Source organism: Paenibacillus sp. J22P15 (genome assembly GCF_056269345.1).
In genome coordinates this window covers 57,672-115,342 of record NZ_JBWDNT010000013.1, presented here as the reverse complement: position 1 = coordinate 115,342, position 57,671 = coordinate 57,672, and the positions used below count along the sequence as shown (strand labels likewise).

Here is a 57,671-nt window from a genome sequence, read left to right as displayed (position 1 = left end):
AATATTCAGTCAGCACTCGAGTGTTTTTTCCCAGTACTTTGACATCTTTGAAATTCAATTTTTGTTGCTCGATTTCTTTGGCGTATTTGAGCAAAGCCCCATCCACTTTACCTATGAGCTCCTCACGATTGCTCGAAACGACCGTTCCCAATTGATCCAATATAACAACATCGTTGCTGCTGCTCGTAGAGTTTGAATAAAAACGCTTAAAGTCGCTTTCTTTAATTGCAAAATATAGTACGCCATATTCCTTCGCACTCGTTCTCTCCACTAACGCTCTCGAAGCAACAATAATTGGGCCTTCATCCGTGTTGTAGCCCATATTTTCTTTGTCTAATTGATAAAGAAGCCGTTTAGGCTGCAAAAGTGTATTAGACGTTAGATTGCTGCTTCTTAGTTTCGTAAGTGAACTCGGCCAATAATAACTATCTGTTGCGTGACTTTTCCCATTCATACCTGTAATCGTGAGCGTAACCGGATAGGCAGCCACATTAGATTGAATCCTTTTGATCTCCAAGCTGGCTTCATAGTAGCTGAATGCGGAGGATATCGCGTTTTTATCCGTTTTAGTGAGAAAGTCTTTGATCACCCTGCTTTGAAGCACATTATTAGACGCCGTAACGACGGAATAGTTAAAGGATTCGAAATTCGCTTGAATCTGGCTTAAAATTTTGGAATTTGTAATGCTGAATGTATCCATGAACAATTTCTCCGACATTTGTATCATCACCGCCGATGTTAGCAGTGTTACCATGACGATGCTTACGAGCGTAACGGTGAACATTTTTATAAACAAACCATGATATTTGAATTTTTCCAAAAAAGCACTCATAACCTAGTCCCTCTTCTTACCCGAGTATTGTTTTCTGTAATGGCTAGGTGACAGCCCCGTTAACTTCTTAAATACTTTCGTAAAATAGCTGTGGTCTGAATATCCCACCATCCCGCTTATCTGGGAAATGGACGCCATATCTTGCTGAAGCAGTTCAGCTGCTTTTTCCACTCTGATTTTATTCAAATATTCACTAAAGCCCTCTTTATTATTCGCTGTAAAGTAGCTCGACAAGTACGATGGATTAAAATGAAAGTGCTTCGCTAGTTCCGTCAAGCTGAGCGGTTCTGCATAATGCTCACGAATAAAATGCAGCAGCTGCGTCATATTTGGGTTGCCGCTTGGCGCAGTATCCGCTTTTAGCCTGTCATTTACTTCGCTTATAAACGCCTCAAGTAGTGATAGCGCCTCGGTAACATGTGTCGATTCTCCGATTGATTTGAAGTAAGCATACTTTGCTTCATCTAGTTTTTTCACACCTGATAACTGTCTGCCTAATAAAATTGTAATATTAAAAATAACATTGCCCAAAAAAGATTTAAACTCAAAAATATCAGTATTATATTGACCGGATTGACCCTTAACATACTCCAGTAGCTCGCCAAAAGCCTCTTCGTATTGCCTCCGGTTCATCAGCTCAGTAAACTGATTCATGTTGAATAGGACAGTCTCTTCAGCAATTTTTGGAAGCTCGTCATGTACGATTAATCGATAGGACAAAGGAAGAAAATAACGATAAGCATTTATTTTGAGGAAACTGTCCTTATAGTTCATACCGAGCTGCCTCAAATTAGTAAATGATTGTCCAATTGTCCAGCTCATCTCAGGCATCTGCTCTGCGCTCCAAGCAGCAAGATCCATAGCTATTCTTGTCAGAACATGCTGATCATTACGGTCTAAGTTAACTAATACAACGACTAAACTAGACTCAGTAGGCAGGGGGAAATATACAGCATTCGGAAAGTCAGAATCGAGCACGGATGTTATTTGGCTCAGCCAATGCGAATTTGTAAACCGTTCTCTACTCTTGACCGGCAGCAGCTTTAGATCAGCCCCAAGAAGACAGAATCTGTTTAGGGGAAAGGCCTCTGTAATATCCTTATCTTCAACTTCGATTTCATAACCGGAAATAAGCTTATCAACAACAAATGCTATAGACATTTTTCCATCAACGTCTGCTTCTACTAGCTTGAGTGAAGGAATCTTCTTAGCTGTCCGTTTCACAATATCCAACAGATGTATCGCTTCGAGCTTAGGCTTCAAAATATAATCGGCAACGCCGCTTTGAAACGTGGATCTCACATAATCAAATTCACCGAAGCTGCTTAATATTATGACTTCAATCTCCGGATATTTAGACTTTATCGCACGAGTCAACTCTTCACCGCCCATGACGGGCATGACAATATCGGTGATAACGATATGAGGCTCCAAGCGTTCAACTAGCTCAAGCGCTTCTTTTCCATTAGAGGCTTCACCTACGATTTGAAATCCTTCATGCTCCCAATTGAGCAGATGCTTAATTCCCTGCCGAACTAATAGCTCATCATCTACAATAAGAACGCGACAAGACATACTCATTTATTATCCTCCGTCATAAAAGTTTGATTCTGATGTCCATTAGTGGCCATTCATTCATAATAACTGCGAACGACAATGTCTTGATCATAATTTCCAAAGCCTCTTCCATACAAGGTGAGTCCTCCGCGGCCCTGTGAAGTGTCGTCCGCACAAATACGGAAAGTCCACTGCGAGTTAACCCATGATACATCATTTACCGTAGTATCTGAAATTTGCTGACCATCGATAAAGGATCCCTTGTCGTTAATTCGAAGGACCTTCATTAAACCATATTGATTGACATCGGAGTGCCACCACGCCGGTGAAAAACGTCCTCTCAGCCGCCCAAAATCACCGGGGCTTGTCCATACGCCAAGGAATTGGTCATTAATTGTAAATTGAATATCAGACGGCCAATTTTCATTAATATAGGGCGCTTCCGAGCCAATTTCCATCGCTATTTCGATTTCTTGTATAGACTCATCTTTGAACAAATAATTAGGAATTTTGTATTCTACAAAACCTCTGGTAAACCACAAAATCCCAGCATGTACACGTTCCGGGTCCAAAAAATAAGCCGGCATGTCATAATGCCCAATCATCTTCTCCGTCGAGGCTATTCCACAAGTCGGCGAGGCTTCAATATTGGTATAATGTCCTACTGGTATGGATATCTCCTTAAACTTTCTAGTGGATGGCTCATTTCGAAACAATCTAATTTGGAGATACTCAGTGGATAAGGAGCAGCACTTATAGGTTCCTCCGTTTATTCTTCTCATTCTATAGCTGACAATCCCTGCCTTCTGCAACTTATTGACGTGGGTGCTTACGATCGCACTGCTCAAATACAGCTCAGCAGCAAGCTCTTTAATATTCATTTCTCTCGCATACAACAAATCAATAATTTGTAAACGCACTTCACTCGCCAACGCTTCATATACTCGCAGCGATTCAGCATCAGTCGTTAAATACATAAATATATCCCGCCTTCACAATTAGGAATTTAGTTAATCCTACTCCTATTCACCATCGTCATATTGAAACTATATCTTTATTATGATAAACATTATATATGAAATCAACCAACATGAATTAATAATTATCCTAATTCAATGAGGAGTGTTTATTCTATGACTATGAAATCAACGATGCTTATCGATAATAACTTTTCTATCTCCGCAGTCGACCCAAGACTTTATGGATCATTTATTGAACATTTAGGCAGAGCAGTTTATGGAGGTATTTATGAGCCTGGCCACCCGGCAGCGGATGAAAACGGCTTCCGGCGCGATGCTTTAGAAGCGATTAGAACTTTGAATGTGCCGATCATTCGTTACCCGGGCGGAAACTTTGTATCCGGCTATAATTGGGAGGATGGCGTTGGACCTAAATCCGAGAGAAAAACTCTGCTCGAACTTGCTTGGTGGACGACCGAAACCAATGAAGTAGGAACCAATGAATTTGCAGATTGGGCGAAGCTTGTTGGCTCAGAAGTGATGATGGCAGTCAATCTGGGTACTCGCGGCATTGATGCTGCTAGAAACCTTGTTGAATATTGTAACCATCCATCAGGGTCATACTACAGTGATCTACGTATTTCTCACGGCTACAAGGAGCCCCATAAATTTAAAACATGGTGCCTCGGTAATGAAATGGACGGACCTTGGCAAATCGGGGCAAAAACAGCTGTGGAATATGGCCGACTCGCGAATGAAACCGCAAAAGCCATGCGCTGGGTAGATCCAACAATCGAGCTTGTAGCATGTGGAAGCTCATCAAGCGGGATGAGCACCTTCGCAGAGTGGGAAGCCACCGTACTCGATCTCACCTATGATCAAGTAGACTTCCTATCACTTCACACTTATTACAACAACAATTCGAATGATACCTCCAACTTCCTAGCGAAGTCGCTCGATATGGATCAATTCATTTACAGTGTTACAGCTATTTGCGATTACATGAAGGCGAAGAAGCGGAGCAAGAAAAAGCTGATGCTTTCGCTTGATGAGTGGAATGTTTGGAACTCCATCGGCTCAAGTAGTGCAGAACAACTTTGGCAGGTTGCTCCGCCGGAATTCGAGGACGTATATACGCTTGAGGATGCACTTGCTGTAGGCTGCTTCCTCATTACGCTGCTCAAGCATGCCGATCGTGTGAAAATGGCCTGTATGGCTCAATTGATTAATGTCATCGCACCAATAATGACGGAAACAGGCGGTCCGCTATGGCTGCAAACGACGTATTACCCATACCTTCACGCTTCCAATTATGGCAGAGGAACCGTGCTGCACCCGATTACAACGTCACCGAAGTATGACTCCAAGGATTTCACTGACGTTCCTTACCTAGAAGCGATCAGTGTTTACAATGAAGAGCAAGGTGAAATCACCATATTTGCTGTCAATCGTCATTTAACAGAGGGGCTCGAGCTTGACGTGGATGTTCGAAGCTTCGGTGATGTTAGCATCATCGAGCATATCGTTTTGGAAAACGAAGATTTGAAAGCATGCAATACCAAAGCAAACCCGAACAATGTCGCTCCTCATAACCGCGGCACAGCCAAAGCAGATAAAGGAAATGTGAAGGCAATGCTGAGCAAAGCTTCATGGAATGTTATCCGACTGCAAACCAAAAGAGGCTAGCACTATTCATTGTTTTAGATGAGCTCATACTTTTGTCATACCAAAAACCGCCAAAGCATAAGCTTCGGCGGTTTTTGGTGCTTCTATTGAATATGCAGCATTCGCATTTGCATGGCGCCTGCTGGAGTTTCAACAGAAATAATATCATCTCTGCGGCTCATAAGCAGCTGTCTACCAACGGGTGAAAGGAATGATATGCAATTTTGCTCGGGGTCTGCATCAATCGGATATACGATTTTGAACGTATCCGAGCTAGCGTCATCCAAATAAGAAATGGTTACCTCGCAGCCTATAAATACAGTTAATGGCAAAAGCTCCTCCGAGGATTCCAGTTCTTTCTCAATAAACTGTACATATTCCGTAATAAATTGATACAGTTGTTTACGCTCTGCTCCTTGTTTTGGGATATGAGTGTCGAGAAACGATTGCTTCTCCTCCCCCAAAACAATCAGTTGCTGCCTTAGTTGATCTTTCAATGTGACTACATGCAAACTATGGTTCATAGTAAACTTCACCCCCTAGTGACTTATTGCGCAGAGGCAACGTTTGGACGATTATTTGCTTCATATGCTGTTTCCTCCTTATAAAGATATAGACCTCTAACAGAAGAGGCCTTGCTCCCATATTATCAGACTTCTCTTAGAAGTCCAATCTCTTGTTTTATCTGATCATTTTGTTCATTTCAACTCATTTATTTCTGCATCTGCTAGCTACATAAATCAAAAAGAAGAGCCTCTTTATGGAGGCTCTCTTAACGCACGCCTTACTTAGCCAAATCGCCAAAACGAGAGAAAATCGCGAGAGCGGGATCGATAGGCACTTCCGCCCGTTTGATATTTTCTGCAATCTCAATGGTTGGCGTAGGACGTGGACGTCTGTCTCCGAATTGAGGCAGCCATTCTCTTTCTGCATCCAGCATCTCAGACACCATTTCACGTATTTCTTTCAGTGTCAAAACAGAGGAAGTGAGCGGATCGAGCGCAATAGCTTGAACGACAGTCTCGGGATCACCAGACTTAGCCGCAAGAACAGCAAGCCGCTGAACATTAATGTTCGTCATATTAAGTGCTGCGCACTGCGGCGGCAATTCCCCCACAATCGTTCGGTGTATGCCGGTTCTATCCGCGAATACGAGCCCTTCCGCGCAGCAATCCGTTGGTAGATTAGCAATCATGCCATTGTTGCGCAGATTGCCGCTGAACTTAAATGGTTTGCCTGTCTCCATCGCCTCTATAATATAAGCGCAGTATTCAATGCTGCGCGGCGGCAGCTCCACTGGTTCATCCGCGAGCAAGTTCGTTTCCTTGTACTTGTCTACTACATAGGTGCACCACTTGTAATACGCCCCTGATTCCCCGCCGAATGCTGGTTCATCACAATATAGATCAAGCGCTTCTGCACTTTGACGGAACCAAGGGACGTATTCGGAAAGATGACCGGTAGATTCGGTCATGAAGTAGCCAAAATGACGGAATACTTCACCTCGTACTTTCTCATTCACATAAAACTCGGGCTCCTCAAACTTTTCTCTGAGCAAGGGATACAGGTCTCTGCCATGATGCTCCATCTTGAGAAACCATCCCATATGGTTAATGCCGCCTGTAATGTAATCGATCTCCTGCTTCGGAACGCCAGTATAGCCTGAAATAAGATCCAGTGTTGTCTGAACACCGTGGCATAAGCCGACATATTGAATGTTAGTCTCTCCGAGCGCCCAGCAGATCATTGCCATCGGATTGACGTAGTTGAGCAGTATCGCCTTCGGACAAAGCTCCTCCATATCTTTTGCAACATCTAACATGACAGGAATGCTGCGCAGGGCGCGGAATACGCCCCCCGGCCCAAGCGTATCGCCAATGCATTGGTCTACGCCGTATTTCAGAGGTATTTTATAATCGAGTTCGAATGCCGCTAGCCCACCGATTTGGAAGGAGCAGATGACGTAATCAGCGCCAGCAAGTGCTTCTCGGCGATCAGTCGTTACCGACACTTGAGACTTCAGACCATTATGGTCGATTACACGGTCAATATATGATTTTACTTGTGAAGTATTCGTTGTGGACGGCGCCATCAGTACAAATTGAGTATCCTCCAGCTCTGCAGTTGCCATTATGTCCAGTATTAATGTTTTGCAAAATACGACGCTGCCCGCTCCGATAATCGCTACTCTTCTCATGTTTATCCCTTCCTTTCTTTGGAATTTACATTTGTGTCATCATTACACCTTCGATACGTCCTTGTAACGTGCTCTAAAGTGAATATAATCCCTCGCGATTTTAAGATCCTCTAGCGCTTCTCGTGCTGTGCAAGGCGCAGCCCTCTCGCCTCTGACGGCAGCAATGAAATTGATCGCTTGCTTGCGCATCGCGCCCATATTCGGCAGCACCGGTTCGGTGAAAGTAGCTGTGCTCGTTCCGTTGTCACGGAATACGGTCACCTTACCCGCACATTGTCTGGCGAGAGGCGCGGGAAGATCTATTTGCACAAAACCTTTCTCAAATGTAACGAGTATGCTCTCATGCCAATCGGTAGTGGTAACGTAAGTGCTCATCTCTAGCGTAACGCTGACCCCGCTATCGCTTTCACCGATTAGCAGAGCGCCTGACTTATCGGCATAAACCAGCTTGTAAGGCTCACCTAGTACGTATCGAATCGCATTCACCTGATGAATATAGTAGTTGACGAACTCATCGTAGCTCTTCGCCTCTTCCTCCGTCATACCGGCAGGCGCTGGCTCCCACTCCGTCGCTCCCGTTGGTTCCTCCGACCACAAGGCCTTATCCACACCGCTGACCCAGTCTCCAGGCGGCATAGCTACTCGAACATAGCTCAACTTGCCGAACTCACCGGACTGCTGCCACTCCTCAATAATCCTCTTGGCATATTCCATCGCGGGATCTGATCGCTTATGGTATCCCACCATATGCAGCACCCCTTGCTGCTCACCCAATTGTACAAGCTGCTCCCCGGCTTCCACGGACAGGGTCAGCGGCTTCTCGGTAAGAACCGGAACACCCGCGCGCAAAATGTCAGGGATGAGAATGGCATGACGCCTGTACGGCTGGGAAGCGATGATCGCGTCAACCTGCTCGTTAGCAAGCAATTCCTTATGATTGTTATAGATGCGTGGGATGCCATAGCGAGCGGCTACCTTCTTGGCCAGTTCAGTGCGCGGCTCCGCAAGCGCAACAACCTCGCACAGGTCGTCCAGCATAGAAAAATTAAATAAATGAGCGTTTTGTCCCATGAAGCCGGAGCCAATAAAACCGATTTTCAGTTTACTCAAATGAACTCACTCCTCTGTGTTGCTAATAGTACCCGTACTTGGGCCCAAGTTTTCGAACAAATGTAAGCCTTCTTTACCTGGTGCAATAATATCGGGATAACCGTTGCCGGTAATATCCGCCACCCAGAAATAAATGCCGCAGCCCGAGGCATCGCTAGCGGGACCGTAGTCGATGACATGTTTCTCAAACTTGCCGTTCTCGATTTTGTAGTAATAGATTCCAATATCATCGAACGCTCCGGGATCTCCATCATTATGAGCACGGTATCTTTTGCCCGTAATAAGCTCCAGCTCGCCGTCGCCGTCAATGTCGACTAACTGGATATCATGAAATTGGGAGCCCGTCATATCGATTTCATGCTTCGTCCACGTCCTGATGCCGTCCGCATCGATTCGCTGCTCCAACCAATGAAGCCCGTAATCATGGCCTTGGCCCACAATAATATCGCATAGACCGTTGCCCGTAACGTCATGGCCAAGAATCGGCACGCTTGCTCCGCCCAGTTCGAATTCCTTGTGGAGCTTCCAGGGCACTTCTGCTGGGTTTGCGGGCTGCTCCAGCCAGCCGTTGCTTAACACAATATCCATCCGTCCGTCACCGTTTATATCAGCGAATCCCATTCCATGCTGCGCAGCTTCTTCACCAATGATAACGGTTTCAAATCGTCCTGTACCTTTGCCTTCTGTATCTGTGAGCAGCTTGAAATATTTCTGAGGTTCATGTATAGCGTTCGGAAAAATCTCAGGAACACCGCATCCATCAATATCAAAAAAACGTACCGTTTCCGTGCATTCACTCGGGCCAATGTCATAGGTTTCCCACTTCTCACCAAGCACGCCCGGATTCTTGCGCCAACGTACTGCTTTGCTCCAGAAGGATGCTGTAATAATATCCATCCAGCCATCCCCATCCACATCCATTGGATAATCGCAAAAGTCATCGTGATAGCCATCGATGGCTTTGACCTCGCAAATGTCATGTTTTTTCGTAAATTCCGGCCCTTCGTACCAATACGCGCCGCTGACGATATCCAGCACACCGTCATTGTTAACGTCGAATACGCTGCATGCTTCAAATGCTGTATCAGCGATTTTTCGCTTTCGAAAATGGATTGACATGTGATAAGTCCCCTTTACGATTGTCTTGTCGCTTTCATTCTATGTGAAATCCACAAACGCTCATAGCCAAAATACAGACATAATCGAATAAAAAACGGACTAGATGTAACACTATAGAGTTGGTATACTTTGGATACTGAGTATGGATTATTGGATTGAATCGGGGGTGTCGACATGAAACTTTCCTACGACGGGGTGGAAATTGAATTGTTAACTGCGGGGCGAATCACACCAGACCCTAATTGGCAAATCAAATCCCATAGTCACACGCAATACGAAATACATTTCATCACCGAAGGGATCGGTGTGAACCAGCTTGACAATGGGGAGCTGGATCTTTACCCAGGCGTTGTCTATTTGGCTCCGCCGCATGAATCGCATGCACAATATTCAGATCGTTCTTCCCCGCTCGGCTTATACTTTATCAATTTCAAACTAATCCTCCCGGATCATTTGAGTAGACTCTCCCGCATCTATGCCCCTTTCAACTTTTCGAGCAGTGATTTGTTATCTATCTTCGATAACATGAACGCTGGTCCAGAAGATACTGGTATGGGCAACCGGCTTCTTGGCAGAATGCGTATCATCGAAATGATCTGGAAGGTGCTCGACTCTCGTTTACATCCTAAGTTATCCGCTTCACCGGCTCAGCCGCTCCATGAGGGAAACCAGTCATCACCTCTGTTGGAAAAGGCTATCTTATACATCCAACAGCACTTTTACTGCAACCCAACCGTAAAGGAAGTTGCTGATGCTTGTTTTATTAGCGAGCGGCATCTATCCCGCTTGTTTCTAACTCAAATGCGCTTAACCGTAAATCAGTATGTACAAAGTGAGAGATTGTTTTATGCCTCAACAGAACTAAAGCATACACTGACACCATTGCAGGACATATGTGAAAAATTACAGTTTTCTTCTATGCAATATTTTGCACAGTGGTTCAAGCAGCTGTCCTCCATGACCCCAGCAGAGTTCCGAAAGAAATATTATTCTTCCTAGTGTTAAATAAGCAAAAAGTCGATAAAAAAAAGAAAGCCTCAAAAACAGAGGCTTTCTCAACAAACTAAAAACGAAATATGTCTCTTTTCTCTGAAATCAACTATTAATTCGACGAACTATCAATAAAAAGATCCCTGGCGTTTTTCTGTATAATGAAATAAACCAGAACTATGATTAGAATCTCTGACCTTATTCATGATCTCGCATAAGTTAATCATTGTATCTGCATCTTTTGTTGATGAAGCAATTTGATACAGGGTGTTAAAGCTTCCGAGTGCATTCTCTTTATTTACTGCTCCACTCTTTAAATTACTTTGCACTCGTTCAACCTCGGTGTTAATGAACCATAAAATACGTTTTCTGAAATTCGAATTATTCAAGAGCAACCCTCCGCTGTCAATGAAATGCTACCTTTTAAGTATAGCTCTCTGATATATAAAAGGTTGTCGAAGTAAGAAGTCGAAAAAAATTTATTATCAACAAAAATCCCCCTCCTTCACATGTTGGTGTGAATGAGCGGGACTTTTGGAGTGGAATTTAGGTATAGCTGACAAAAGCCACCTGACGGCTATCGGGCGACCACGAATTCACATTAATTGTGCCTTGACCGCCAAATAAACTAACAAGAACTCGATAGGATCCGCCATTGCTCGCCATTAGTCGAATTTCGACATTTTTCTTCGCTGGGTGATCGTTTGGTGCTACATCTCCTTTGCGATAAGAAAGATACACAATGGATTCACCGTCTGGAGACACATGCGGGAACCAACTATTGCTCTCATCGAAAGTCATTTGAGTCTGCTCGCTGCCGTCAACATTCATCCGCCATACCTGCATCAAGCCCGTTCTTGTCGAATTAAACCAAATATGTCGGCCGTCTGGTGAATATTCCGGACCGTCGTCTAGTCCTGGCGTGTCTGTCAGCTGTGTCTCGATCCCACCGCCAACCGGAATAATATATATGTTATACTGACCGTTCCTCTCCGCACAATAAGCCAATGTTGAGCCATCAGGCGACCAGCCGTGCAAATAGCTTGGTGCCATCGGTGTAATCAATGTCGGCTGACCTTCTGATAGAGAGAATATATAAATGCGTGACTTTCCATCCTCTTGTGTATGATGGCTGACTGCTAAATGAGTATTGTCCGGAGAAAGTACATGATCATTATTACAATGGTTTGCGTATCCAGAATCAATTCGCTTGCTTTCTCTCGTAGCTAGTTCAAAGGAGTACAGTAAACCCCCGCTGTTATAGATAAGATAATTGCCGTCTTTGGTCCAGTTCGGAGCCTCTATCAAATAATCAAATTCGGCTAATACATGGCGTTCACCTGTTTTCACATCCACCGTTTCAAGCCTGCTGATCGTAGTATTTTCTTCATTGTTTCCGGATTGTTGTATGGCATCCATTTCGTATTCACCATCCCTATTCTCTATTGTTTTTTTATAATCACGGTAACGCATGATCGCCACAGGCAAATTAAGAAGTCCCAAAAGTATAGTACTATATATCGGTATTAAGTCTTTGAAATTAGGCTTGTAAATAGAATTTCCTACGGGTCCAGTTTTCGGCTGACCAGCATCCCATAGAACATACCAAAGGAAGCACAAACCCATAAGCGTGATGAAAACAGATGTGAAGATATAAAATATGTACCTATTCATTGAATCCCCCCACTTCTATTCATCTATCCAATTTCTTTATTAGACCGCAAATACAAAGTCTAGACTGTTAGTTATTCCTTCACGCGCGCGATCACACGAGCAATGGATGAATCCGCTTTAATATGGAGCGGCAGTGCAATAATCTCAAACGATTTAATCCCGCACAGCCGTTTCACATTCGTTAAATTTTCTATAATAAAAATATTGTTGCTAAATAAAATTTTATGGATTGGAAAAGGATACCGATCAGGTGAAGGCGTATCTAAACCGATCATTTTCACCTTTTTTCTAACCAACAAATTAACAAAATCAGCTGTCAATACGGGGTGATCCTCATAATAGTCCGGTTGACCATACCGTTCGCCATGTCCTGTATGTACAATTACAATTTGTTCTTCATTAATTAACGTCTCGTATTCTTCTTTATAATCAATGGAATCAGCGCCATGCAAATCCAGCAGCACACCGTCTCCGACAAATTGCTCAACGGAGCTTTCAGTCATATATTTCTGAATGTCGAGTAAATGCATCGGACCATCGATATGAGTACCTGCATGCATGTTGATGGACAACTGGTGATTATTGTAGCCGTCGATTTGATAATGCTTGGATTGTTCAAGCCTCCTCGTCTCCGTATCTCCCGGATATACCGGCATCTCGCTTTGAATCATATGCGTCAAATCAATGATCATACACATACTCCCCTCCTGCTTTGTCGTAATTGGATGAAATGTCCATTGATCTATCTAAAAGAACTATATCATATCAACTTTAATTACAAAAATAATCTTTATAGTGGGCTATTTGTGAACTGAGGCATTCGGGTGGATGGGCGTGTTTTGGTCAAAGTGGAAAATAGTTAGAAGAGGCAGCGTGTTGAGTTTCTTGTTAAAATGGTTGGTTAGAGCGTGGACTGCAGTGCAGAAGCTTTGGTGTTCAGCGCTTGCTTCATGATCAATTGTTTCAATTGTTTCTGTTGAAGCACCATTGAGTTGCTAAAAAAGGTTGCATCACATACTAATTCCGCAAGTGTCACCATTGCCGCTTTAGCAGCAAGGGATTCATCTTCGAGCAAGTAATAGGCAGCTTGATAAGCATAGGCTTCGTGCTGCTTGAGTATGGATACTTTCCATTGCAGCTCTCGCTTTCTCACTGTTGTCGTATTCACTGCACCTATTCCCCTCCTGGAAACCTCATTTAGCTGTTACAAGCATTCACCGATTATGGATAAATTAACTATACACAAGACCTCTTCATCTACCTAGTACCATGTTTACGTAGTACTTGACAGCATCTATTTGATGAGTTGGTTTATTATATAGACACATCATAACGATGCTTTGTAACACAAGGAGCAAAAAAAAGATGGGGCTGTCCCAAAAGCCATCAAAGATGGCGATGGGATAGCTCCTTTCAATTCAGATCAAATGTAGATTTATTATGCTGCCTATTCTGCCAATGTGCCTCTAAAGCGCCAGATTATCAGTAATAAGTCTAGAAACTAGACGTATTTCTCTGAAAACGACCAATTCTACACAAATAGATCTAGAAACTAGATCTATTATGCTGCCTATTCCGCCAATGCGCCTCTAGAGCGCCGGATTATCAGTAATAAGTCTAGAAACTAGACGTATTTTCCTGAAAACGACCAATTCTACACAAATTGATCTAGAAACTAGATCTATTATGCTGCCTGAGGGCGTCCCTATGTCATTTATGACTTTTGGGACAGCCCCTTCTGATAATTCGGCACTTTAGAGGCACATTGGGGAAAAAAACCACAATTTACTCAAGAAGGCGGCAATCGACCAAAAGCCAGAAATGGCGGTGCAGGGATAACCACCTAACACCGCCATTTCTTTTTTACCAATTTCTTCATCAAGCGAGCTGTCTCGTCAAGTAAGCAGACCTACTTTTGAGACAGCCCCATCCACATACGTTCTAACATTGTATTATGTCAGAGGTACCCGCTTAGACAAGTTTTCTAATTTTACTAAGTGGGGATTTACTTGCGATTGCAGACCCTGTAAAAATTTGAGTGTTGCTCTGTTTTGCTTCACTAATGATGGATTCTCATCAAAAGCAACCGAATAATGCTTCATAACTTTGCCCTTCCTGTACTGAATAGTCGTAAATTCCCCGTTTTTCCACGCTTCCTTCATTTTCACATTCGTACCGAACAATTGAAGCATCAAAGTAGAATCTTTGTAGTTAAAGCTATAAGCAGGGTCGTCTTTTACATGAAGTACGGAATAACCCGCAGTAAAACGATCATTAACAAACTGACCGAATTGAATCTTATGAGATTGAACAACCGAGCTTGAATCTGTAATCTTCGTGTTCAAAGCTCCGTTACCAACTTTCTGATCATTTCTCCATGCACCGTCGTATGTAATCGTAATCTTTTTGGTATCAATTATAGAATTACTCACATATTTACCTAAACCGCTTCGTTTACCATCGAGCCAGTCTCCCGAATACGTTTTGCTCTGGTACCAATTCATTGTTCCTTTGCCATGCGGCTTGCCGTTTTTCAATTGTCCATAATAGGTAACGTTCTTGGAGATTTCTAAAAATTCCTTCTTAGGCGCTGCATCTACGCTTGATACTCCACCCGATACTGTCATAAGAACGAATACCAAAGCAAAGCTCAATGTAAGAAAACATATTTTTTTCATTTACCATCACTTCCCTCTTCTGTGTATGTTTAGTTTCATTCTATTAGGCTTATAAACACCATATGCGAATTTGATACAATCCGACAGAACTATTCACACTAAGGGGTACAAATGGAGAGTTTCGACACTCATCAAGTAAACGTCTCTAATTTTCAGCATGCTTATCTTCTGCAATAATGGCATACAGAGCATGGTCTTCCCAATTGCCGTTAATTTTCAAATATTTTGTTGCAAGCCCTTCATTTCTGAAACCAACCTTCTCCAGCACACGAATCGATGGTATATTTTTTGGCATCACTCCTGCCTGAATACGATGCAGGTCGATTTGTCTCAAAGCATAATTGACGCATAAAGATACCGCTTCCGTTGCATACCCTTTCCCGTTATGCGCTTGATCAAGGAAATATCCGAGATACGCATTTTGAAAAGGGCCACGTGCGATGCCGGTTAACTCTATTCTGCCAATCAGTTGATTCGTATCATTGTGGAATACGCCAAACACATAGGCTTGATCATTCTCCGCAGCCTGTATGCCCGTACTAATCATTTTCTTCTGTTCTTCAATTGTAAAATAAGTCTCCGGTCTTTTCGGCTCAAAGGGCTGGAAAAAATGAAAATTCCGTAGTCTAAGCGCAAGCAGCTCTTCTGCATGATTTAAATTCAACAGGGACAAATAAATTTTTTCGCCTTTCATTTTCGATCTCTCCATCTATTTTATTGAACGGAACAGCAGTTGCTAACCGTCTTACATTGCTTACTATACTTAGCTTTAAAAGCATTTTTATAAATTTCGAAAATTCTGACTTTAGACTTGCATACATTTACAATTTTCAATCCATAATAACTTTACATCCAATGAAGGAGTGATATAGTATGAGCAGAAACAGTTCAAACACTTTAGTCGTACCGCAAGCAAAGGCAGCAATTAACCAAATGAAAACAGAAGCAGCACAACAATTAGGCGTAGCGTTCTCACAAGATGGTTACAACGGTAACCTATCTACTCGTGATGCAGGATCAATCGGTGGATATATTACGAAGAAACTCGTTCAAATGGCAGAACAACAATTAGGTGGACGTAACTTCTAAACCAAAGTCCAAAGGCCCCCCATTACATGGGTGGGCCTTATTTCTTTTGAAAGAAGCTTAAACCCTCATTTCACCTCTCCCCACTCAATCGCAATCTTATTTTGCAAAATACCCCCGCCTCTTTTCCAATTGGTAATTTGTTTATTTTGCACGAATTGGGAAGTACAGATCAATCTCGGAATGTTGATCATCCGGCTGAGTATAACGCTGGTCATAAAACTCGAATTCGTATTTGCCAGTGCTTGTACCACCGTCGTACTCGTAAGGATTATTTGGCAGCCACTGTCCCCAGAAATGCTTGAACCCATCACTAATACCATCTAACGGACCACGAAGAGTCAGGACGATATAACGTGCAGTGGGCACTTCGATGCGTACCATGCCCTCAGGAATGTCACCATCTTCAAAAATCTGCACTGCAGCTGTATATTCGAACGGCGCGCCAGGCGGGTTGTTCGGATTTTGCAGCATAAGCCCGAAGCTGCGCCAGCCGAGCTGACCTGATATTTCTGGAATTCGTTTGCCGAATCTGCCCCAAAGCGTGGCGATCATATTCTCCGAAGCTGGCAAAGCCGCATTGAAATGGATCGTCTCCGTAATACCGACGGCGCTAAATGCAGGTTTTTCAACAATTTTAGTTTCAATAATCATATTGCTAATCCTCCTTATTACGATACGTTCTTCTCATTTCATTCACTTGAGATCCCTTCCCACCATAACACGTTTCCACCAAAAGTCATATTTAGATTATGTACTATCTTCTTGGTAGTATCCTCAACAAATTGATCCGCTTCATCAGGAATGAGATATTCAAATTGATAAGTGGGATCAAGGACAAAATCAAATGAGTTCCCTAAATAAAATTCAGTAATCCGATTTATTTGTATCGAAATCTGGATCGCAGGAAAAAAATCGAGATAGTCCGGGAACTCTTTAATATTCCGAAATACTCTATTAAAAATATTGTCGTTATTCTCCTGCTAAACCCAAATTCAACAGATTGTCCGCAATTCTAAAATGTACCATCCACGTCGCCATATAAATAACCCCTTTCCATTGGAAAGATCCCTAAGCAAATGATTCATCTCGTGGTGACCTCATCAGTTTCACGGCATCATTGGTGAACTAAGAATATGATACAACCACCAAAACAAAAGAAGAGGAATACAACAAACAATGAGTATGGATATAACAGTGACCTTGCTTCTGTATGATTTCTTCATCTATACCTCCGCTGGTTAAGATTACGAGTACTACATAGACGAATGCTCTTAACCCTTTGTTGCAAAGCATCCCCAATATCATAACATCCAATATATCCTCCATTACAAATAATGATTTTATTAGCTTTGTAAATATTGATATCTAATGAACTTTTGTGAGACAATCAACAAGTACAATTGGCACAGAGGGCATGTACATAGACCTGTGTAAGAAATGATAGAACCGCCTTTCTGCATAATACGATGAACAGAGCCTAATCAATAAGGAGGATTTAAATCATGAGGACTATGAAGCTTGGAAGCAGTACACTAGAGGTGCCGGTCATAGCGGTCGGCTGTATGCGCATTAACTCGCTCGACAAAGCCGGAGCTGAGCAATTTGTCCAAACAGCGCTGGAGAAAGGTGCGAATTTCTTCGATCATGCTGATATTTACGGCGGCGGAGCATGTGAAGAAATATTCGCGGATGCCATCCATATGAGCGATGATATTCGTGAGAAGATTATTCTTCAATCCAAGTGCGGCATTCGTCAGGGAATGTTCGACTTTTCCAAAGAACATATTTTAGACTCGGTGGATGCAATCTTGAAGCGGCTCAAGACAGATTATCTTGACATTCTGCTTCTACACCGTCCGGATACTTTAGTAGAACCGGAAGAAGTAGCAGAAGCTTTTGATCGGCTTGAGAGCGCTGGAAAAGTACGGCATTTCGGCGTATCCAATCAAACGCCAATGCAAATTCAATTGCTGAAGAAATCGGTTAAGCAGCCTATCGTTGCTAACCAACTACAATTAAGTATCACTAACGCTACTATGATTTCTAGCGGATTTAATGTAAACATGGAAAACGATGCCGCTGTTCACCGTGACGGCAGCGTGCTGGATTATTGCAGATTGAACGATATCACTATCCAGCCATGGTCGCCATTCCAATACGGATTCTTTGAAGGCGTTTTTCTCGGAAATGACAAATTCCCGGAATTGAATCAAAAAATCGATGAAATCGCCAACAAGTATGATGTTAGCAATACGACCATCGCCATTGCATGGCTTTTGCGCCATCCTGCTCATATGCAGCCGGTTATCGGTACGATGAATCTTGATCGGTTAAACGATTGCTGTAAAGCAACCGAAATTCAACTGACACGCGAAGAATGGTACGCGATCTATCGTGCAGCGGGCAATATTCTTCCTTAACCCTCTAGAGATTATTAATCGTCAAAACAAAGAACCTCAGGTCACTAATGACTTGAGGTTGCTTTGTTTAAAAGATTCAATTTCTATCTGCCTAGATCAATATTATAGCGAGTAGAGTAAATAGTGAAAGAGCCAAAAGACCACCGCCAAATCCAAAGCCAAACCAAGCAGACGTTCGTACCCCGTCCGATGTACGTAAATACATATTGTTTCTATCTACATTTTCGATATATCCCTCAAAGCATCTCCCATCTCGAGTATGAACACGAACTCGGCAATTCATATTCCTCCTACAAAAATGATACATCTCATCCATTAAGATCACCCTCATTATCATGATGCTATTAATCTATGTTTAGCTATCACTTTATGACTGTGCTAATACTAGTATTACAGCATCCGCCGTTCTACGACTAAGAAGACAGCAGCGATACCTATACAAAACTATACTTCGCAAGCATTTCTCCCCAAGGAGCTACTCCTTCTTCTCTAAAACCTGATTTGAAATATAGCTTCCTAGCTGGTTCATTATCTGGTTTATATCCAAGCATTATAATATTAGTCCTATCATTGGTTTGCCTGATTTCATCAATAACCAGCTTCATAGCATGATAACCATGACCCTCCCCTTGATATCGTCCATCGATCATAAATCTATAAATCCAGTAGTTCCCATCGTCTGGATCTAGCCCAAACATCGTAAAACCAATCATAATATCATCATTGTAAATCGCTTTAGTTACAAAACCTTGTAGAAATTGTACCTCGGCGATCGAATAAAGGTTAGAGGCCATAAAATTTTGTTGCTCTAGTCTTGGTTTAAGATGAGCACATTGTTCCCAGTTACGATTGTCTAATGCTTGTAGTGTGATCATTTCTAGATTCCTCCTAATATTGTAGGGGAAATCATATAATGGCGGCCCCTACTTGATAAACCTCTTGGACCTAACAATTATTTGATATCGATGATTTTTCATACTACATCACTCCTTCTATACAATTTCATGAAATTCGTCTGTCGCTTAATTTTCGAACGAAACTACGAGCTACTCACAATATAATCATATACGACTCTCTTCCAAACTGGGTGGTCACATTCATCTATAACTAAAAATTACGTCTATCCATTCATAGATCATGCAACGAAAATTCATTAACCTTTTGAATAGTTATAAATATCAACAATAGCTCCATGTTCAAAATCATCTTTAAATAAATACTGGATGATTTGCTGAGCGGTAGCTTCTGGAGAGGTAAGCATGCCATTATTTTTGACCATGCCAAATAATTGTGCGGACGGGAATGTTTCCTTATCTAGATTTCTTGCCTCTTCCTGTAGATTCGTATCAATCATTCCAGGCCAGATCGAGACGACTCCCACTGGAACTTCCAACTGGTTTTGTTCTAAGCCAACGCACTGAGTAAATACATCCAAACCCGCTTTGGCAGCCGAATAAATACTCATTCCAGGAAGATGATTTTTAGCAGATGCTGACGAAATATTTAAAATTCTTCTTTCAATAACACTATTATTTGTTTGTTTTATAAATAAGGAAGATAGAATAATAGGTGCAAGTAAATTAACATTAATATTGCTAGTTATTTGTTTTACTTTAGCTGAACCAATGTATACTACAGGCGCTCTAATAGCTGCATTATTGATGAGGTAAACACCCTCTGCATTAGAAAAGTCGATAGATTTGAAAATACGATCCATTAACGATTCTATTTCATCCACATGATTTAAATCGAATTCAAAATATTCTATATTACTACTTTTGCTTAGCAGCTTCGTATTTTTTTCGCGTGAAATACAGAACAAATAATGATCTGGTGAAATCAATTGTTCTGCAATCGATTCCCCCAGTCCTCTGGAAGTTCCCGTTATTATAAAATATTTCATAGTAATAACCCTCCTGTATATGACTAACAATTGCGGGGGTCTCCGCAGGATCATTCAAACTATTTATGTCATTCGTTCCTTCAGCAGTACATCCTATCAACAGAGAAAACAATAATACGGAGCTCATCTGGGGAAAAAGTATATACATATGTAATGTTCAATGGACTATTTAATCATTTAATCATAGGCCTGCTTAGAGTTTTTTCCTTTTCAAGTATGGTCAGTTCATATCTTTCAATTTTACCATCCAAGCGTTCTAAAACTTTCCTCATCTCATCCATTCTGCTTGTGAGTTGCTTATGTTGCTCAATTAGGAGTTCTTTTCTAGCCCCGATAGTTTCATCGCCCTGTTGATACAACCCGACATACTCTAGCAAAATCTCAACAGGCAGACCTACACCCCGCATACATTTGATAAATTCAACCCATCTGCAGTCTTCTTCTGTATAATCTCTGATTCCGCTTTTTGTCCGGTTCACCCGCGGAATCAATCCGATCCGTTCATAATAACGGAGTGTATCCTGTGATAATTCAAATTTCGCACTTACTTCAGCTATCAACATTCAGATTTCACGTCCCTATTTCATACTGTCATCGGCTCGTAATAGCACCAACTACCGGATGAGGAACATACGCCTCTTCCAGCGACAAAATTTCTTCTGGTGTTAACGTTATTGAAAGAGCTGCTACCGCATCTTCAAGATGAAACATTTGCGTAGCGCCGAAAATCGGAGCAGTTACGGGTTCTTTCTGCAACAACCAGGCAAGTGCAATTTGTGCGCGAGAAACGCCACGTTTTTCTGCAATAGCTGCAACCCGCTCTACAATTATTCGGTCAATATTTGCAGTCGCATCATATTTAGATTTTTGAGCTTGGTCCGTCTCGAAACGATACGTTTTTTCTGACCAATCACGCGCCAATCTTCCTGAAGCTAGCGGGCTATAAGGAATCACACCGATCTTTTCTTCCTTACAGAGCGGCATCATCTCTCTCTCTTCTTCACGGTATATGAGATTTAAATGATTCTGCATGGATACAAACCTAGTCCAGCCATTCTTTTCGGCTACATATAATGCCTTTTGAAACTGCCATGCGAACATGGCCGAAGCACCAATGTATCTTGCCTTCCCAGCCTTCACAACATCATGTAATGCTTCCATCGTTTCTTCAATAGGGGTACTGTAATCCCAGCGATGGATTTGGTAAAGGTCTACATAATCCGTTCCCAGTCTCTTAAGGCTCTTATCAATTTCACTCATAATAGCCTTTCGGGAAAGTCCAGCACCATTTGGACCTTGATGCATACGGAAGTGAACCTTCGTCGCAAGGACAATTTCATCTCGATTGGCAAAATCTTTTAAAGCTCGACCAACTATTTCTTCGCTAGTTCCGTCTGAATAGACATTCGCCGTATCAAAAAAATTGATGCCAAGCTCCAAAGCTTTTTTTATCATTGGGCGGCTGCGTTCTTCATCAAGTATCCACGGATGAGTCCAACGTTCTGCTACACCGAAGCTCATACATCCAAGACAAAGTCGAGATACATCTAGGCCAGTATTTCCAAGTTTCATATATTCCATTTAATGATTCCTCACTTTCAAATCGCTATTGTTTTCTTCCTATATAGTTTACTTCTTGGAGTTAACTCCAAGTCAAGCGATTGTGCTGGAAACTACATGATTAGAGCTATGTTGGTTAATAATTTAAATAAAGATAACAAAATTGGAAACAATATATTTCAGCCAATTTACAGCGATTAGCAGGAACAAAACCGGAGGGAATTATGGATAACAAACTAATTGATAAAAACAGACTTTCGATCTTTGCACTTGGCGGTGTATTTGAAATCGGTAAGAACATGTATGTCATACAGTATGCTGACGATATTGTCGTGATTGATTGTGGATCTAAATTTCCTGATGAAAGTCTTCTAGGAATTGATCTTATCGTCCCTGACATCACCTATTTATTAGAAAACAAAGATAAAGTTCGAGCACTAGTCATTACGCATGGACATGAAGACCACATCGGCGGCATCCCGTATATTTTAAAGCAGCTAAATATACCTGTATATGCCACACGACTGACTCTTGGGCTAATTAAGGGCAAATTAAAGGAGCATCGTCTTAGAGAAACGAGCCTTCATGAAATTCAGTCTGACTCCACTTTTGAATTGGGAAATCTGACTTTATCTTTTTTCCGAACAAACCATAGCATCCCTGATTGTATCGGCATTGTCATCGGTACACCAGAGGGAACCATTGTTCATACTGGAGATTTTAAATTTGACCTCTCCCCCTCTAACAAGCAATTTCCCGATATTCACAGGATGGCGAGTATTGGTGAACAAGGAGTACTTGCATTATTGTCTGAGAGTACGAATGCAGAACGACCTGGATTTACACCTTCAGAAAAGTTGGTCGGAGAACGTATTGAAGAAGTATTTCAAAAAGCTCAAAATAGAATTTTCTTATCGACTTTCGCATCTAATATTAATCGTCTGCAGCAAGTTGTTGATGCTGCTATCACAACAAATCGAAAATTATTATTACTCGGTAGAAGTATGGTCAACGTGGTGTCGATAGCACTTGAGCTAGGTTATATAAATATTCCCGAGGGCATGTTAATTGAAGCGAAGGAAGCTAACGAGCTGGACCGGAAACAGGTTGCTGTGTTATGCACGGGAAGCCAAGGTGAACCGATGGCTGCGCTATCCCGTCTTGCAAGCTCTACCTATCCACATACCGAAATATTATCTGGTGATACCGTTATTTTAGCGTCCTCACCAATTCCAGGTAATGAAAGAAACGTAGCAAACACGCTCGATCACCTCTACCTGCTGGGTGCACACGTCATACATGGATCAGGTGTTGCCACTGGTATGCATGTTTCAGGCCATGGCAGCCAGGAAGAACTGAAACTTATGCTCACATTAATGAAACCAACCTACTTTGTTCCTATACATGGTGAATACCGAATGCTATACCAACACCGGCTATTGGCTGAATCCGTCGGCGTTGAAAGTCAAAACATTTTTATTTTAAATAACGGTGAAGTTTTGGATATTGAAGATGGACGTATTCAGCAAACACGCAAAATTACGGCTGGCAATACACTAGTCGATGGGCTCGGAATCGGTGATATTGGAAATATTGTTTTACGTGACCGTAAACATCTCGCTGAGGATGGTATCCTTGTTGTCGTCATTACACTTAGTCGTGTAGAAGGCAGCATTTTATCAGGCCCCGATATTATTTCCCGCGGTTTCGTCTACGTTAAAGAATCCGAGACGTTATTCGGTGAAGTCAGCAAGCTGGTCATTAAGACGATCGGAGACCTTCAGAAAAATGGAAATGACGGAAAATGGTCAATTCTAAAGCATAAGATAAAGGAAACAACCAGTAAATACTTATTTGCGAAAACGAAAAGAAGACCTATGATCCTCCCAATTATCATTGAGGTATAGACCTGACCCTAGTTCCCACTTCCTTTTATCCACAAAAGCAGTGGGAACCTTTTATTATCTGCCAGCCTTCCATCATTCGTTAAAGCTTATTTCTGTATATTTCCCACTGCCTAGAGTACACTAAGCAAAAAATGATGGATGTGATAAATATACATACCGTTTGGAAGGGTGCTATCAGCTTTGGGCTTGTACATGTTCCAGTTAAAATGTACACTGCGACGGAGGACAAGGATATTCATTTTCGGAGTTTACACAAGGATTGCGGAATGCCTATAAACTACGCAAAGACTTGCCGTCATTGCGATAAAGAAATTGGACCAGACGAAATTGTAAAGGGATTTGAATACGAAAAAGATAAGTATGTAATCATCAATGAAGGCGAATTAGAGAGTATTAAAGATGAGTCAGCAAAGACAATAAAAATCCTTGATTTTGTTGACCTTCAGGAAATAGATCCTCTCTATTTTCAGAAAGCTTATTACCTCTCCCCTGACATGGCCGGAGCTGGAGCCTATAGCCTGCTGCTCGAAGCAATCAAGCAAACGGGCAAGATAGGTATTGCCAAGATATCGATCCGTAGCAAAAGCAGTCTGGCAGCTATACGAGTTGTCGACAACTGCCTCTGTATGGAGACAATGTATTATCCAGATGAGATCCGCTCATTATCCCAAGTTCCTAATTTACCGCCGGTGACAAAGGTTGATGAAAAAGAACTATCTATGGCCAAGGCACTAGTCGAGCAGCTTAGCGAGCAATTTGATCCAGCTAAATATACAGACGATTACCGCATCGCCTTGCTCGATTTAATTGAGCAAAAGATAGCTGGTGAGAGCGTCGATATTGTATCCGCACCTAACAGCGAAGGACGGACAAATGTTATCGATCTCATGGCAGCTTTACAAGCAAGCTTGGACGCAACAAAACCACTTCCTGATCCTGGTCCACCCAAGCGAAAAAGGAAAAGTGCCGCGAAAACAAAGGATAACGTATCATGACTGTAGTCATGGAACTGCCTGGTATCCCTATGGCACCTGTCACATCACCGGATATCCCAACTGGTCCTGACTGGGGATATCAAATCAAGTGGGATGGTGTTCGCACGCTAGTCCGGTTAGATGGTGAGGGCGGAGTTGAATTATTTTCAAAACGGGTTGAACCACGTAATGATCGGTTTCCAGAGATTGTTGAATTGCTCAGCCCACTCCGGATAGGACAATGTGTACTCGATGGTGAAATTGCATATTTTGACGGTAAACGGCCAAACTTTAAGCGCGTACTCGTAGGAATAAATCGCAAGAAATACGATGATAACCTTATCTTTGTGGCATTTGATATCCTCTATGATAATGGAGATGATATTCGCTCTCTTCCATTCAAAGAGCGTTATGAGCGATTAGCGAATAAATTTCCTGAGAAGCAACCACGAGTATTTGTTACTGACCTTGTCTTCGACGGCCCTGCGCTTTGGAATTGGGTAAATGACAGGGAATGGGAAGGAATCATATCAAAGAAACTGGATAGTCCATACGTTGAAGCAAAAAAACATAATTACTGGTTTAAAAAACGTAAAGAGGTGCGAATCGTAGCTGATGTAGTCGGTATCAAATTAAAAGACGAATCAGTATCCAGTCTTGTCTTGCGATACGAGGACCGGTACATCGGTCATGTTTCGGGCATCGATACAGCATCAAAAAAGGTGCTAAAACAATTTATGGAGCAGCATCCTGGAGAGTGCCCCTTCCGCACCCTATCCACCGGCATGAAAAAATCTAATATTGTTTGGTTAAATGTAGCTTTCCCTTGCCGCGTTACAGCACTTGAATTTACTGATTCAGGATTACTTCGGCAGCCTAAGCTGCTTGGGTTTGGACCCGAAAAATGAGAAAAGGTGACTTTGTACGTGTTCGCGGTGCACAAAAGGTTGGGAAAGTTTACAGGGTAAAGGGTCGGAATGTCGAAGTAGAATGGAACTTGGATAAAATTATGAGCAGCGGCAGCTTCAAACATATAGTGGACTATGATATCGATGATTTAGAAGGAGTTTAAAGCATGCTGCAACAAGACACAATAATGGTTACATGTTTAGGATGTAAAAAAGAAAACCAAATCCCTATTAATGATTTATTAGACCATCTTTGCCTTAACTGCGGCACTCCATCTGCAGAACCTATACTAATCGAACAAGATACATTAGTCAGTGAAATTGATGACGTCTCGGACGAGTTAGATCATGTCATTGGAAGTATCACGCACGGTTTTATGGGTCCTGATGAAGCCGCGGATTGGCTCGAACATGATGCCGGTCAAATTGCTGACACTTTAGATAAGGCCAGTGAGTATATTAGCAGTATAAAAAAGGAGTAAGATCAATAAACAGCCCGCTGTACAAAAGGCGCCACTCCGTTCGATTTCCGAACGAAATAGCGCCTTTCTCATTCCTATATTCCTAGATGATGATGAAAATTCGATGTTGCCTTAAAGTACACTTTAAGGTCTATAATAAAACCTAAATGATAGATTTCAGTAATATGAACAAAATAATAAAAAGATTTATGGAGGAGACAATGGAAATTCATATAAAAGAAGCAGCAGAAAAGATAGGTTTGCCTGCACATACACTCCGATATTATGAACAAGAGGGTCTTCTACCTTTTATAAAAAGAGATGAACATGGAAATCGTATTTTTAACGAAGCAGATTTATTATGGTTAGAGTTTATTGTATGTTTACGGAAAACGGACATCCCTCTCTCAGAGTTACGTTCGATCGTCGAATTAACAAAAGAAGGAGACAGCACAGCCTTGCAACGCAAACAAATATTTGAACAGCATAAAGCGAAAATGATGGAGAAACAAAGAGACTTGGATAACGCTTTTCTAAAAATTGAATCAAAAATAGAATACTATGATGAACTAGAAAAGAAGTACCACAAAGAAAAGCTTAATTAAGAGCTTACTAGTAAAATGTAGTGCGATACTTTCTATTCCTTATGATTAAATTCAAAAAAACCTTGCCTTAAAGTCAACATTAAGGAGTAAGCTATTCTTGTAGCTTTTAATACCATCAACCTATTATTTTACAAAAGAAAGGATTGGGTTATCTTTTATGTGCAATAATCAGAAAAACATGACTACGACACGTGTTCTAAGTGTCCCAAGTGCGAAAGCACCATTTGAAAAGACCACAATTGAGCGGAGAGAATTACGGCCACACGATATCTTAATCGATATTAAGTTTAGCGGCATTTGCCATTCTGATATTCACAGTGCATTCGGTGAATGGGCTGGCGGAATCTTCCCGATGGTTCCTGGTCATGAAATTGCCGGAATCGTAGAGGCAGTAGGAACAGAAGTGACCAAATATGTCGTTGGTGACCGCGTTGGCGTTGGCTGCTTTGTTGATTCCTGCGGAGAATGTGAATACTGTCTCAGTGGAGATGAGCAATATTGTACGAAGGGTGTAATCAACACCTATAACGGACTAGACTACGATGGTAATCCAACATACGGAGGATATAGCCAAAAAATTGTTGTTACGGAAGGTTTCGTTGTCCGTATCCCTGACAGTCTTGACATGGATGTGGCTAGCCCACTACTATGTGCAGGCATTACTACATTCTCTCCCTTGAAACACTGGAACACTGGCCCAGGTAAGAAGGTTGCCATTGTGGGAATGGGAGGTCTTGGACACGTAGCGATCCAATTTGCTCATGCTATGGGTGCCGAAGTAACCGTATTGAGTCGCTCTATGGATAAGAAAGATGAAGCATTGAAATTTGGCGCAGATCATTACTATGCTACAAGTGATTCCGCTACATTTACAGAATTAGCAGGCCGTTTTGATCTAATCTTAAACACCGTGTCTGCAAATCTGAATGTTGATGCGTATCTATCACTGCTTCGCATTGATGGGACACTCGTAAATGTTGGCGCACCAGCTGAACCAGATAAGTATCATGTTTTTTCATTAATTATGGGTCGTCGCAGTATTGCAGGTTCACTCGTTGGTGGAATTCGTGAAACCCAGGAAATGCTCGATTTCGCAGCTGAACACGGCATTGCCCCTATGATTGAAGTAATCAGTGCAGACCAAGTCGAACAATCGTATGAGCGTGTCCTCAAAAGTGATGTACGGTATCGATTCGTTATTGACATCTCAACATTATAACTCACAAAATTGCTTCCTACGGCCTTGAACCAGATTTCTTGAAAAAGAAAAATAGCCATCGTTTTGAACAAAGTTTGATCAAAACGATGGCTATTTGCTATTTGATTACACACTTATTACGCAATCCTGCAAGTTAGTTGAGAAACGAATGCTCATAAAGTCAAACCGAAGAACCTTTGTAATGGAATTGCATATGATTTAAGAAACATCATTTTTCTTGGAGGTTTTCTATATGAAGGAAAAGTTTATTTTTCGCACTGTTTTTTTCCTTCTCGCTTATTTGATTGTTTTGTACATATCTAATAAACCGTCAATATCAATACAAGAAGCCGTACAAATTGCTGAAGAGGTAACTCCAATATCAGATGGATATCGTATTAGTCAGATAAGTGGCAGAAATAATTGGTCGTTTCTTTTTAATACTAATCCCGTTTACAAATTTAATGTAATTGCTATTAACACCGAATCAGAATTTCAACACATTAAATATAAAGTTGAAATTGATGCGAAAACAAAAGATGTATTGGAAATTAAGGAAATTAAGGAGATTAACTAAATAAACGATTTGAGAAAAGGCTGCCATATGATTCTATTATAATCCAAATTCGTTGAGCATAACTGTCCGTAGCTTAATAACATAAGTAGGCGTATAAAAAAACCTCCCCACAGCCAATCATCGCTGCAGAGAGGTTCACCTATAATAAAATCTTTTTAACTTATGTGTTCAAAAAGTGGATTGATTAGCCAAGAATCGCACTGTCACGGAGCGTAACGACCAGTTCCTTGGCACCATGCAACTCGAACAAGACGAGTTCGTTTTCTCCTTTGCAAAGCAGCGGTCCCGGAATATACAACGTTTTTTGTGGACCAACCGTCTCCCAATAACGGCCCAGATTGAAGCCATTGATGTAAGCAACACCTTTGTTCCAGCCTTTCAGCTCCAAAAAGGTGTCAGCGGCTTCGTCAACCTGAAACGTTCCTTTGTAGAAGGCAGGTTTGCCTTCGAAATTTACTGACGCTGACTTATACTCCAAGTTCGATAAATCTTCCATAGGCAACGTATGGATCGTCCAGTGGTACAGGAACTGTTGGCCGAACCGGATGCCTTCCGTAATCCCTTTCACATCCCGCAAGTATGAACCATAGTTGGATCGTCCCATATTTTCGACGAGCACTGTGAGAGTTACTCCTTCAGGAGGGACACTAAAAGAAATGGGCTCCGCATCTTTGTTCCAACGCTCTACGACGCCTTTATACTCACCGTCTAAGAAAATCTGCGCACGGTCGTGTACTTCCTGCAGGTTCAGCTTCGTTTCGCCGCGAGGACCGGAAATTCGCGTAGTGTACAATATGAAGCCGTAGTTTTGTCCCAATAGCTCCATCGGATCCGGACATGTTCTACGCACTGGGGTCGACAACTTGTCTAGGGAATCGAACAGCATCGCCTGCTGCGTCATTTGTACTTGACCGTAAGCTTTTTTCTTGATAGGTTCAGGTAATTCCAGCGGTCCTAAGTCAACATACTTAGATACAACTTCGCGCACTGCATAAAACTTGTCTGTTACATCGCCGGACTCATTGATCGGTACATCGTAATCATAGCTTGTAATCGTTGGCATATACGTGCCATCATCATTCGCTCCGCTCCAGAAGCCGAAGTTCGTTCCGCCATGGAACATGTAGAAGTTGACCGAAGCGTTCATTTCTAGCATTTCATCGAACACCTTCGCTACATCAGCCGCGTCGCGAGTATGATGCTGTTCGAACCAATGGTCGAACCAGCCGTTCCAATATTCCATGCACATGATTGGTCCTTCCGGCTGGTAAATGCGCAGTTCGGCAAATGCTTCTTTCGGACGGGACCCGAAGTTTACGGTTTCAAGGACTCCCGGAACCATGCCGCCTTGCAGCATAAAGTCTTCCGGTCCGTCGGAGGTGAACAACAGCACGTCGATGCCGCGTTTGATTGTGCTTTGACGCAAGTACTCAAGGTATTGCGTGTCGTTACCATAGCTACCGTATTCGTTTTCGATTTGCATCGCGATGATCGGCCCGCCGTTCGTACAGAGCAGTGGAACAAGTTGCGGCATGAGGATGTCATAATAAGCGTCGATTTTATCAAGGAATGGTTGGTGAGAACAACGCAGTCGCATGCCAGTATCGGCAAGCAACCATGCGGGTAATCCACCAAACTCCCATTCCGCGCAAATGTACGGACTTGGTCGAACGATGACTTGCAGCCCTAGCTCGCCGGCCGTCTTGATAAACTTGAATATGTCGGCGATGCCTTCGAAGTTGAATTGTCCTTCTTTTGGTTCGTGCAAGTTCCAAGGTACATACGTTTCCACTGTGTTGAAGCCGCAGGCCTTCAGTTTCATCAAACGATCCCGCCAATATTCTGGAACGACACGGAAATAATGGATTGCACCAGAAATTAGCCGAATCGGTTTGCCATCCATAACAAATTGATTACCTTCCACAGCGAAAATAGACACGTGTAAATCCTCCAATTATTTATTTTTTCATGTTCTTGTTGTGGAACAAAGATTTCTCTTAACAATTCCAATCTAATGATAGATTCATCTTTATATTTGGAGTTATAGGAGTAAAGAAGATCATCAGCACTAGTGCTGACGATCCTCTACGAAGAGACTTCCTTTCACCAAAGTAGTTCTAAACAAATTTACTGTAATTATTCTAAAAATTATTTTTTGTTTAACATAGCCAAAATCAAAGTGACGGCTTCAGCTCTAGTGCAAGAAGCATTAGGATTAAATTTACCATCCCCATTACCCTTTATTAACCCTGCTTCTGCAGCTGTTGCCACATATGGTTTTGCCCATACTGGAATCTGATCTGCATCATCAAACGCCATTAATGCTTGTGGATTAACTTCAAGTCCTAGTGCACGAACGATAATAACGACGAATTCACTTCTGGATATTTTATTATCTGCACGGAATGTACCATCTTCGTATCCCGTAATAAATCCAGCTTTAACAAGTGCTTGAATGAATGGTTGAGCCCATGCTGGTATTTGCTTTTGATCCACAAAACTAAGCTCCGTCTCACCATGCTCCAATTTCAGCGCTCTTGCTAACATCGTTGAAAACTCACCGCGTGTTACAGTACCATTCGGATGGAAGGTTCCGTCTTCATAGCCAGTAACAAAACCAAGTTCAACGGATTTTTCTATAGCAGCTTTAGCCCAATGATTCGCAATATCAGTAAGCACCACTTTTGGCGTTTCAGGTGACGTTACAGGTGGCGTTACAGGCTTCGTCGAGCCATCACCCGAAGAGCTAGCTTCAGTCGTCACCGTTACACTCGGACCATTCACGCTCCAATTGCCTGCCGCATCGCCTGCTTCAACTTTAAAGGTATACGTCGTGTCAGATGACAGGCCGCTGACTGTATAGCTCGTGATATCGCCTGCTAATGTAACGAGTTCGCTTCCGTCCTTGTAAACTTTATAGCTAGTTACACCCTTATCATCCACTGCTTCTTTCCATGAAAGTGTAAGGCTAGTTCTGCTAACATTTGAAGTCTTCAATGCTTTATCTTCTGTCCATGTTGGAGCAGTTGCGTCTGCTGGTGTTTCGTCCTTATAAGTTGCTGTTACTTTAACAGCTTCATCAGGCATTACAAATGTAGTAGCTGTTGCACTTGCATCTTCGAATACAACGTTAATGTTATCCGTAATCCATTTGTCAAATCCTTGGCCTTCTGGTGCTCCATATGCTGAAATTGTAACGGTCGCTCCTTTTGCATAATTCCCGCTACCTTCACCACTTACTACTTCAACTGCATATTCTTGACCTGGATCTACAGTTGATTTCGCACCGTAAGCTTCAAACTCACGGAAACCTGCCCATGATGGGTCAATACCCAATACATTCACTTTTATAAATCTAACATTTTCAGCTGACCAAGTATCTTCTGTAAAACTTTCAGTAACTGGAGTGTTCCACTTATCGACAGTTGTTGTCCAGTTCTCGCCATCAGGAGATACTTCTAGTTTATACTTCATCGTAGTTGAAGCTGTTTCCCAGGAAATCTTTGAACCCGTAACATCGTATTGTGCTCCCAGGTCAACCTGCCACCAATGTGCAGTACTTGGATCACTTACACTCCAACGAGTTGATGTTAGACCGTCATTCCCCATCACTGCCGTATTACTTGATTGTTCACTGCTTGCAGTTGCAGGTTTCTTCAATGCAATGTTTGGATCTTCTTTTACTGTAATTTCTGCAGCAGCTTTCTTATCGGTACCTTCTATCGTACCATTTACAGTGAACTGGCCTTCAATACTTAGTTGTTCATCCGAAATACGATCCCATGTAACAGATACAAATCTCTTTGTACTATTACTTAATGTTACTTCAAGCATGCTTGGAAGTATTGGTGCTTTACCAATAAATGTACTTACTTTTACTTCAGGAATTTCAATGATGGCAGCCTCAGAATTTGTAACGATAACAATCGCCTGAGCTTTGATATTCGTACCTTCTACGGTACCCATTACATTAAATGATCCAACATTCTTGTAACGATCTTCAGCTATTTGATCCCATGCGGCAGGTACATGAATAACTGTACCATTTGAAGTGATCATCTTAGCCGATTCTGGCATGATAGGTGCAGTTCCTACTGTCGTGTAAACAGTCATCACTTTTGCATCTACTATATCTACTTCACCGCTAGCTGTTACGGTTACAGTAGCTGTAATAGTTGCATCCTGAACTCCATTAATGTGCCCTACGACTTCAAATGTTCCTACTTCAGCATATTTTGAAGGGGCAATTACTGGCCATTGAATTGGCAATTCCATTTCTGTGTTGTTGCTCATAGTTGCCTTTACGGTTGCAGGCATTTCCGGATGCATGCCAACTGTCGTGCCAACTTCAACGGTAGCAGGTCCAGTTATTGATGGAGCTTCTTGAGCAACTCTCATCTCAGCCACACTCGCCCAACCATTAATACCTTCTAATGCCGTTAACTTAACATGAGTTATTGGCTTTGAACTATCAATAGCTATTTGCTTTGTATCAACTGTCTTTTGCCATACACCATCTGAAACAACTTTTACAAACCCTTCAGCATCTAATTTCGCGTCTCCATTATCTGCTGGATTTGCATATTTAACGTATAATTCATATTTTGAAATAAAACCATTACCACTTGCTTCTCCTTTACTATTTTTCTCCTGTCTTGGCAATACATCTACTCTGTTTACATTGTAGCCTTTACCTAAATCGAGCGTGATGGATTGTGGTAAGGTATCACTTCCATCCCAAGCTGTGTGCCACAATGAACCTATGTTTCCATCAAGTACATTTTCAGGAGCATCACTTCGCTCATAGCCAGTTGCACTTGCAGTGATACCATCTACAGGTATTACTGCTAAGTCAACAGGTGTAATTTGTGGTGGTTCAATGGTAACATCCTTTGCTTCTTTAACCACTAGATCATCAAGGATAAAGTCTCCTGCTGAACTTCCATCCGTATTTCTTGTTCCGATCCAAAAATCTTCTGTACTTGCTGTAAATTTAACAGTAAACGGTGTAGGAACGGTTGCTTGTGACATCGGTATATTCATCAATTCCTTCGTACCGTTACCTACAACAAAGTTTATCTTTTTATCAAACTGACTTTCATATTTAAATGAAACTTCGTAAGATATTCCTTTATCAAATCTTAGAGTCTGTGGTAATGTTCTCATGATGAGACCAGCACCTGTCTTATGTGACTTAATAGACCATTCACCATTTAATACATCATCAACCGCTTTTCCATTCCACCCTTTTTGAGTGTATGGAGCGTGTAATTCGGATAAGTGAGTACGTGGATCACTTACGCCATCAGCATCTGCTATAACAAATGGAGTCAAACCTTGGTCAACATGTTCAAAATCTTCAGCTACTATGACCCCTGGAGATTGTGGTACAACTCTCTGGGTAGGTACAGCGCGAACATCGTCAAATGTTACAATCGCTGTTCCTGGAGCTACCTTCAAGTACAATGTTGCAGTTTCCTGTCCGGCTGCTACATCAAATATGACCCTCATTCTCTGCATATTGGTGCTGTGCTTGGAGTCAGCTGAGATATAGTTTTTAAGTGGTGAACTTTCCGTATAGTTCGTTATATCTGCTCCGCCAAAATCTTTAACACCAATCGTCGTTTTACGTTTTGCATTTCCTGCCGTGTTGGAATCACTACCGTTTGTACTGTTTGATGTATTTCCTACCTGAACATAAATGGAAGCTGAGTATGTTCCCGGCTGCAATCCTGATATTTGAGTCTCTAATACCGTTTCTTCCATATTTTCTTTGACTACTAATTCATACTGTCCACGATGGTTACGTTCTACTGTTGCTGTACCACTCTTTACATCCCAGTGATCTAATGTTCCACTGTTGAAGCTTGGATCCTTTGCAGGCATTCCAAATCCCCAATTCATAGCTTCATCCGTTACAGAAACATCACCTTTGTATACAACGTATGCTTGTTTTGCTTTTGCATCGATCGTGATTTTGCCATCAACTACGTTGATGACATTTTCATCTTTCTTACCTGTATCCGTTAATGTGTACAACTTAACTGTCGATACATTGTTCCAGCTATTTGGCAGATCCCAAGTCGTTGTTTCACCTTTTTCATTATAGTGATACAATTTTTCTTCAGCACCAGCCATTTCGCTTCCTGTCTTATCGGCATTTGGCGACCATGGCAACAAATATTTGAGGTTGTTGTATTTTACAACATCATAAACATTACCGTCGCTTGTTCCTTTTTGAATGGTTACATCTTCTTCAAGAAGTTTCTTACCATCTTTTGTGAATGTTCTCTTTCCGTCTGATGCCCTTTCAGCAACAACATTTCCTTCAAATTCAACTCGTCCCACATTATCTATTACATCATACTTCGTCATAGGGAAGCTTTGCAGATACTTCGTAGGTAAATTGTTTTTGAATACAATATCGATCATTTCATCATAATCTACTCTACCCTGCCATCCTTCTGCATCATTTGCCTCAGTACCGCCAAGGATTGGGTGACGAGCGATCCAAACGTCCTTCTGGTGATTTCTTACAAACCTTGCGATCTCACTGCTATAGCCCTTGGTGTGCTTTCCGCCGTAATCATAGTCAACTGCCCAGTGATTCCAAACGGCTTCATCTTCTAATACATTTGGAAACTCCGTAGTAAGAGTCCAACCAAAAGAATTCACTTCTCTTGCAAATCTTCTTCCATTAAAGCCCTGTTCAAACCAAGCATCTGCATAAATAAAATCAAGTGTTGGTGCATCTTCCTTTAACATCTGTAAACGGTTCATTCTGTTGCCAGTATAAACTTCTCTGCGGTATTTAGGATCATCAAAGTCATATGATGGATCAAGCCAATCCCAACCACCTTTGTTGACATTAACTAGATTATCATCAAAAGCCTTTGCTTCTGGGTGAGCACCTGTACCGCTAATATGTACACCCATGAAAGCATTATATTTCTGCGCTTCTCTTACAAGTGTATCCATATCCTTCTGTCCGCCCTGACGTACTCCTATATGACCACCATAATCTGGATGCGCGGAGTCATGACCTTCTGCTTGGTAACCCTTTAATTCCACCCACTGTCCAAGCCCGTCAGTCGATAAATATATTTTCTTCGTTTCATCTAGTGTCTTTAAGAAAGGGTTTGTTGCCTGACTGCCAAAGTTCATCGGTATACGTTGAACAACAAGCTCAGACATTCTGTCGCTGCCAATTGGATTGTTCATAATATCACGGAATGCAACAGCTCCATCCTGCCAGTCTATTTGACGATCACCATTTGCGTCCTCTGTAATAACTACCTTCGTATGTGGTAATGGCTCAGTTAAATTTTCTGGCATTTCATTTCCACGATATACCCATGAAGCACTCCACAAAGCCGTACGAGAGTAACCCGTTTTCTCTGTAGTTTGCTTCACAATACGGTGGTTGTCATTATCTCCATCTTTATTCGTATCACCAAATGAATTGGACCAAATACCCGCTGCTAATTCATCATTGTTAATGAACGCGTACATATAGTTTATTGGTTTACTATCTACCGTCGGAGTACCTGTTACATCTTGATACACATCACCCTTTTTATAGACAGCGGTTTCCATTCTGGAACCGGCAAATTCTGCACCCACTTCAGTACTTCTTACCGATACCAAACTTTGGTCTGGAATTTCAATGGTATGTATTCTTGCTGTACCATTCTCTTCTACCTTTGTTACTTCGAAATCAAGTGTATTCTGTTCTACTGTCATGGTTAGATTTATGACTACATTCAGCTCATTAACAGTTAGCACATAATGGGCTTTGTCTGTCTCTTCTGTGTACGTCACTTTCGGTACATAGTCAGTTCCGTTGATTCTGATTTTGTTTAATACATCTTCTGAACCATGAAGCACTTTGTTATTTATCTTATAATCTATTACTCTTGGGAAATTCTGATCTAATTGAACAGACATTTTATTTGATGCTATGATTCCATCAACATTACTTGCAGCATCGGCAATTCCTGAAAATACTGGAATTGTAATGCTAACCATCTGTGCAGAGGCTGCTACAATTGCTACGTATTTCATTACCTTTGACATTGACATTTTTATGCCTCCTACGAGTTCAATCTATTTACTTCCAATAGTTATAATTAATCTTCAATGCAATTCAGCATCACCTCCAATACTTCAAATCTCAAATAATGAATCGGAGTGGGTTTGAATGTTACTGTCTTCAGTTTGGAATCGCTTACAATTCCCCCTAATTCCGTGACCAAATGTACAACGTATTGGTACCTTAAGCTGTTTGCCCATGGACCTTCGTCGTAAGTGGATGATCTTTTAATCGCTTTCATAAAGATCGATGAATAAATCGAATGATTTATGTTTACATCTTACTCTACCGCCAAAAATAGGTTAATGACGATAATTTGGATTTCATGATAAATTTTACGGTAAGCGTCAAAGAAAAACCCCTTCAGTGCACTCGTACCTCACCTCATGAAGTCAAAAAACTTCATTCGAGTATGTGCTTGAAGGGGATTTATTCTTCTGAAATATAAGTATTGCGATTCTTCTCTAACTTATTTAAGCTTGTTTAACATGCCTAAAATCAATGTGATTGCCTCAGCTCTCGTTGTTGAACCGTTAGGATTGAATTTGCCATCCCCGTTCCCTTTAACCAGACCTGCTTCCATAGCAGCTGCAACATAGGGTCTAGCCCATGCCGGAACCTGCTCCGCATCATTAAATGTCAGTTCTGCATTAGAATCCACTTCAAGACCTAATGCACGAACAACAATAACGACGAATTCAGATCGTGTTATTTCATTTTTCGCATGGAATGTACCATCTTCGTATCCTGAAATGTAACCAGCTTTAGCAATTGCTTGAATGAATGGTTGAGCCCATACTGGTGTTTCATCTTTATCAACAAAACGAAACTCCGTATCATTAGGCTCCAATTTCAGTGCTCTAGCTAACATCACAGCAAATTCACCACGTGTTACAGTGCCATTCGGTCTGAAAGTCCCATCTTCATATCCTCTTACAAAACCTAGTTCTATAGACTTTTCAATTGAAACTTTAGCCCAATGATCTGCAATGTCTGTAAACTCTACTTTTGGCACAACAGGCTCCGTTGGTTCAATTGGCTTAGGCGTTGGCGTCCATCCACTACTCGAAGAGTCAGCTTCAGTCGTTATCCTTACGTTTGGACCATCCACACTCCAGTTTCTTGCTTCATCGCCTGCTTCGACTTTAAAGGTGTAGGTCGTGTCAGATAATAAACCTGTAACGTTGTAGCTAATCATATCTCCTGCTAATGTAGCCAGTACATGACCATCTTTGTAAACCTTGTAGCCGGTTACAGCAGTATCATCACTAGCCGCTGTCCATGTAAGCTTAAGGCTCGTTTTTCCAACATTTGAAGCTGATAATTCAGCATCTATTGACCATGTTGGTGCATTTGTGTCTGTTGTTGCCACTGCTTCCAGGTTAAAATCAAGAGTTGTTGTTTCATCTGCTATAACATCACCATTCTTACTTTGCTCTGTATAGCCATTCTTGCTAGCTATTACAGTATAGTCTGTACCAACTGGCAGATTCGCAATAAAATAGATTCCTTCTGCTGACGTTGTGGCAGTGTATACAGATCCACTTACCGTCAGACTAACATTAGCACCTTCTACAGGAGTGTCTTGCCCAGTTGTCACTGTTCCTGCAATGGTTCCTACCTTCGTTGGTACGGTTACGTCATAGATGAATTTTGCATCTGCCCAATCAACATGAGTATTATACCTTGCTTCAGGATTGCCAGGGTTGTTATTCCATTCAGCAACAAGCTTAATCTGCTTAGCTCCAGTTATGTCAAGATCAATAAATTCACTGTTGTCATCTCTCATCTTGACAGGACTTGTATAGATTAGCTCGTCATCTTTAAATACTTTAAAGACAGCTTCCCCACCCATTTTAGGAGCTTTCTTGTCAATTCCTACATAGGCTTGAAATCTTGTATACCCACGACCATCTACTTGATATACAACTTCTGAATTTGTATCTGATGATAAACCTTTCGTAAAGGTCTGAACTCCTGCTGCCGTGTTTAATTCTAGGTAGGAACCACCATACTGTGGCTCATCCTTAAGTACATCATTATAATCACTGTGTGCTGAAGCCCATTCCAGATCACTTGCATAGTCAAAATTGTTCAACTCTGGTTCTTCATAATCCTGTCCATATAATATCAGTTCCGCCATACCTATTCTGAATCCGCCGCCAGCAGTGATGTCCTTAATCGTTACGCGAACATAATTTATGTTGTCATACGGCTTAGCAAATCTTTCTGGTGTGAAATGCTGTCCGCCTACGTAACGATTATCGAGTGCCTTTTGCCATGTTTCACCATCCGTAGATACTTCTAAATCATAAGTGTACCAGTTACTGTCCTTTTCCCAGTAAATACGACTTCCACGAACGGATTGAGATTTATTGAATTTTACTGTCACGGACTGAGGAAGAGTTAATTCCTTGGATAACCAACCTGTTCCTATTGTAGTTAGACCATCTCTAAGCTTATCCGTCCCCCTGTCAGCTTCACTTTCTGAAGATGATGTAATGGATTCTATTTTCGCATCTGTTAAAACGTTACCTGGTTCCTCATTCTCTGAAGGTATGATTTTAAACTCAAATAAAGATGCCCAATCTCCATTTGTTATACGATCTACAATAGTTAATCTTACATATCTCCCTTTTGTTTCTACGAGCTTTGTTTCTTCGTATCCATTGGGTGTGGTATTTAATGTATTATCAACAACATTTTGCCAGTCGATCCCATCTTCTGATACTTCAATATAGTACTTATAAACGTTTGTACTTCTCTCCCACATCACCTGAAAACCAGCTAAAGCGCTGCTATTTTGTAAATCAACCTGTATCCACTGCGGTAAGGATGATCCATTTGCACACCATCTTGTACCATCGTCATTATCTACTGCATGCTTTGCAAAGTTACCAGATTGTTCAGAAGAACTTGTAACAGGTTGACCAACTGCAATATTTTTATATGTCTGTTCTGTGGTTTCTAGTTTGTCAACGCCATCAACCCATGGTGTATGCTGTCCGTCAGGGACAAACTGGCCTTCATATGGAACTGTACTAACGGTTTTTGCTCCTGCATTTAATCCTTCTGCTGCAGCATTGATGTTTATATTTCCACTGATGTCAGCAGTTCTTACAAATGCAAAACCTATACCACCTTCAACATGCTGTTCTTCAACACCTATTCTTTCAATGTTTTTTCCAATGAGTTCCCCTTCACCTGTTACAGAAATTTTAATTTTACCCTCGTAGTTCGGTACGACAGTTCCATTTTCATCAACGACTTTGAAGTATACGGGTATTAAATCCGAACCATCTGCTACTGGCATGATTCCTCTGTCACGTACTTCAATTTCTATTCCAGCAGCTTGACCTGATGTTTTAACGGTATGCGTTTTAATCACATTTCCATCTAAAATAGCTTCTGCTCTAAGCTCTCCAGCTGCAAACTGATCTAAAGTAAATGTAAATATTGGGCTGCCACCTTTTTTAGCTATGTTCGGAACAGATTTCAGTGCCTCTTCCCTTGTAATCTCTTTAACCAATTCATTATTCTGATAGAGCTTCACACTGTCGCAGTTACTGAATACGTTAATATTTAGGCTTGATGTTGGAGAATATGTGCTTGCTATAAACACCATTGGTCCATAAACAGAATCTCTAGCCGATTGCATGGACTGGAACCAGTAGTAGTCATATTTTTCGTATCTGTCGATATCTACTGTTCCACTTCCCAATGTCTTCGTTGTTGATCCGCGTGCGTAGTCATTCCAGCTCCATAAGAAGTATCCACCTATTCTGTCATTTGCATCTAGGCCACCCCAGTCAGAGTAACCATCTCCATTTAAATATCTCTGACGCGTCAAAATTTGAGTCATCATAGCGTCTTCGCCTTCTTTTCTCAGCGCCTTGCTAGATTCTTCAAAATCACCCCATTCACGAGTGAAAAATGGCTTGTTGGAATCAAAATCAGTCCATTTGCTTGGGTCGTCTTCCCAATTCGTATCCACGACTTTATAGTTCACATCATAAAAAGAACCCTGAAGTCCATGGTCTGCTGCTGTATACATCTGATTCCCAGGATATTCTGCATGAGCAATCTCAGTAACCTCTTTTGCCCATGCTGCTGAATAGCCCGTCTCATTAAGTGAAGTTTCCCATAGGATTACGGACGGTCTATTTCTGTCACGTCGGATCATTTCCCGTGCATCTCTTAAAGTCAGATCATAGAACTTTTGACTTTTTGTGAAGTTCTGCCAGCCAGGCTGACATTCAATAACTAATAACCCTAATTCATCAGCTGCATCTAAAAAGGCCGGATCATTGGGATAATGCGTAGCACGAACAGCATTAAAGCCATTTTCCTTGATTTGCATTGCATCACGATACTGCATCGAGTTAGGGGCTGCATCTCCAATATTCTGGTATGCCTGATGACGGTTTGCTCCGCGCAAATATAATCTTTCCCCATTGATATAGAAACCATCTGCTTTGTACTCTATTGTTCTGATACCTATCTTTGTCGTAACCGAATCAACTAAGGTTGACCCATTGTATACTTCACTGACTAAAGAATAAAGATAAGGTGTATCTGGGTGCCATAAATTTGGATTGGTTATCGTTATATCTTGATTAAACTGCTGATCTCCACCTGCTGGTACACTTGCAGCATCAGCTTCACCATGAGCAACGATATTTCCTTCCTGGTCCACAATCTTACTTACAACCTTTGTATCTGCTGATGTATTATTCTTGTTTACGACATGCGTTTTTACATTCACCTTTGCAGAAGTTTGACTCACTTCTGGATAAGTCACAAAAACTCCACCACTAGCTGTTTTATTAGCCTGTAATGTATCCGAAATATGTAAATTATTCGTAATTCTCATGGTTACATCTCTGTAGATCCCGCCGTAGTAATGGAAATCGAGATTGGCTACTGGCTTTCCTGGCGGTGTATCTGGACTATCATTGCTAGATACCTTTACGGCTAAAACATTAGTCTCACCAAATTTCACTTTATCTGTTATATCTACAGAAAATCCGACATAACCACCATTACGCGTATAAATTTTTTCCCCATTTAAATAAATTTCACTGTCAATCATTACACCTTCAAAGTCAATATTAATTGTATTTCCTCTGTACATCTCGTCAACCGTAAAATAACGTCTGTACCAACCTATTCCTTGATATACTGCTTTTCCACCATTAGCATGCTTCTTCTCCAGTCGCATGGTGTGTGGAATCGTTATATTGGCAAATGCTTGATCATCATAATCTATTGCCTCTGCACCTGCTAACTCACCTCTGTAGAATCCCCAGTCGCTATTAAAATTCAATACTGTTCTACCATTGGTGTTCTCAGTTGTTTGAACTGTATTATTGCTCTGTGCATATACAACTTTATTTGAATATTCCATACCTAACATAAATGAGAAGATTAAAAGCCATAAAGATACTTTCTTCATCGTACACCTCCGTCAAATTATAATATAAGTCTCAAGAATGAAGATTCTGCTGCAGATAAGTTAATGATGTTTCGATGGGTGAATAGCCATGCATTTTTCCCATTGTTAAGTAGAAACGGATACCATCCTTTGAGACGGTATCCTTTTTTGTTTGCTGCTCAACTGTTTTCCTTCTTAACTTTTCACTGCACCTGCAACTATCCCTTTGAAGATATACTTTGAAAATACAAGGTAAATCAAGAGTGTCGGCAGCATGACCAATATAATCGCAGAACTGAGATAATCCCAACTTCCAAACTTGGAACTGCTGAAATACATCAAAGTTGTCGTCAACGTTCTAAGACTACTTGAAGGCATGTACAAATACGGAACATACATATCATTCATCACATCAACCGCTTTAATAATAGCTAGTGTTGCCGTTGCCGGCAGCAGAAGTGGGAAGATCATTTTAAAGAAAACTTTAAAGTATGAGCATCCATCCAGCATTGCACTTTCATCCAGCTCTTTGGGAATACCCTTGATGAACTGTGTAAAAATGTAGAGTTGAATCAAATTCGCTGCTGCATAAATCACAATTGGAGCCCAAATCGTATCATAAAGTCCAAGATTTTTAATGACTGTAAACCGTGAAATTTCAGTAATCATACCGGGCATGATCATACCGGCTACAAAGAGACCGAGAATGATCTTCTTCAAGCGGAAATCAAATCGATTAATCGCATATGCTGTCATTGTTCCTAATAAAGAATTAATGACAACACTGACCGCAACCAGGAACATCGAATTACCAAATCCCTGTAGAAACTTCCCTTTCTCCAATACAACTTGGAAGTTATCAAAATTAAAACTTGTAGGCGGCTTTAGCGAAAATTCAGAGCCTATCTCCATCGAAGTTTTAAACGAAGCGAATAACGTGATGAGTAAGGGGATGAAGATTATCAGACAAATCGCAATTAGAATGAGATACACAGGGAGCTTCTTCACTATACTTCCTAATCGAGGCGTCATTCCTCATCAACTCCCTTCAAGTTGAACATCCTTTTCTGTACACCATTCAGGACAATAATGAGAACTAACATCGTAATCCCCATCGCTGAAGCCATACCGAAGTTGTTAAATTTGAAGGCTGTCTCCAAGGTATATAATGTGAATGTACTACTCGCATGACCCGGTCCGCCCTGTGTCATAATATATGGAATATCGAACACTTGTAGTGCGCCAACGACATTTAGGAACAAAAGAACCTCCAGCACCTTTTTCACCCCAGGAACGATAATATACCAGAAACTCTGGATGCTATTCGCGCCATCGATTTCAGCAGCTTCGAATTGATCCTGAGGAATGGATTGCAAGCCCGCTAGGAATAAGATGACATGGAAGCCTGAGAATCGCCAAATCGATACAAACACCAAGCTAATGTTAACAATGTATTCATTCGTGAGCCAGTTCTGTATGAGCGAATCTAGCCCCATCACTTCAAGAATGCCATTTAACCCGCCATTAATGGGACTATAAAAGAAAGCAAACATATACGAAATAGCAACCCCATTAATAATGTAAGGCATGAATACGATTGTCTTAAAAAACTTGCTGGCACGAATCTTACTGTCCAATACAACCGCAATCGCTAATTCAAGCGGAATCATAATCAAATGAAAGATGAAGTAGATTCCGTTATTGCGAAGGGACAGCCATACATCTGATGAATCGGTAAACATCTTTATGAAATTATCGAAACCAATGTAAACTTGCTTCGCATCCATTCCATTCCAATCGGTTAAACTTAATCGAACAAGCTCGAACATCGGGTACAGCACGAACATCAAAAGCAGCATTACAGGAATAAACAAAAAGCTGAATAACAGTATGTTTCTTTGTATAGAAATCGTTTTCATTTCCTACCCCTCCAACCCTTTATATACAAGGAAAGTGGCTAAACTTAACGGTAGCCACCTCCCTTCATTACTCAACTTTCGAATTGCGTTTTATTTTAATTTGGAACGGGCATCTTTCCAGCTATCATTCTTTGCCTGCATCATCTTCTCGAAATCCTTCCCTGCCATCATATCCTGCCCCATTTTCTTCACATCGAACTTAATCGCCGATTCAATTTTCTTATAATCCTCACTGCCGCCTTTATAAAGCACATAATTCAGATTTGATACATCAAAAGCACCATTGAACATTGGGCCTAGATCAATCTTAATATCCTTCATCGTCGATTGAAGCTGCGCCTCGCCCAAATATTTAGAATACCATGCATCACTGAAGAACCAGTTAATGAATTGTTTCGCTTCTTCTGGATGCTTCGAAGTTTTTGGAATCGTAAAGAACGTATCTACCATCGAAATAGTATTAAACGGATCACTCTCGGAATCACGAACCGGTAACAAGAAGGCACCTACGTCATTGATATCCACATCTTTCATCGACTTCAAATCACTGCCGAACCATTGACCAAGCGCAATGATCGCCGCTTGCTTGGAACCAAACATCAGCTTGGATTGGTCAAAGCCAACACCGAGGGGATCAGGACCCATCAATTGACCATCATAAAGTTCCTGAATTTTCACATAAGCATCATAGAAGGCCTGGCCTTTCGTAAAAGGTTCATCCATCGTTGCCATCGTAGACCAGTAATTCCCATCACCTGCTACAAGAGAAGGCATAAATTCGTTGAAAGGATAATTCGGCCAAGCGTCTTTACCGCCCATCGCAATCGGAATATATTTACCGCCGTCTTTAATCTTTTTTGCAGCCGTTACGAACTCTCCCCAAGTCTTTGGAATCTCAATTCCATACTCCTGGAAAATACTCTTCCGATACCAGACAAACTCATTGAATTGGCTTTCTGGAATGCCAAGAATATGATCATCCACCTTGAAGTCTGCTGCAAATAAATTGTTCTTGGCTGCATCTAAGTCATCTAGCGGTAGAATATTGTCCTTGAAATTAACCAGCCATACCGATTTCAGCGGCATAATGTCCGGTAATTCCTTGGCTGCATTCCGGATCTTCATCGTATTTTCATACTCTGTATCCTTTAATAGTTCCAATTCAATGGTGACATTGGGATGTTCCTTTTTGTATTCGTTTACAAGATCTAGCTTCGTAAATAAATCCTCCGTAATCGTTGACCATATCGGGATTTTTAAAGTAACAGGATCCTTCTCTTCTACTTTCTGCTCCTGCTGCGTATCGGGCTGAACGGATTGCTCCTTAGCAGAACCTGGATCCCCTTTCGATGTACAAGCTGCTAACAATGGTATCATGAAGGCTGAGATCATGATCAAACTTAGCATGCGTGTAATACGTGGTCTAACATTAAACATATAACATTCCCCCTATACTTATATGAGCAGGCTATAACCCCTCTGCTGTTTATATAATAGCCTTTACGATAAGAGGTCTGAATGATAAAACTTTCGAAATCATGATATAGTTTTGGTTATATTGAAACCGATTTCATGAATTGATTTGGACTTACACCGGTTGTCTTCTTAAAAACCCGGCTAAAGTGCTCCGTATTTGCATACCCTGTACGCTCTGCAATCTCATATATTTTGAGATAAGGCTCCTTCCTCATGCTTTCCATTGCCTTTTCCATGCGTACTTTGGTTACGAATTCTTTAAATGTCTCGCCTACCGCCTTTGAGAACAACGTGCTGAAATGACTTTCACTTAAATGCACGATTTCACTTACTTTTCCAAGTGTAATTTCCTCATCGTAATGTTCCACAATATAAGCTTGCGCAATGGCTACAACCCGATTCATCTGACCCGCCTTCTTATCGATCTCTTGAAGAAGCTGCTGAGCCAAGCTGGAAATCCTGGCTTGCAAACGATCAGCGGTGTCAATCTGCCAAGCCATCTGATATACGTCCTCTATATTATTCATTTCCTGATTGTTTACAAAACCGTTATCATACATGAATTTCATTAATATCATTAAGAGTTCCGTATAGCGGGCACGCAGTACTTCATTTCCCAAGGAGGCAGAACGCTTTATCCGTGTAAACATATGGTCTAGTTCTTGCAGCACCGATTGCTCGTTGCCCTCCCTCAAAGCATCCAGCAAGGCTTGTTCTTTTCCGATCAAGGTCTCTCCCGACTGCTTCAGGAAATGGTTAGCCTCCTCAGGGTAAATGATCCTATGTTTATTAATAACAAATCGCAAATCCGCATTCTTTCGAGCTTGAAGGTAAAACGCCGGGATGTTCTTCAACTCTTCACACAGCTCACTTACGCCGATCGTGATTTGAATATTGATGTATTCCTTCAGTACAAATATTATCTGATCCATGATCTGCGAAATACTATGTCGAACTAACATTAAACTACTCGTTCGAAACGATAACAGCACCACGTACTCATACGGATTACAGCTGATGACTTCGCCTGTTCCTACCTCTGTTAGCACCTGATCAATAGACTTTACAACGGAACTTACAAACTCTCCAATAGACGAACCATACCGCTCCTGCACCTCAACAAAGCCCTCTACTCGAATCATTGAAACTGTAATGTTGGTCCATTCCAATCTCATGTTCGAATCCTCCAGAATAGAAGGTTCCAACTGAGGACTCACGCCAACTTCAAGCCATTCTCGGATGGTTTGCTGTTTCAACCGTATCCGTTCGCCATGAAAGATTTCTCTCGACTGTTTTGACATTGTCTGTTCAACTTCATAGTCATGCTTAATTCTACTCATGAGTTCCAGTACAACTTTCGGTTCCATCTCCGTTTTAAGAATATAGTCATTTATCCCCTTCTTAAATGCCTTCCTGACAAATTCAAAATCATCGTACGCACTTAAAATGACAACATGGGGTGAAGTTCCATTCAACTGATTAAGCTCATCAATAAGCTCTAAACCATCCATCACAGGCATCTTCAAATCCGTAATCACAATGTCAATCTCACGATTTTCCTTAATATACTGAAGTGCTTGATAACCATTACTCGCTTCATAAGCAATCCGAAATCCGTTCGTTTCCCAGTCAATCAGAGTAGATAATGCCAATCTCATAATCGTCTCGTCTTCTACGATCATCACATTCATCATACGGCTCGTCCTCTCAATGAAGTATCATGTTCATAACCTTGGAAGCAGAATTGTAACGATGGTCCCTCGACCTAACTTGCTATCAATTTGCAGACCATAGGGATGACTATAATTAAGCTCAATTCGTTGTAACACATTATTTACGCCTATCCCGCTAAAATTTCCACGCTGGAATTTCTCACCCTGCTGCAGCAATCCCCTAACTTGCTCGTCTGACATTCCTCTCCCATAGTCCGTGATGGTAAAGCTCACGCCAAGCTCATGTCGAATCGCCTTCACCTCAATCAGTTCGTTCATATGTTGTTGATCAAGCCCATGGAAAATAGCATTCTCCAAAATCGGTTGAAGCAGCATTTTGGGCATGTCGTAATCCAAAAGCGTCTCATCAATATTAAATTGGATATTAAGCTTGCCTCCATAACGAACCTGCATAATATGAACGTAAGACTCTAGTACTTTGATCTCCTGACCGATCGGTGCTAGCGAGTTTGGCGCGCGAAATACATGGGTCAGAAGGGCTGATAGGCTTTCAATAATTTTACGAATATTGTCTGTCTTGGCGATCATAGCCATAAGTCGAACGGAATTCAATGTATTCGATAAGAAGTGTGGATTAATTTGTGACTGCAGAGCTTCGATTTCAGCCTGGCTGCGTGCTCGTTCCTTCAAATCACGTTCTTGAACAAGATCTCTGATTTGAGAAACCATGCGATTAAAGGAATGGCCCAACTGCCTAATCTCACCTCTTCCGTCTGCCTTGACCTCAGTCAGAAAATCACCTTTCTCCACCTGTCTCATTGCTCTAATGAGATGCTGCAACGGTCTAAGGATGTCTTGAAAAAACCAAAGTAGAAATACGATAAACAACGCAAAACTAGCGGACAGAAAAACAATGGATAGCTTCAAGAACTGGTTTGCATCCTTCGTAACCACACTTTTGTCTAAAATATTGACGATGTTCCAATCTGTCTTCTCGAACGAGTACAGCTTAATAAGCTTATTCTCTCCATTTATCTTAACAAAGGAGTAATCATCATCACGATCATGCGATTGCTTCTGTATCATCTTGGATAGTTCCATCATGATTCTAGAATCTAGCTTATTATGATTATTCTGGTTCACAATTCGATTTCCGTTTCGATCAATAATAAATCGTTGAATTTCAGGATTCGAATGTTTGAAATCAGGAAGAGAGGCGTGAGTCGTCAAATAAATCATCTCAACCTCAGTCTCCAACGATTGATCCGGTTGAAGTAAAAAGGTAAACATGTCCTGTTTATCTGAAGTAATACCGTTCAAGCTATCCACAATGACTGTTGTTCCATTACTGCTCCTCAGCGCCTCTTGATACCATGGTAGACTGCGAATGGAAGAATCGGACAAGTTTGGAGGATTCTTAAAATAATAGAAACCCCCATCCTTAAATGTAAAAATAACGCTGGCGATCTCATTGCTATAATTCGCGATACTATTTAAGTAAGCATCGATCTCACGTGCGAGCTGAATTTTGTCTACTGAAGTCGAGCTTCTACTCCACGCTGAGGCAGTATCTAATATAATGTGGTCATTCACATTGGCGATTGTCGCAATTGTAAGTGAGGCTCGTTTCAGCTCAGCGTTCATATTGTTAGATGCGATATCCAGCTGCTGAACAACTTGATCAACGGACCTTTGAATTAATGATGTTGAATAATACTTATAAAATATGGTGATAAACAGGATGAATGGAACAATGATAATCAATACAAAAGTTCTAATAAAATGTCTCGTAATCCCTTTATCTCTATGCCTGAACATAGATACCCTCCAAACTAAGTCAATTGAGTTTAATAGAAATGACAGATATGCTAATAATAATAATAATGCAAAGAAGATCACCTACTATAATGCACATATGTAATACGTGAAGATATTTGGATTATCACATAAGGATTTGACCGTCTTCGGATAAGTCGGTCTCCTTTTCTTCCGCATCAACATAATTGCATTGTAATCAATCTGATCTCAAATCAACATCCGCAAAATCCGTAGTTTTTTATATTTTTTTACTATTTGTATAACTCTTGTAACTCATATTTTTAATACATTCTCTAAATTCTACTAGCTAACAAAAAAACAGTTTTGCAGTGCACCTCCAATTGTTAGACACTACTAGACGTCTCCTAATGAAACAGCCACTATCTTTGGAATCTCTTCGCCAGATCTAATACACAGATAGAGATTGCAGATGAGTAGACAATGTATAAACTCCCTGCAATCAAAGAAACAAGCACCGGCTGAAAGCTCTGTACAAGCGTTACAAGCAGAATTAGCGTATTGCGTATAGAAAATGTCTACTTTCCCACATAAAAAAACACACCAGCCATCATGCGGACTGGTGTACTATGGTGGAGGCGGACCATGGCTGTGCAGATCCACAATTCTAAGTACTGATAACCAAGCGCCATCAGACGACAGGATTTGGAGTTCATTGCCGCAAAGCACATAAATTCCACTCCGACCGGCCTGACCAACCCAACAGAAAACAACTCCTGCAGGTACTTAAAGATTGCAACATTATCGGGATCATAACCTGCTTCTATGTCCTCATACGTTGGGTCAAGTGGATTTTCATACTCTGGAACGGGGAAATCGTGTTTGATCTCCCTAACAACATCGACCGAAATTGGCGGTATTACTCCTTCATACCAATCCAATCACCTTCTGTATTTATGTAATAGATATAAGTTATAAACAGACCATTAGCCGAGTAACGAATCCGCAATATTATACATGTAATACAAACCAAACAATATGCTGATTACTCCCATCATACGTGTTAGCATTGTATTCATACTTCTATTTTTAGAACTCATGACAAATGGTATCCCGATAATCGTAGTGAAGATAAGCATGCCAACTACCGTACCTGCACCGAAGAACAGAATATATTGTGCTCCTTTCCAAAGGGTATCTACCATAGACATTGTCAGAAGCACCATAGCCGCACTTCCCGCCAATCCATGGATAAACCCAATGAAAAGCGACTTTATATATGACAACTCCCCTTTCTGCAGTGCGCTTTGCGAAGATGTATGCTTACGAAAAAAAACAATGTTGCTTACGCCAAGATACACTAGCATGATGCCAACTAAAAATTCTAAGGAAAGAGCCCAGTTTTCCGAGATGGAGTTTTTCATCATGATCAATAATAGTCCAACCACAAACAACGTGGCGGTGTGACCGATTCCCCAAAACACACCAGCGAGTGATGAACGCCATATTTTTTTGCTTCGGCTAGCAATGGTTGATACGGCGATAATATGGTCCGGTTCAATGGCATGTTTGATGCCTAGTAAAAAACCGACACCCAGTATGGATAATAAGCTTAACTCCACTTAACGACCCCCTCCGCTATTTTTCTAATCCGACACAAATAACACTTCACTAGGCTATTAGTATTCAATCCCTAATATTCTGAGAACACGAAAAAGAGGTAGATCGCATCCATTCGATGCTGATTTACCTCCACGTCTAACATATTCAATATTTGCGAAAAGAGACGGGTTGCTTCTCGAACCACTCCTTGCGAATCTCCCGATGACAGCTTTCAAATATGCTCTCGATTGCTTGCGTTGAGAACGCCAGTATCCTTAGTGTAAACCCTGTAATCGCAAGCATGGATAAACCTAATCTGACTTGTTCTTGTCCTACATTCAAGCTTTCATACAACTGATCAAGGAATTTCGGAGTTGCCTGCTCCCCAAGTACAATCATCGATCCATAATGAGTGTATCCCTCCAACATACCGATTCCCTGTACATTCGTAACTCCAGGGCAAAGACGGATATGATCGAATACGACCAAATCATTATCCAAATAAATCTCCGTTTTGAGCTTAAGGGTGTCGTAACGAAATAACGATCCATCAGGGGCCCATCCTGGCGTTATCAACTCTGTATAGAGCAACGTTGCCCCTGATTCCATTCGGATGACGGTTGTTTGCTCATAATGAGCATCTTGATAAGCAATAATATTATCAGGGAAATACTCCAGAACACTTCCTCTTGCTAAATAAATATCCGTCTCTTGGGTAACCGGCTCCCCTCGGCTTCGAAATATTTTCGTAGAAGATAAGGTTGTAAGAAGAAGCTCCGCTTGCTCGGCTAGACGAATTTCCGCTTTGTAGCGATCTCCGCCCGCATACCCTCCGCCTAGACTGACCATGTAACAACAAGGCTGTCCGCTTTGATCGAGATAAATAGGCGGGTTCACCTTCCAGGCTCCTTGCGAATACACTTCCGATACAATCGTTTTCTCTTTCTGCTTGCATACTTCAATCAACAAATAACCGGTTAGTTCTGACATCCGTTTAATCCATCCAGCAAAGCGTTCTTTCTAATCCATTCTATTACTTTTGGCAGTCCATAGTCTTCCTTTAAATTAGTAAAAATATAAGGTTTATTGCCGCGAAACGTTTGGGTATCCGCCTCCATCACATCAAGTCTAGCTCCAACATAGGGCGCCAAATCTATTTTATTAATAATAAACAGATCAGACTTGATCATGCCTTGGCCGCCTTTGCGCGGAATTTTCTCCCCTTGGGCCACATCAATAATATAGATGGAAAAATCGACAAGCTCTGGACTAAAGGTTGCCGCCAAATTATCGCCACCGCTTTCCACAAATATCATTTGCACATCCGAATGCCTTTGCTTCAGTTCTTCTATAGCTGCAAAATTCATCGATGCGTCTTCTCGAATCGCAGTGTGAGGGCATCCTCCGGTTTCAACGCCAATGATTCGATTCTCTGGCAACACGCCATTTATCACTAAAAACTTAGCATCCTCTTTGGTATAGATATCATTTGTAATAACCGCCATACTAATCTCATTATGCAAATAACGTGTCAGTTTTTCTACGAGCAATGTTTTCCCTGCCCCAACAGGACCTCCCACTCCGATTCGGATCGGTTCCATGACTGCCCCTCCTTCTACCAACCTTTGTATTAAGACATAAAGAGACGAATATTCAACCTTTCATGTCTCATTTGAGATAATTCCAGACCCGGTGACGTGATTCCGAAATCTTTCGGGTCTAATTGTTGAATCCGCTCCATCGCTTGGTACAGCGGAGACTGCAACTCCTGAATAATTCGTTGTCCTTCCGTCTGTCCAAGAGGTATTGCTCTAACACCATTCTGAATCAAACTCACGATGGAAGCATACAAGTACGAAACAATCGCAGTCGATTTGCGAATGTGTAAATGATGGGTGATCACTGCAAATACGATCGACGGATGCCCCCAGCATTGCTTATCTTTTATTCTTTGATGATATTGTAGTAGTGTTGGGCAAGTATACAGTTCCATACCGAGGTGCAGCATTCTCTCCGCAATCCTCTTATTTCCTTCACGCGTCTCCCGAGCCAGATTCTGTACACTGATCTTGCGATCCAGAGCCCAGACCCCTTCCATATTGCCTTCCTCAAGTGCTTCATAAGTCAAACGACTGGCAAGTCCATCTGTGTAAACAAGCTGCTCCATAACGTAAATCTGTAGCCACTCTAAAAAAGTTTGCTTGTTCATTACTTGCTCGTCTTGGACATACGTTTCAAGACCAAATGAATGACTGAACGCCCCTGTCGGCACACTTGAGTCACACCATTGAAAGAGCGACAGTAAAGAAAGATTAGTGTCTATGTTCAACATGTCGGAATGCTTTCCTCACGGTCATCTTCTCACGGGAACACGAAATCCCCTCTTTTTGTAAGAGCTCCTCAACCAAATAATCATATTGGATCAACATCTGATCGCCTTCAAATTGAGCTGGCAAATGTCGGTTTCCCAGCTTATGGGCAACTTCGCCCATCTCCTGCATCGTACGCGGATGAATAACGAGTACTTCATCAGGTAATACATGAATTACAACCAATGAATGATCATCCATAAAGAGTACATCTCCATGGACAAGCTCCTTTGAATGTCCAAGAGAAATCCCTAATTCTTTGCCATGATCGGTAACAACCCGTTGAATCCGTTTAACTAAATCATCACTTTGCAAAAACACCTTTTCCATATGACGACTATTTCTTTGTTCCTCACTAAGACTCTCAATATGAGTGACTACTTGATTGATTATCACAAAACTTCACCTCAAAATAGAAAATAACGCTGTGCCATCGGTACGACATCAACTGGTTCGCAAGTGATCAATTGTCCATCTACCTTAACCTCAAACGTTTGTGGATCAACATCAATTGATGGGGTTTCTCCATTTAACTTCAGATCCTTCTTGGTAAGGTTGCGAATACCGAATACCGGAAGCACCTGTTTTTGTAGCCCCAGCTTTTCCTTAATACCCGCCTCATATGCGGCCTTGGATACGAACGTGATTGAACTGTTATATAGTGCTTTGCCTAATGTAGCGTACATGGGGCGGAATAAAATCGGTTGTGGAGTAGGGATTGCTGCATTCGCATCACCCATAACGCTGTATGCGACAAAACCGCTCTTCATAATTACCTCTGGTTTCACTCCGAAAAATGCCGGATGCCAGAGCACTAGATCAGCCACTTTCCCTACTTCAATGGAGCCAACATAGGAAGAAATGCCGTGCGCAATCGCCGGGTTAATTGTATATTTGGCCACATACCGCTTCACTCGGTTGTTATCGCCGACCCCTTCATCCCCTATCATTTTCCCTCTTTGCTTTTTCATTTTGTCCGCCGTTTGCCAGGTACGAGAAATAACTTCTCCAACACGGCCCATCGCCTGAGAGTCGGAACTCATCATGCTAAACACACCTAAGTCTTGCAAGACATCTTCCGCTGCAATCGTTTCCTTCCGAATGCGTGAATCAGCAAAGGCCACATCCTCTGGAACCTTGGGACTAAGATGATGGCAGACCATCAACATGTCTAAATGTTCTTCCACGGTATTAATGGTGTATGGCTTCGTCGGATTCGTAGATGCAGGGAGAATGTTAGGTAAGGCAGCCATGGTAATCATATCGGGCGCGTGGCCTCCCCCAGCACCTTCCGTATGAAACGTATGAATCACCCTACCATCAATCGCTTTTATGGTGTCTTCAACGAAGCCGAATTCATTTAGTGAATCGGCATGAATGGCCACCTGAATGTCAAACTGGTCTGCCACGTGCAACGAATGGTCGATGACGGAAGCCGTTGCTCCCCAATCCTCATGGATTTTTAATCCAACTACACCAGCCAGAACCTGCTCGACCAACGCCCCTTCTGAGGATGTACTTCCTTTCCCGAGGAGTCCTACATTGATCGGCAACCCCTCCATCGCCTCAAGCATACGATGGATGTTCCACTCTCCGGGGGTACAAGTCGTCGCCTTCGATCCTTCTGCTGGTCCAGTCCCTCCCCCTATCATCGTAGTAACACCTGAAGTTAAGGCTGTTTCCACCTGGTGTGGGTTAATAAAGTGTACATGCGTATCAACCCCGCCAGCAGTTACAATCAATCCCTCACCAGCGAATATTTCCGTCGTAGCCCCGATGATCATATCGATGCCATCCATAATGTACGGGTTCCCACTCTTGCCGATCCCCGCAATTTTACCATCTCGGATTCCGATATCCGCTTTATAAATACCTGTATAATCCAAAATAACGACATTAGTTATAACAGCATCCATCACGCCATCCGCCCGCGTTGCGGAAGGATGCTGCCCCATACCGTCACGGACCGATTTCCCCCCACCAAATTTGCATTCATCGCCATAGTGGGTGTAATCTTGTTCTATTTCAATGAAAAGATCTGTATCTGCTAATCGGATCGCATCTCCTGTAGTGGGTCCAAACATATCTGCATATTCTTTTCTAGTTAAACGCAGACTCATGGGATGCCTCCTTATTTATCTAAATTACCATCTGTTTTATTGTTCAATCCATACACCCGACGTTCCCCTGCCAATGCAACAAGATTCACTTTTTTGGTATCACCTGGTTCGAAACGAACAGCGGAACCTGCTGGAATATCTAGTCGCATGCCATGAGCCTGCTTCCGGATAAATTGTAGGGCGCTATTGACCTCATAGAAATGATAGTGGGAACCAACTTGAATAGGTCTGTCTCCTATATTCGTCACTTCTAATACGTCTGTCTCTCTACCTTCATTGCAAATGATGTCACCTTCTCGCAATACATATTCACCGGGCTTCATTACGAGCTCCCCCTTCCATCTCATGTCTTATTTGATAGGATAATGGACTGTAACGAGTTTCGTTCCATCGGGAAATGTAGCTTCTACCTGAATATCATGAATCATTTCCGGAACGCCTTCCATCGTATCTGCTGCGGTTAGAATCTTTGTTCCATCTCTCATTAACTGGGCTACGGTACTACCTGCACGAGCACCTTCCAAGATCTCATATGTAATCAAAGCTACCGCTTCCGGATAGTTTAATTTAAGCCCTTTTTCCTTCCTCCGCCTAGCAAGATCAGCTGCGACGACGATCAACAGCTTTTCTTGTTCACGTTGCGTAAGCTTCATCGGACTCCCCTTTCACAACTTTCATGTCCAACTTATTCCCATAGATTGAAAATCTTATACAACATCATCTCATTTCACTGTCCAATGGATGATACTCAGCCATTAGTTGATGAACCCTTTCTTCCATCTGTTCTTTATGATGGTCTTCCGGTATTGGATGAAACCAATAAATCTCTCCGCCATCGTAGTGACCGGGATAATCAATACCATCCTTGCCTGCTGTGAAATGCCAATGACTGTTCACCGTATCATCCAGAGATACTTTCACATCAAACTTCTCGAACAAGGTCATCGTCTCCATTCTCGTTCTATAATCTAGGTAACACTTTCTTCATACTGATAAAAATCCATGTCACTATGACAAACGGCATCGTTAGTGCTGGGAGTCCATAAGGAGCCATCCAATGACTAATGCTTGCTGTAATGGGTACAGTTATCATCGCTGCAATGACCCCTGTCAAAGCAGGGGCGCTATGACGGTCCGCATAAACCTCGGATACGGCCACAATCGTCAAGACTGCATTATACCCATACATTCCCATATTTAACAAAGAAGTTTCTGCTCCTAATCCATATGCCGTTAACCAAGAAATGAATATCCCCGCAACAGCATAGAGTCCCAATCGCCAACCTGCCCACATTATTCCGAGTAATATAAGGATCGCAGAATATACATTCTCCAAGAAATAGATTTGACTAATTCCATAGATTAAACCTCTTAATTCAATATGACCTCCTGTTTGCAGTTTCCCTTGAGAGAGATCCTGCTGAACAAGATCAGGACTTAATTGAATACTTGTCATTCCGAAGGAGGCAAGCAGCACTAACCATGTCAGCAAGATATACGGAAATGTAAGTACCGGGATTCCCAAGCGATTCATCACATTCATCAAAGATGCTGTAAAGAGCGCGGCAATAGCAGCACCAGCTAAAGTGAATATCCACCTGTGGTCACCACTTAAATACAAAAATAATGCCATACCAGTTAATACCGAGTTATATCCAAATATCCCTTGATGGATGACCGTCTTATTAGCCCCGCTAACAAGAACTATCCAAGTTCCAATGATGGATGAACCCAATGTGACAAGACCTAGCGAAACTGATGTAATCATAATCGCGATTAGAACAATCAGTCCTGTAATCGCATTATCAATCAATAACACCTGTGAAATTCCTTTTAGAGTTGCTGAAATAAAAGTTACAAGTGGATTCCTACTCCATATATGAAGCTCTTTGTTTTGAATTAGGATCACCTCTTAACGAGTTATTTCACTTATGTCTTATTTAGGTTATTCTTTACTATTTAAACATAATTATACTTACCATCATGTGGACTCGAGTTCCAAATGTATGATATTGAGCTTGCTACTCTTTCATAACAGGCAATGTTATGAAGTTGAATAATGTTCCAAATTTATTATAATAATGAAGAAGGATAATCAAAGAAAGTAAACGTAATAAAAGATTTAAGTAAGTCAACAATTAGGAGGAAAGCATGGGCAGATTAGTTCATTTCGAAATTCATGTAGATGACATGGAGCGTGCTAAGAAGTTTTATGGAGAGATATTTGGATGGAAATTTGAAGATTGGAGCGGTTATGCTGGTATGCCTTATTTTGGAGCTGTGACTGGCGATGCAAATGAGCCTGGAATTAACGGAGCTTTAATGCAGCGTCAAGGTGTTTCCCCAAAACCAGGCCAGCCTTTGAATGGCTATTCATGTACAATGGGAGTGGAAGATTACGATTCTACTCACGCAAAAATTGTTAATAATGGAGGCCAGGTTGCATTGCCGAAATATGCACTGCCTGGAATGGCGTGGCAGGGGTATTATATTGATACTGAAGGAAATATTTTTGGTATTCATCAGCCAGATGAGAACGCAAAATAGAATTTTTCCAATATGTAAATCCAGAGTATCCATATAGTTGCTGTAAATAGATAACTATCAACAATCAGGTACTTTCCTTCAATAGGAAATTTGTCGAAAATATCGCCAAAAAACCTGCAATTTATGCGGGTAAGAACAGCTTGAACACGTAAACCGACCACTGAAGAACTAAGAGAACTGCTTGAGGGCTGGGAACACGGATTTGCATTAAATATAATGGCAACTGGACTCATGTTCGGGAACATAACAAAGCCGCCCTTTGGCGGCTTTTTGTTGTTAT

50 protein-coding genes (1 of these 50 only partly in view) are annotated in these 57,671 nt (G+C 41.6%); 13 read left to right on the top strand and 37 right to left on the bottom strand.

Annotated features, from left to right (window positions below):
• The 3 genes in view from AC0YN6_RS22055 to AC0YN6_RS22045 are tightly spaced (at most 50 nt apart) and all read right to left on the bottom strand, a layout consistent with a single transcriptional unit that may run on beyond the window.
• Nucleotides 1-832 carry the 5' end (the start) of a sensor histidine kinase gene (locus tag AC0YN6_RS22055; RefSeq protein ID WP_475749504.1) on the bottom strand. Its footprint begins 944 nt before the window's first position, so only the first 832 of its 1,776 coding nucleotides appear in the window; the start codon lies at nt 830-832; its stop codon lies beyond the left edge, outside the window.
• 3 nt (nt 833-835) lie between these two features.
• Entirely contained in the window at nt 836-2,413 is a 1,578-nt protein-coding gene (locus AC0YN6_RS22050; protein WP_475749502.1) for a response regulator transcription factor, read from the bottom strand.
• A gap of 50 nt (nt 2,414-2,463) precedes the next feature.
• Complete coding sequence (locus AC0YN6_RS22045) at nt 2,464-3,366, bottom strand: ArsR family transcriptional regulator (RefSeq protein WP_475749500.1); 903 nt, start codon at nt 3,364-3,366, stop codon at nt 2,464-2,466.
• A 156-nt stretch (nt 3,367-3,522) separates the two neighbouring features.
• Between AC0YN6_RS22045 and arfA the strand changes: the two genes are divergently transcribed.
• Nucleotides 3,523-5,034, top strand: coding sequence for an arabinosylfuranosidase ArfA (gene arfA, locus AC0YN6_RS22040; protein ID WP_475749498.1), 1,512 nt, complete (start codon nt 3,523-3,525; stop codon nt 5,032-5,034).
• A gap of 83 nt (nt 5,035-5,117) precedes the next feature.
• Here arfA and AC0YN6_RS22035 read toward each other — a convergent pair whose 3' ends face one another.
• The 4 genes from AC0YN6_RS22035 to AC0YN6_RS22020 all read right to left on the bottom strand — a co-directional run bounded on the left by AC0YN6_RS22035 (nt 5,118) and on the right by AC0YN6_RS22020 (nt 9,439).
• Complete coding sequence (locus tag AC0YN6_RS22035; protein WP_475749497.1) at nt 5,118-5,537, bottom strand: GreA/GreB family elongation factor; 420 nt, start codon at nt 5,535-5,537, stop codon at nt 5,118-5,120.
• A gap of 260 nt (nt 5,538-5,797) precedes the next feature.
• Nucleotides 5,798-7,210: an alpha-galactosidase gene (gene melA / locus AC0YN6_RS22030; RefSeq protein ID WP_475749495.1), complete on the bottom strand. Its 1,413-nt coding sequence runs from the start codon at nt 7,208-7,210 to the stop codon at nt 5,798-5,800.
• A 42-nt stretch (nt 7,211-7,252) separates the two neighbouring features.
• Entirely contained in the window at nt 7,253-8,320 is a 1,068-nt protein-coding gene (locus tag AC0YN6_RS22025; protein ID WP_475749494.1) for a Gfo/Idh/MocA family protein, read from the bottom strand.
• Between the two features lie 6 nt (nt 8,321-8,326).
• A complete protein-coding gene (locus AC0YN6_RS22020; protein WP_475749493.1) occupies nt 8,327-9,439 on the bottom strand; it encodes an FG-GAP repeat domain-containing protein in 1,113 nt (370 codons plus the stop codon).
• 174 nt (nt 9,440-9,613) lie between these two features.
• Between AC0YN6_RS22020 and AC0YN6_RS22015 the strand changes: the two genes are divergently transcribed.
• On the top strand, nt 9,614-10,438 hold the full coding sequence (locus tag AC0YN6_RS22015) for an AraC family transcriptional regulator (protein ID WP_475749491.1): 825 nt from the start codon (nt 9,614-9,616) through the stop codon (nt 10,436-10,438).
• 119 nt (nt 10,439-10,557) lie between these two features.
• Here AC0YN6_RS22015 and AC0YN6_RS22010 read toward each other — a convergent pair whose 3' ends face one another.
• The 6 genes from AC0YN6_RS22010 to AC0YN6_RS21985 form a co-directional block, all read right to left on the bottom strand.
• Entirely contained in the window at nt 10,558-10,818 is a 261-nt protein-coding gene (locus AC0YN6_RS22010) for a hypothetical protein (protein ID WP_475749489.1), read from the bottom strand.
• 157 nt (nt 10,819-10,975) lie between these two features.
• Nucleotides 10,976-12,103 carry a TolB family protein gene (locus tag AC0YN6_RS22005; RefSeq protein ID WP_475749487.1) on the bottom strand — a complete coding sequence of 376 codons (1,128 nt, stop codon included), beginning with the start codon at nt 12,101-12,103 and terminating at the stop codon, nt 10,976-10,978.
• A gap of 71 nt (nt 12,104-12,174) precedes the next feature.
• On the bottom strand, nt 12,175-12,795 hold the full coding sequence (locus AC0YN6_RS22000) for a cyclase family protein (protein ID WP_475749485.1): 621 nt from the start codon (nt 12,793-12,795) through the stop codon (nt 12,175-12,177).
• Nucleotides 12,796-13,004: 209 nt separating this feature from the next.
• Nucleotides 13,005-13,271, bottom strand: a complete 267-nt coding sequence (locus AC0YN6_RS21995; protein ID WP_475749484.1) for a hypothetical protein — start codon at nt 13,269-13,271, stop codon at nt 13,005-13,007.
• Nucleotides 13,272-14,055: 784 nt separating this feature from the next.
• Complete coding sequence (locus AC0YN6_RS21990; RefSeq protein WP_475749483.1) at nt 14,056-14,781, bottom strand: hypothetical protein; 726 nt, start codon at nt 14,779-14,781, stop codon at nt 14,056-14,058.
• A gap of 145 nt (nt 14,782-14,926) precedes the next feature.
• Entirely contained in the window at nt 14,927-15,475 is a 549-nt protein-coding gene (locus tag AC0YN6_RS21985; RefSeq protein WP_475749482.1) for a GNAT family N-acetyltransferase, read from the bottom strand.
• A gap of 179 nt (nt 15,476-15,654) precedes the next feature.
• Between AC0YN6_RS21985 and AC0YN6_RS21980 the strand changes: the two genes are divergently transcribed.
• A complete protein-coding gene (locus AC0YN6_RS21980) occupies nt 15,655-15,870 on the top strand; it encodes a small, acid-soluble spore protein, alpha/beta type (RefSeq protein WP_475749481.1) in 216 nt (71 codons plus the stop codon).
• A 141-nt stretch (nt 15,871-16,011) separates the two neighbouring features.
• Here AC0YN6_RS21980 and AC0YN6_RS21975 read toward each other — a convergent pair whose 3' ends face one another.
• Complete coding sequence (locus AC0YN6_RS21975; RefSeq protein ID WP_475749480.1) at nt 16,012-16,521, bottom strand: GyrI-like domain-containing protein; 510 nt, start codon at nt 16,519-16,521, stop codon at nt 16,012-16,014.
• Between the two features lie 851 nt (nt 16,522-17,372).
• On the opposite strand from AC0YN6_RS21975, the gene AC0YN6_RS21970 reads away from it, so the two are divergent.
• Nucleotides 17,373-18,290 (top strand): aldo/keto reductase, encoded by a 918-nt coding sequence (locus AC0YN6_RS21970; RefSeq protein ID WP_475749479.1) that lies wholly within the window; start codon nt 17,373-17,375, stop codon nt 18,288-18,290.
• A 434-nt stretch (nt 18,291-18,724) separates the two neighbouring features.
• Here AC0YN6_RS21970 and AC0YN6_RS21965 read toward each other — a convergent pair whose 3' ends face one another.
• The 4 genes from AC0YN6_RS21965 to AC0YN6_RS21950 all read right to left on the bottom strand — a co-directional run bounded on the left by AC0YN6_RS21965 (nt 18,725) and on the right by AC0YN6_RS21950 (nt 21,774).
• Nucleotides 18,725-19,165, bottom strand: coding sequence for a GNAT family N-acetyltransferase (locus AC0YN6_RS21965; RefSeq protein ID WP_475749478.1), 441 nt, complete (start codon nt 19,163-19,165; stop codon nt 18,725-18,727).
• Nucleotides 19,166-19,443: 278 nt separating this feature from the next.
• Nucleotides 19,444-20,193, bottom strand: a complete 750-nt coding sequence (locus AC0YN6_RS21960; protein WP_475749476.1) for a (S)-benzoin forming benzil reductase — start codon at nt 20,191-20,193, stop codon at nt 19,444-19,446.
• A 173-nt stretch (nt 20,194-20,366) separates the two neighbouring features.
• Nucleotides 20,367-20,756, bottom strand: a complete 390-nt coding sequence (locus AC0YN6_RS21955; RefSeq protein WP_475749474.1) for a MerR family transcriptional regulator — start codon at nt 20,754-20,756, stop codon at nt 20,367-20,369.
• Between the two features lie 28 nt (nt 20,757-20,784).
• On the bottom strand, nt 20,785-21,774 hold the full coding sequence (locus AC0YN6_RS21950) for an aldo/keto reductase (protein ID WP_475749473.1): 990 nt from the start codon (nt 21,772-21,774) through the stop codon (nt 20,785-20,787).
• 203 nt (nt 21,775-21,977) lie between these two features.
• Between AC0YN6_RS21950 and AC0YN6_RS21945 the strand changes: the two genes are divergently transcribed.
• The 8 genes from AC0YN6_RS21945 to AC0YN6_RS21910 all read left to right on the top strand — a co-directional run bounded on the left by AC0YN6_RS21945 (nt 21,978) and on the right by AC0YN6_RS21910 (nt 28,383).
• Nucleotides 21,978-23,660, top strand: coding sequence for a ribonuclease J (locus tag AC0YN6_RS21945; protein ID WP_475749471.1), 1,683 nt, complete (start codon nt 21,978-21,980; stop codon nt 23,658-23,660).
• Between the two features lie 149 nt (nt 23,661-23,809).
• A complete protein-coding gene (gene ku / locus AC0YN6_RS21940; RefSeq protein ID WP_475749556.1) occupies nt 23,810-24,655 on the top strand; it encodes a non-homologous end joining protein Ku in 846 nt (281 codons plus the stop codon).
• Entirely contained in the window at nt 24,652-25,542 is an 891-nt protein-coding gene (locus AC0YN6_RS21935) for an ATP-dependent DNA ligase (RefSeq protein ID WP_475749470.1), read from the top strand. Before ku ends, AC0YN6_RS21935 begins: the two co-directional genes overlap by 4 nt.
• Entirely contained in the window at nt 25,539-25,706 is a 168-nt protein-coding gene (locus tag AC0YN6_RS21930; RefSeq protein ID WP_475749468.1) for a hypothetical protein, read from the top strand. The genes AC0YN6_RS21935 and AC0YN6_RS21930 overlap by 4 nt, the downstream gene beginning before the upstream one ends.
• A gap of 3 nt (nt 25,707-25,709) precedes the next feature.
• Entirely contained in the window at nt 25,710-26,024 is a 315-nt protein-coding gene (locus AC0YN6_RS21925; RefSeq protein ID WP_475749467.1) for a hypothetical protein, read from the top strand.
• Between the two features lie 200 nt (nt 26,025-26,224).
• Complete coding sequence (locus AC0YN6_RS21920) at nt 26,225-26,608, top strand: MerR family transcriptional regulator (protein WP_475749466.1); 384 nt, start codon at nt 26,225-26,227, stop codon at nt 26,606-26,608.
• A 157-nt stretch (nt 26,609-26,765) separates the two neighbouring features.
• On the top strand, nt 26,766-27,827 hold the full coding sequence (locus AC0YN6_RS21915) for an NAD(P)-dependent alcohol dehydrogenase (protein ID WP_475749465.1): 1,062 nt from the start codon (nt 26,766-26,768) through the stop codon (nt 27,825-27,827).
• A gap of 232 nt (nt 27,828-28,059) precedes the next feature.
• Complete coding sequence (locus tag AC0YN6_RS21910; protein WP_475749463.1) at nt 28,060-28,383, top strand: PepSY domain-containing protein; 324 nt, start codon at nt 28,060-28,062, stop codon at nt 28,381-28,383.
• A 184-nt stretch (nt 28,384-28,567) separates the two neighbouring features.
• On the opposite strand, the gene AC0YN6_RS21905 is transcribed toward AC0YN6_RS21910, so the two are convergent.
• The 19 genes from AC0YN6_RS21905 to AC0YN6_RS21815 form a co-directional block, all read right to left on the bottom strand.
• Complete coding sequence (locus AC0YN6_RS21905) at nt 28,568-30,322, bottom strand: beta-galactosidase (protein ID WP_475749462.1); 1,755 nt, start codon at nt 30,320-30,322, stop codon at nt 28,568-28,570.
• 209 nt (nt 30,323-30,531) lie between these two features.
• Entirely contained in the window at nt 30,532-36,465 is a 5,934-nt protein-coding gene (locus AC0YN6_RS21900; RefSeq protein WP_475749460.1) for an endo-alpha-N-acetylgalactosaminidase family protein, read from the bottom strand.
• Between the two features lie 479 nt (nt 36,466-36,944).
• A complete protein-coding gene (locus AC0YN6_RS21895) occupies nt 36,945-41,930 on the bottom strand; it encodes an S-layer homology domain-containing protein (protein WP_475749458.1) in 4,986 nt (1,661 codons plus the stop codon).
• Between the two features lie 174 nt (nt 41,931-42,104).
• The gene (locus tag AC0YN6_RS21890; protein ID WP_475749457.1) at nt 42,105-42,941 is read right to left on the bottom strand and encodes a carbohydrate ABC transporter permease; all 837 of its coding nucleotides are present in this window, start codon (nt 42,939-42,941) and stop codon (nt 42,105-42,107) included.
• Nucleotides 42,938-43,828: a carbohydrate ABC transporter permease gene (locus tag AC0YN6_RS21885; RefSeq protein ID WP_475749456.1), complete on the bottom strand. Its 891-nt coding sequence runs from the start codon at nt 43,826-43,828 to the stop codon at nt 42,938-42,940. The genes AC0YN6_RS21890 and AC0YN6_RS21885 overlap by 4 nt, the downstream gene beginning before the upstream one ends.
• A gap of 90 nt (nt 43,829-43,918) precedes the next feature.
• On the bottom strand, nt 43,919-45,265 hold the full coding sequence (locus AC0YN6_RS21880) for an ABC transporter substrate-binding protein (RefSeq protein WP_475749455.1): 1,347 nt from the start codon (nt 45,263-45,265) through the stop codon (nt 43,919-43,921).
• 116 nt (nt 45,266-45,381) lie between these two features.
• The gene (locus tag AC0YN6_RS21875; protein WP_475749454.1) at nt 45,382-46,998 is read right to left on the bottom strand and encodes a response regulator transcription factor; all 1,617 of its coding nucleotides are present in this window, start codon (nt 46,996-46,998) and stop codon (nt 45,382-45,384) included.
• Nucleotides 46,999-47,028: 30 nt separating this feature from the next.
• Nucleotides 47,029-48,795: a cache domain-containing sensor histidine kinase gene (locus AC0YN6_RS21870; protein ID WP_475749452.1), complete on the bottom strand. Its 1,767-nt coding sequence runs from the start codon at nt 48,793-48,795 to the stop codon at nt 47,029-47,031.
• A 536-nt stretch (nt 48,796-49,331) separates the two neighbouring features.
• Nucleotides 49,332-49,694, bottom strand: a complete 363-nt coding sequence (locus tag AC0YN6_RS21865) for a hypothetical protein (protein WP_475749450.1) — start codon at nt 49,692-49,694, stop codon at nt 49,332-49,334.
• Nucleotides 49,695-49,739: 45 nt separating this feature from the next.
• The gene (locus tag AC0YN6_RS21860; protein ID WP_475749448.1) at nt 49,740-50,375 is read right to left on the bottom strand and encodes a HoxN/HupN/NixA family nickel/cobalt transporter; all 636 of its coding nucleotides are present in this window, start codon (nt 50,373-50,375) and stop codon (nt 49,740-49,742) included.
• Between the two features lie 145 nt (nt 50,376-50,520).
• On the bottom strand, nt 50,521-51,345 hold the full coding sequence (locus AC0YN6_RS21855) for an urease accessory protein UreD (protein ID WP_475749447.1): 825 nt from the start codon (nt 51,343-51,345) through the stop codon (nt 50,521-50,523).
• Nucleotides 51,333-51,956: an urease accessory protein UreG gene (gene ureG, locus AC0YN6_RS21850; RefSeq protein WP_475749445.1), complete on the bottom strand. Its 624-nt coding sequence runs from the start codon at nt 51,954-51,956 to the stop codon at nt 51,333-51,335. Before ureG ends, AC0YN6_RS21855 begins: the two co-directional genes overlap by 13 nt.
• A gap of 29 nt (nt 51,957-51,985) precedes the next feature.
• Entirely contained in the window at nt 51,986-52,687 is a 702-nt protein-coding gene (locus AC0YN6_RS21845) for an urease accessory protein UreF (RefSeq protein WP_475749443.1), read from the bottom strand.
• Complete coding sequence (locus tag AC0YN6_RS21840) at nt 52,668-53,120, bottom strand: urease accessory protein UreE (RefSeq protein ID WP_475749442.1); 453 nt, start codon at nt 53,118-53,120, stop codon at nt 52,668-52,670. The genes AC0YN6_RS21845 and AC0YN6_RS21840 overlap by 20 nt, the downstream gene beginning before the upstream one ends.
• A gap of 11 nt (nt 53,121-53,131) precedes the next feature.
• On the bottom strand, nt 53,132-54,844 hold the full coding sequence (gene ureC, locus AC0YN6_RS21835) for an urease subunit alpha (protein WP_475749440.1): 1,713 nt from the start codon (nt 54,842-54,844) through the stop codon (nt 53,132-53,134).
• Between the two features lie 11 nt (nt 54,845-54,855).
• Nucleotides 54,856-55,167, bottom strand: coding sequence for an urease subunit beta (locus AC0YN6_RS21830; protein WP_475749439.1), 312 nt, complete (start codon nt 55,165-55,167; stop codon nt 54,856-54,858).
• A 27-nt stretch (nt 55,168-55,194) separates the two neighbouring features.
• Nucleotides 55,195-55,497 (bottom strand): urease subunit gamma, encoded by a 303-nt coding sequence (locus tag AC0YN6_RS21825; RefSeq protein WP_475749437.1) that lies wholly within the window; start codon nt 55,495-55,497, stop codon nt 55,195-55,197.
• A 64-nt stretch (nt 55,498-55,561) separates the two neighbouring features.
• On the bottom strand, nt 55,562-55,783 hold the full coding sequence (locus tag AC0YN6_RS21820) for a DUF5342 family protein (RefSeq protein WP_475749436.1): 222 nt from the start codon (nt 55,781-55,783) through the stop codon (nt 55,562-55,564).
• Between the two features lie 22 nt (nt 55,784-55,805).
• Nucleotides 55,806-56,753 (bottom strand): urea transporter, encoded by a 948-nt coding sequence (locus tag AC0YN6_RS21815; protein WP_475749434.1) that lies wholly within the window; start codon nt 56,751-56,753, stop codon nt 55,806-55,808.
• A 242-nt stretch (nt 56,754-56,995) separates the two neighbouring features.
• Between AC0YN6_RS21815 and AC0YN6_RS21810 the strand changes: the two genes are divergently transcribed.
• Nucleotides 56,996-57,391 carry a VOC family protein gene (locus tag AC0YN6_RS21810; RefSeq protein WP_475749433.1) on the top strand — a complete coding sequence of 132 codons (396 nt, stop codon included), beginning with the start codon at nt 56,996-56,998 and terminating at the stop codon, nt 57,389-57,391.
• The last annotated feature ends 280 nt before the right edge of the window (nt 57,392-57,671 follow it).

Bases quoted from the DNA above. Each gene is read 5' to 3' on its own strand.
- AC0YN6_RS22050 (WP_475749502.1), bottom strand. From the start codon at position 2,413: ATGAGTATGTCTTGTCGCGTTCTTATTGTAGATGATGAGCTATTAGTT.
- AC0YN6_RS22045 (WP_475749500.1), bottom strand. From the start codon at position 3,366: ATGTATTTAACGACTGATGCTGAATCGCTGCGAGTATATGAAGCGTTG.
- arfA (WP_475749498.1), top strand. From the start codon at position 3,523: ATGACTATGAAATCAACGATGCTTATCGATAATAACTTTTCTATCTCC.
- AC0YN6_RS22035 (WP_475749497.1), bottom strand. From the start codon at position 5,537: ATGAACCATAGTTTGCATGTAGTCACATTGAAAGATCAACTAAGGCAG.
- melA (WP_475749495.1), bottom strand. From the start codon at position 7,210: ATGAGAAGAGTAGCGATTATCGGAGCGGGCAGCGTCGTATTTTGCAAA.
- AC0YN6_RS22020 (WP_475749493.1), bottom strand. From the start codon at position 9,439: ATGTCAATCCATTTTCGAAAGCGAAAAATCGCTGATACAGCATTTGAA.
- AC0YN6_RS22015 (WP_475749491.1), top strand. From the start codon at position 9,614: ATGAAACTTTCCTACGACGGGGTGGAAATTGAATTGTTAACTGCGGGG.
- AC0YN6_RS22005 (WP_475749487.1), bottom strand. From the start codon at position 12,103: ATGAATAGGTACATATTTTATATCTTCACATCTGTTTTCATCACGCTT.
- AC0YN6_RS22000 (WP_475749485.1), bottom strand. From the start codon at position 12,795: ATGATCATTGATTTGACGCATATGATTCAAAGCGAGATGCCGGTATAT.
- AC0YN6_RS21990 (WP_475749483.1), bottom strand. From the start codon at position 14,781: ATGAAAAAAATATGTTTTCTTACATTGAGCTTTGCTTTGGTATTCGTT.
- AC0YN6_RS21985 (WP_475749482.1), bottom strand. From the start codon at position 15,475: ATGAAAGGCGAAAAAATTTATTTGTCCCTGTTGAATTTAAATCATGCA.
- AC0YN6_RS21980 (WP_475749481.1), top strand. From the start codon at position 15,655: ATGAGCAGAAACAGTTCAAACACTTTAGTCGTACCGCAAGCAAAGGCA.
- AC0YN6_RS21975 (WP_475749480.1), bottom strand. From the start codon at position 16,521: ATGATTATTGAAACTAAAATTGTTGAAAAACCTGCATTTAGCGCCGTC.
- AC0YN6_RS21970 (WP_475749479.1), top strand. From the start codon at position 17,373: ATGAGGACTATGAAGCTTGGAAGCAGTACACTAGAGGTGCCGGTCATA.
- AC0YN6_RS21965 (WP_475749478.1), bottom strand. From the start codon at position 19,165: ATGATCACACTACAAGCATTAGACAATCGTAACTGGGAACAATGTGCT.
- AC0YN6_RS21960 (WP_475749476.1), bottom strand. From the start codon at position 20,193: ATGAAATATTTTATAATAACGGGAACTTCCAGAGGACTGGGGGAATCG.
- AC0YN6_RS21955 (WP_475749474.1), bottom strand. From the start codon at position 20,756: ATGTTGATAGCTGAAGTAAGTGCGAAATTTGAATTATCACAGGATACA.
- AC0YN6_RS21950 (WP_475749473.1), bottom strand. From the start codon at position 21,774: ATGGAATATATGAAACTTGGAAATACTGGCCTAGATGTATCTCGACTT.
- AC0YN6_RS21945 (WP_475749471.1), top strand. From the start codon at position 21,978: ATGGATAACAAACTAATTGATAAAAACAGACTTTCGATCTTTGCACTT.
- AC0YN6_RS21935 (WP_475749470.1), top strand. From the start codon at position 24,652: ATGACTGTAGTCATGGAACTGCCTGGTATCCCTATGGCACCTGTCACA.
- AC0YN6_RS21930 (WP_475749468.1), top strand. From the start codon at position 25,539: ATGAGAAAAGGTGACTTTGTACGTGTTCGCGGTGCACAAAAGGTTGGG.
- AC0YN6_RS21925 (WP_475749467.1), top strand. From the start codon at position 25,710: ATGCTGCAACAAGACACAATAATGGTTACATGTTTAGGATGTAAAAAA.
- AC0YN6_RS21920 (WP_475749466.1), top strand. From the start codon at position 26,225: ATGGAAATTCATATAAAAGAAGCAGCAGAAAAGATAGGTTTGCCTGCA.
- AC0YN6_RS21915 (WP_475749465.1), top strand. From the start codon at position 26,766: ATGTGCAATAATCAGAAAAACATGACTACGACACGTGTTCTAAGTGTC.
- AC0YN6_RS21910 (WP_475749463.1), top strand. From the start codon at position 28,060: ATGAAGGAAAAGTTTATTTTTCGCACTGTTTTTTTCCTTCTCGCTTAT.
- AC0YN6_RS21900 (WP_475749460.1), bottom strand. From the start codon at position 36,465: ATGTCAATGTCAAAGGTAATGAAATACGTAGCAATTGTAGCAGCCTCT.
- AC0YN6_RS21895 (WP_475749458.1), bottom strand. From the start codon at position 41,930: ATGAAGAAAGTATCTTTATGGCTTTTAATCTTCTCATTTATGTTAGGT.
- AC0YN6_RS21890 (WP_475749457.1), bottom strand. From the start codon at position 42,941: ATGACGCCTCGATTAGGAAGTATAGTGAAGAAGCTCCCTGTGTATCTC.
- AC0YN6_RS21885 (WP_475749456.1), bottom strand. From the start codon at position 43,828: ATGAAAACGATTTCTATACAAAGAAACATACTGTTATTCAGCTTTTTG.
- AC0YN6_RS21880 (WP_475749455.1), bottom strand. From the start codon at position 45,265: ATGTTTAATGTTAGACCACGTATTACACGCATGCTAAGTTTGATCATG.
- AC0YN6_RS21875 (WP_475749454.1), bottom strand. From the start codon at position 46,998: ATGATGAATGTGATGATCGTAGAAGACGAGACGATTATGAGATTGGCA.
- AC0YN6_RS21870 (WP_475749452.1), bottom strand. From the start codon at position 48,795: ATGTTCAGGCATAGAGATAAAGGGATTACGAGACATTTTATTAGAACT.
- AC0YN6_RS21855 (WP_475749447.1), bottom strand. From the start codon at position 51,345: ATGTCAGAACTAACCGGTTATTTGTTGATTGAAGTATGCAAGCAGAAA.
- ureG (WP_475749445.1), bottom strand. From the start codon at position 51,956: ATGGAACCGATCCGAATCGGAGTGGGAGGTCCTGTTGGGGCAGGGAAA.
- AC0YN6_RS21845 (WP_475749443.1), bottom strand. From the start codon at position 52,687: ATGTTGAACATAGACACTAATCTTTCTTTACTGTCGCTCTTTCAATGG.
- ureC (WP_475749440.1), bottom strand. From the start codon at position 54,844: ATGAGTCTGCGTTTAACTAGAAAAGAATATGCAGATATGTTTGGACCC.
- AC0YN6_RS21830 (WP_475749439.1), bottom strand. From the start codon at position 55,167: ATGAAGCCCGGTGAATATGTATTGCGAGAAGGTGACATCATTTGCAAT.
- AC0YN6_RS21825 (WP_475749437.1), bottom strand. From the start codon at position 55,497: ATGAAGCTTACGCAACGTGAACAAGAAAAGCTGTTGATCGTCGTCGCA.
- AC0YN6_RS21810 (WP_475749433.1), top strand. From the start codon at position 56,996: ATGGGCAGATTAGTTCATTTCGAAATTCATGTAGATGACATGGAGCGT.